Genomic DNA, 54,452 nt, shown 5'->3' on the forward strand with positions numbered 1-54,452 from the left:
CGCCACCGCGGCGGCCTTGCCCGGGGTCGCCGCGCTTTGCATCAGTGCCGCATGGCGGTGCGCTTGAAGCCGGGCAGCATTGCGCCGGAGCGCCATCGGCGAGCGCATCGCCAGCAGCATCGGCACCGCCAGCAAGGGCCCCAGCTCGATATGCGCGGCAAGCCGCAGCACCTCCTTCGCGCACGCCGCCGCGAGTTCGGCCGGCAAGTCCGGCGCACCGAGCTTTTGCCTCGCGAGCAGTTGCATCGTGGCCGCGAGCGGCTGATTGCGCGCGGCGGCCTTCGCCCGGCCCGCCTTGCCGATCGCGAACTTGCGCGGTTTGTCGCGGCCTTCGCCGGACTGACGGCCATCGCGCCGAGGCTGCCCGTCGCGCGGCGCACTCTGCTGCGGCTGCCCCGGCTCTTCGCCCTGCTGATTCGAGCCGCGATCGTGCCCATGGCCGTTGCGATGCTGTTGCTGCCCGTCGCCGTGTTGCTGATCGCGCTCGCGCTTTTGCTGCTGTCCGTGCTTTTGCTGCTGACCCTGCTCGTGCTTGCGTTCGCGCTCGTGCGGGTGTTCGTGCTCGTGCTTCGGCTCGAGCGCGTGCTGATCGTCCGGCCGTTCGTGAGCCGATGCCTCTTTGCCCTGCGCCTTCGCCGAGCCCGCCGGCCGCGGCCGTTGGCCGAGCTGGCGCATCAGCTTTTGCGCGGAAGGGGGCGGCGGCTTGTGCATGCCTTCGGCAAAACGCTTGCCGCGGTAGAAAGCGGCGGCGAGCATCTTGTTGTGCTGCATGCGCGCGCGCTGCATCTTCGTGTGCTGCACCTTCACGCCCGTGAAGCCGCGCGCATGGGTCATCTGGCCCATCTGCTCGGCGCCGGCCTGCGCCTGCTGCGCGAGATCGGCGGCGTGGTGGCCGTGGTCGTTGCGGATCGGCGAATTCACGACGGCACCGCCAGCGTGACGATCTGGTTGGCGAAGCGCAGGATCGCGGCGGCGCCCCAGGCGCCGATCATGAGCACGGTGGCCACGACGGCGACGAGCTTCACCGCGTACGAGATGCTTTGGTCCTGCATCGACGTGATGGCCTGCACGAACGAAATCGCGAGGCCGGAGAGGGCGGCGACGGCCACCACCGGCATCGAGACGGACAGGCAGAGCAGCAGGCCCTGCGAGGTGATGCGAACGAGCGTATCGGTTTCCATGGCGTGCGCCTCAGCGATAGGTCATGACAAGACCGTGAATCAATGTGGACCAGCCGCTCATGACGACGAACAGGAGCAGCTTGAACGGAATCGCGACGTTCGTCGGCTGGACCTGGTTCAGGCCCATCGCCATCAGCACGTTGGCGATGACGAGATCGACGACGATGAATGCGATGTACAGCAGAAAGCCGATCTTGAAGGCGTCGGCCATCTCGGTCAGCGTGAAGGCCGGAGCGAGGACGATGAGGTCGTCCTCACGGATCTTCGCCGCCATGTCTTTCGGCCAGACCACGGTCGCCGAGCGCACGAAGAACCGCTTTTCGCGCTCGTGCGCGTGCTTCTTCAGAAACGCGCGAAACGGCTCCTTTGCCGCATCGAACGCATCGAGCACGACGAGCGACGTGTCGCTGCCGGGGGTGCGGTGCATCGTCTGCATGGTTTGCATGGCCTGCATGCCGATCGGCGCCATCACGTAAGCGGAGACGAGGACCGCGATGCCGTTGAGCACCATGTTCGGCGGCACCTGCTGCACGCCGAGCGCGTTGCGCAACAGCCCGAGCACGACCACGATCTTCGCGTACGAGGTCGCGACCATGGCGACGAACGGGATCAGGCTGATCGCGACGACGGTGATCAGCAGCCCGGTGAGATCGCTAAACTGAACCATGGCCGCGCGACAGCTGAACGAGACGCACGCCGAGATGATCGCCGACGCTCACGAGTTCGCCGAAGCCGATCGTCTGCCCGTAGGTGACGAGCCGCACACGCGCATCGGGCAGCGCGGTGGGAAGCTCGAGCACGTAGCCCGCGCGCAGCGCCGAGAGCTGGGCGACCGGCATCGAAACCGTGTCGATCTCGAGCTTCAGCGGCAGGTCCAGCTGGCTGATGTCGACGGGCGTGTCGATCGAATCGGTAAGCGGCGCATTGAACTGCGTGTCATGGCTCATGGTGGGGTCCTCGCTCAAGGTCATCAGATGGTGGGTGACGTGTGCCACGGCGCGCAGTTGCCGCGTCCCGTAGCGGCCCCAGACGACTTGCATCGGGGCGGATGGGCGCTCGCTCGCGAAGAGCGCGCGGGTGGCTTCGGACACGGCACGCAAGATGACGTCCCCCGCGCGCAGCGAATCGAGGGTCGTCACGTTCATCGTTTTCTCGCCGATCTGCAGCCGGCCGGGTACGGCGATCTCGCTCACATGGGTGGCGAACGGCGTGCATTGCCGGGCCACGAGCGTTTCGAGCGCGTCGAGCCAGCCGCTGTCGATGTGCTCGATCACCGCGTCGAAGCGGGTATCGCGCAGGCGCAGCGAAAGCGCGCAGCAAGGCGCGCTCAGCGGCTGACGCGCGGCAGGTTCGAGCGAGACGACTTCCACGCCATCGAAGCCGAGCGCTTGCAGCGCGCGCCGCAGCGGATCGAGCAGGATGGCGCACACGGCATGGCGCAAGCGCTCGTTGACGGGCTCGTCCGACGCGACGACGCTCGCGAGCCCCGTGTGCTGTCCGACGTCGATGCGCACCGCGGCCGTCTCCATGCCCCAGCGCAGGCGCACGACAGCGGCGCGCGCCGGCTCCACGAAATCGTGCGCACCGACGCTGAAGGTCGAGACGCCGAGCGCGTGAGCGAGCAGTGCGCTCAGGCGGTCGTCGACGGCGAGCCGATGCTGGCGCGCGGTGGCGGCCGCGAGCGCGGGCAGCCGAGCGGGATCGAGAAAAACGGCCACCGCCGGCGCTTGGGCGCCCGCCGCAACGTGGTCTGTCAGTAGCGTTCGTGTGGTGTCCATATTGGTTTTACGTGACGATGATCTCGACGCTGCGCGCGCCGTCGAAGCGGCTTTGCATCACTTCTTCGAGGCTCGTGCGCAACGTCGCCGCATGCTGTGAGATTAGTTCGCGGGAGCGTGCGTCCGTGGTGTCGAAGCGAAGCGTCAACTGGAAATGCGAAAGCGCGAGGCTCAACGTGCAGCCTGGCAGCAGCGCCGGATCGATGGGGATCGTGATCTGCCAGTCGCCGCTTTCGAACACGATCGGATTCGCGCAGAAGTCCGACACCTCGGCGACGATCGAATCGACGAACCGGTTCATGTCCTGGCCCGTGCGCGCCGGTGCCCGCACGGCGACCACGGTGTGCGCGCCGCCTGCTTCGGGGCGCTGCGGCTCGCGCGCGGCTTGTACGCGCGGCGTGTGCGGCGCAGCCATCGGTGGCTGGGCGTTGGGCGGCCTCTGCGGTGAAAGCGGCGCCGCGCCCCGCGCCGGCATCGGCGCCGGTGCGGGTATCGTCGAACATGCCGGCACGTGCATGAGCGCAGGCATCGCCGAATGCATCGGCACGCGCATCGTCGAATGCATGGGCGGATGAATCGCCGCAGGTACCGGCGCCGGCGCCGCCGGCCGAGCGTGCGCGGCAGCGTCATCGCGTTCGTCGCCGAAGCCGGCCTGTGCGTCGTCGTCGCGCTCGCCGCTTTCGGCATCGTCGCGATGTTCGTCCGCGGCGAACCCGGCGGCCGGGAAGAGCAGATCGGCTTGCTCGGCGAAGCGGGGTTCGGCCGGTGCGGCACAGGGCTGCTCGTCGCCGGGCGTTTCCGATGCGCCGGCGCGGACGCCTTCGCGCAGGCGCTGAAAAAGGGCGGCCTGGCGGCTCAACTGCGCGGCCGGCATCTCGGGTGCGGGGTCGGTGTGCGTGGCCGGCGCTGCGATGACGCGGGCGCGATGAGGGGCGGAGGAGTGCATGGCGCGGTTCGCTCGATCACATCGCCAGGCGGCCGACGGGCTGGAGGTCGACATGCGCGCCGAGCTCCTGGTACGAATACACGGGCAGCCAGGGCAGCCGCGCCTCGATCATGCGCTTGATGTAGCGCCGGATATCCATCGACGCGACGAGCGCCAGCGGCTGCCGCGGCGTGTCGCCGACGATTTCGGCGATCCTGCCGACGAGCCGGGCGATTTCGTCGGGCGGCAGCGCGAGGAAGTTGCCCGTGGGGGTCTGTTTGATCGACTGCCGGATGTGCTGCTCGACCTGAACGTCGACGAGTACGACGGGCAAATCCCGCACGCCACCCGTCGCGCGATAGGCGATGAGCCGGCCGAGCTCCATGCGGATGTATTCGGTCAACATCAGCATGTCCTTCTCCTTCGGTCCCCAGACGATCAGGCTCTCGGTGATGCTGCGGATATTGCGCACGGGCACGTCTTCCTCCAGCAGCCGGCGCAGCACGTCCGCCATCTTCTGCAGCGGCAGTGCCTTTTGTACCTCCGCGACGAGGCCCGGGTAGTCCTCGTTGAGCTGATCGAGCATCCACTGCGCTTCCTGAATGCCGAGAAAGAGATGAGCATTGCGCCGCAGCAGGTCGATCGTGTGGCGTGCAATCAATGCTTCCGGTGTCGCCGCGGCGGCAGGCGCGTCCGCGGCGCCGCCGTCGGCCGCCGCGTGTACCGCGCGCGTTTCGGCGAGCGTGGTGCGCCCTTGCGGCACGTCGAAGATGAGCACTTCGTAACTGTCTTCGGGCAGCGTGCCGTCGGTCCACATCATGATGCCGGGGAACGGCAGACCGACTGCCGATTGCAGCGCATGGCGCTGTGCGTCGAACGCGCGGTCAAGGGCATCGGCCGCGAGGCGCGCGCTGACATCGGCTGCGAGGCGCACGCCGAGCGGGCAGGTGAACTGCGGCGGGCGTGGCAGGATCGACGGCGCGTCGCCCTTGGCACCCGCGCGCTGCAGTGCCCCTACGGGCTTGCCGGCGCCTTTGGCCGGACCATCCTGCTTTTTCTGCAGGCGGTAGCCGACGAAGCCGAGCAGCGCGGCGAGCAGCGCGAAGAGCGCCGCCGGAAAACCGGGCACGGCGGCGAAGCCGAGCAGCAGCAGCGCGGCGAAGTACAGCGCACGCGAGCTGCTGGTGAACTGGCGCCTGATGTCTTCGCCGAGGGAGGAATTTCCATGGTCGCCGCCTTCGTCCACGCGCGTGATCATGACTCCCGCGGCCACCGAGATCAGCAGCGACGGAATCTGCGAGACCATGGCGTCGCCGATCGAGAGGACCGAGAAGCGGTTGGCCGCGTCGCCGGCCGACATGCCGTGATAGGCGACGCCCACGGCGATGCCCGCGACGATGTTGATCATCGTGATCATGAGGCCGGCGATCGCATCGCCTTTCACGAACTTCATCGCGCCGTCCATGCCGCCGTGCAATTGGCTTTCGATGGCGAGCCTTGCGCGTTTCCTGCGGGCCTCGTCCGGTGTCAGGATGTTCGCGCGCAAGTCGGCGTCGATGCTCATCTGTTTGCCGGGCAGCGCATCGAGCGTGAAGCGGGCTCCCACTTCGGCGACGCGCTCCGAGCCTTTGGCGATGACGATGAACTGCACGACGGAGATGATGACGAACACCACAAGGCCGACGACGAGATTGCCGCCCACGACGAGCTGGCCGAAGCTTTCGATGATTTCGCCGGCATCGGCGTGCAGCAGGATCGACTTCGTCGACGCGATATTCAGCGAGAGCCGGAAAAGCGTCGTGAAGAGCAGCACGGACGGGAACGCCGACAGCGTGGCGATATGGCCCACGTACATCGTCACCATGAGCAGCGTGATGCTGATCGTGATGTTGATCGCGAGCAGCCCGTCGATGATGGCGGGGGGCAGCGGCAGGATCATCAGCGAGACGATCGCGATCAGCAGGACGGCGATGCCGGCCTCGCCGATGCCGGGCAGTTTCATGGTCTTGAACATGTCCACTACTCCGTGGTGGCGGTTTGAGGCGCGAGGCCGTCCACCCAGCGAAGAATCGCGGCGACGACTTCGAACAGTTCTTCGGGAATCGGCTGGTTGAGCGGCACCTTGTGCAGCATGCGCGCGACGGGCGGGTTCGCGACGATGGGCACGCGCGCGTGCATCGCCTGCTGGCGCAGCCGCAGCGCCTGCTCGTCGAGGCCCTTGGCGAGGACGACGGGCAGCGGAAATTCCGCCGGGTCGTAGCGCAGCGCGACCGCGTAGTGAACCGGGTTGACCACGACGACGTTCGCGCGCGCGACGCCGCCTTTCGGGCCTTCCTGCGACATCTCTCTCGCCATGCGCTTGCGCTCGCCCTTGAGTTCGGGGTTGCCTTCGCTCTCCTTGTGCTCGCGCTTCACCTCGTCTTTCGACATCCGGTTCTTGCGGATGAAGAGCCACTTCTGCAGCTTGTAGTCGAACGCGCCGATCACGACGAACACGCCGAGCGCAACCGCGACCACATGCATGAGCACGGACCACAGCACGCCGATCAACTGCGGTACCGACTGATCGAGCGCGCTCGCCACCACGGGCATCGCGCTTTTGATCGTCTGCCACATGACGGCGACGAGAATCGCGGCCTTGCCGACCATCTTCGCGAGGTCGATGGCCGAGTTCATCGAGAAGATGCGCTGAAAGCCGGACCCGGGGCTGACCGACGCAAGCTTCGGCATGACGGCTTTCAGCGAAATCTTGAGTCCCGTCTGCGGGGCGAGCGCGATGATGGCGGCGACGAGCGCAACGGCCGCGATCCCGCACAGCAGACCGAGCGCCTGCAGGCCGATATGAACGAGGACGGTCCAGAGGTCCTGCAGCTCGCGCTCGCCGTGGGTGAAATCGACCGCTTCCTTGACGATCGCGCGCAGCGTATCGGCCAGGTAGTGCTGGCCCGCCGTCAGCACGAGCACGATCGAGCCGAGCGACGCGACTTCGACGAGGTCGGAGCTCTTCGCGACCTGGCCTTCCTCGCGGACTTTGTCCAGCTTCTTGTCTGTGGGCTCTTCGGTTTTCTCGTCGCTCATGACCGCTGTCCTTCGCTTGTCGCAGGCGCGCAGCCGGGATTGGGCGCCGCGATGCAACGTTAGCGGCGCCGCTGTTTCCGGCGCGATGGCGATGCGAAGCAAGGACAAGCGCTGCGAAGCGATGCGGGGCGACGGCGCGTCGCTCGGGCGCAGGCCACGCGAGCAACGCAATCCGCGCGACGGCGCGCATGAGCGAGGACGTCCGCTAAAGCGGCACGGAGCGCCGCGCATTGCATGCGGCGCTTCGCAATTCGTTGTGCGACTTCGTGCCCGGCACGTGGCGCGCCCGTCGTGTTGCGTAACTTAGCGTCAACGGAAGGCCACGCCTCATCGGGTGCGGCCCGTCGGATCGAATCTGATTTCCTTGGGGGAAAGGATGGACGTTCTGAAGGATCGGCCGCAGTGCCCATCGGGAGTCGTCGGCGCGATCGTCGACCTGGTCAGGGTGGCATTGGCCCGCGCGGGCACGCCGGAGCAAGTCGATATCGACGATCTCGAGCACCTCGTCGACGTGCTGCATCTGCTGCGCCCGGATTCCGCCGAATTCGCGTTTTTCGACGGCTGGCTGCATATGGTGCGCGAGGAATGGAGCGACGCCGAACGACTCTTTCGCAATCTGGTCGAGCGCGCGGTCTGCCTGCCGGCCAGCAAGGGAATGTTGCTGCAGTGCCTGAAGGCCCGCCAGGAGTTCGGTTGGCAGGAGGAGGCGCGACACCTGCTGGAGGAAGGCGGCAACGAAGAGGTTGAACGGCTCGCGAAGGTTCTGCTTGCGAGCGAGGAGCTGAAGCAGGCGGTCGCGACCGCGAAGCGCACGGGCCGCTTCGTTGCGCCGGATTCCGCGCTCGCGTTCGAGAACGGAGCGCATGCCGAAGACGGCGAAGCGGTCGCGACGCCGTCGTCCTCATCCAGCGACATGCTGCTGACGATGCAGTACATGCGTGTCTGAGCCTGTTGCCTCTACCAGGAGAAACGAAATGAGCATCACGACTGCATCGCAACTCCAGTACGAACTGGCCCGCGTCACCGGTACGACGCCCGCGGCGCCGAATGCGGACGCGGTATCGCAGCCGCTCGTCGACAAATTCCAGGCGATGATGGCTTCGGGGCCCCAGCATGCGGCAGCCGTCCACCCGACCGAGCGCGCGGACCTCGTGACGAAAGCGGTCGAGGAGCAGGCGGACTACTACCGGCAAGTGCCGAACGACGTGCTCTATATGACTCAGCACATGAGCGCGCTGTCGATGGAGCGCCTTGCCGCCGCCGACATGACCATCCAGCTCGAGATCGCAAGCCTGAACGCCGATCTGCAGGTGAAGATGGCAACCGTGCAGTCGTCGAAGGACGCCGTGCAGACGCTCATGAAGAACCAGTGACTTGACGTCCTCCCCGTCCTGAAGAACGGGGTTTCGCGGAGCAACTGATGAAACCGAACCTCATGCCTTCGAGGCTGCCCGCCGCATGGCGGCTCGTCGCGGTGGCGGCGCTCGTGCTGTCGCTTGCGGCCTGCAAGCAGGAGCTCTACGGGCAATTGACCGAAAGCGACTGCAACGAAATGGTCGCCGCGCTGCTGATGTCCGGCGTCGACGCGCAAAAGAGCACGCCGGACGGCGGCAAGACCTGGTCGGTCGGCGTCGACGAAAAGCAGATCGTGCATGCCGTGGAAGTGCTGCGCGCACGCGGCCTGCCGCGCAAGAAATTCGACGACCTCGGCTCGCTGTTCAAGAAGGACGGGCTCGTTTCCACGCCGACCGAGGAGCGCGTGCGCTTCATTTACGGTTTGTCGCAGGAACTCGACGACACGTTGTCGAAGATCGACGGCGTGGTCGTGGCGCGCGTGCAGATCGTGCTGCCGAACAACGACCCGCTTGCACAGTCGGTCAAGCCGTCGTCCGCATCGGTCTTCATCAAGTACCGGCCCGACGCGAATCTCGAGCGGATGACGCCGGCGATCAAGAACCTGGTCGTGCACAGCATTGAGGGGCTGACCTACGACCAGGTCAGCGTGACGAGCGTGCCGGCCGATGCGCTCGATCCGCCTGCCCGCCCGCACCGCCAGGACGGCTGGGTCGTCTATGCGGGCGGCGCGCTCGGCATGCTGATGTTGATGCTCGCCGGCGGCTTCGCGCTCTTGCGCGGCAACGTGCTGAAGGGCGGCGGCCCACTTGCGGGCCTGCTCGCGCGCCGGCCGGGACGTGCGGCGAAAGCGCCGGCATGACCTTCGATCCGAACGATCGCATGGCCGGCATGGCAAGCGGGGTGAGCACATGATCAGCGCATACGATGCAGCCGATGCGTACGACGCAGCCGCCGACAGCGTTGCCGCGCCGAACAGCGGGACGCCGGCGGCCGTGGCGGCGAGACTGGCCGCGTACCATCGGCGCCGGCGTACGCTGTTCGACTGGATGCATCCGGCGTACCTTGCCCGCGTGCCCTGGGCGGATCGGCTCGGCGCATGCGGCCCCGCGCAGGCCGAGTCGCTTGCCGATGCGCTGCTCGACGAATGGGGCATGCCGGTGCCGCCGCTTGCCGCGTTCAACGCACCGGAAACGGCGCTTGCTTTGCTGCCGGCGCACGATTGTCTGACCGTGTTCCGCTTGCGCGCGCTCGTGGAGCAGGCGGAGCCATTGCGCGCCTGGATCGACCGGCCGCGTCGCGAGAAGTTGACGGGCTGGATCGGCGCGCGCGGCGTCAATCTGCTCTTCGCGCGCGGGCGCGAGCTTGCGGGCGATGCGCGCCCGCTTGCCACGCGCGCGTGCCACGCGGCATCGGTCATGCAAGTGCCGCTCGACGCGGCCGATGGCGATGCGCTCGCCTGGCTCGGCTTTCGGCTTTTTGGGCGCGACTGCCGATGGGCGCCGGACGGCCCGCTCGCGATCATGCGGTTGGCCATGCCGGTGCGTGACGATGAGCGGGCATTGCCGCCCCCTTCGCCGCCGCTGTCACTACCGCCTTCGGAGGGCTCGAGCCCGAGCCTTTCGATCGTCTCGCAACTGCCCGACTTGTTTCCGGAGTGGCCATGGTGATCTGGTTACGCAATTCGCACGCCGAAGGCACGACCCTCGGCGTGGGCGTCGAAGGCGACGTCCTGCGTCATGAGCGCCTCGCGGCGATCGTCGAGCTCGATGCGGCGTACGCCGAGATGCGCCGGCAATGCGACGAGGCGCTGGACGCGGCGCGCGCCCAGGCCCGCATGCTGCTCGACGAAGCCCGCGCCCGCGCGGACGAGCTCGTCGAGCGCGCCATGCGCGAGTTCGCGCAAGCGGCCGAGCGCGGCTACGACGACGGTTTGCGGCGAGGGCTGACCGATTGGCACGCACGCGCGGCGGTTGCGCACGCCGAAGCCTGCCGGCTCGCGCCCGGGCAGCAGGAACGGCTGGCCGAGCTGGTGACGCTGGCGGTCGAGCAGATCGTTGCGTCGGTGGATCCGAAGGCGCTTTTCGCGCGCGCGGCCGCGACGGTCGAGCGGATCGTCGCCGACGGCAGCCCCGTTCACCTGCGTGTTCATCCGTCGGATCTGGCCGCGGCGAGCGCTGCCTTCGACGAAGCGGCCGCGGCGTGGCGCGACGCGGGGCGCTCCGTGCGACTGCGCGTGGCGGCCGACGCGACGCTTGCGCCCGGCGCATGCGTCGCCGAAACCGACCTGGGCGCGATCGACGCGAGCTTGTCGTTGCACCTGGCGGCGATGCGCGGCGCCCTGGCGCGCGCGGTGCGAAGCGTGGCGGAGGAGCCATCGGGCGACGCGCCGAATGCGCGGCCCGGGGATCGCGCACAACCCGTCGACGCACAGGCCGGTTTCGGCGACAACGCCGAGGTACCGATCGGCGAGTACGCCGCCGGAGCCGGCGAGGACCTGGCAGACCCGGATGCGCGCGCGGACGACGGCGGCGATGGCAGCATCGGCGACGAAGCAGGTTGGCAAGACGATGCCGCGGCCCTGCAAGCGGCGGGCGCCCTGCGCGACGAGGGTTGGGCCGATGGCGCCCATGCCGACGCGGACGCGATGTCCATCTGAATCCGCCTTCGCGCGGTACGTGGAAGAAGACATGACAAGGAACGGAGCGCCATGATCGACAGCGCGGGCGGTTTCGGAACCGACGAAGCGAGCGGCGTGCGCATCGCGCAGCCAGCGGCCGTACGCGGCTTCTCCGCGCTGATGGATGCGATGGAGCGCGAACTGCGCGCCCGCGCACAACCCGCGGCATGCGGCAAGGTTCAGGAAGTGATCGGCACGCTCGTATGCGTATCGGGGCTCGACGCGACGCTCGGCGAGCTATGCGAGCTGCGCTCGCCCGAAGGCGCCTTGCTGCAGCGTGCCGAGGTGGTCGGCTTCTCGCGCGACGTCGCGCTGCTCTCGCCGTTCGGCCGGCTCGGCAGCGTGTCGCGGGCGACACGCGTGGTGGGACTCCGGCGTCCGCTTTCGCTGCGCATCGGCCCCCGCCTGCTCGGCCGCGTGATCGACAGCCTCGGCGAGCCGATCGACGGCAAGGGGCCGCTCGAATGCGACGAGTGGCAGCCCGTCATCGCAGATCCGCCCGATCCGATGTCGCGGCCCGTCGTCGATACCCCGATGCCGACGGGCGTGCGCGTCGTCGACGGCATGATGACGCTGGCCGAGGGCCAGCGCATGGGCATCTTCGCGCCGGCTGGCGTCGGCAAGAGTACGTTGATGGGCATGTTCGCGCGCGGGGCGCGCTGCGACGTCAACGTGATCGCGTTGATCGGGGAGCGCGGCCGCGAAGTGCGCGAATTCTGCGAGCACATTCTCGGGCCCGAGGGAATGGCCCGCTCGGTCGTCGTCTGCGCGACATCGGACCGCTCGTCGATCGAGCGCGCGAAGGCCGCGTATGCGGCAACGGCGGTGGCCGAATACTTCCGCGACCGCGGCATGCGTGTGCTGCTGATGATGGATTCGCTGACGCGCTTTGCGCGCGCGCAGCGCGAAATCGGCCTGGCGATGGGCGAGCCGCCGACGCGGCGCGGCTTTCCACCGTCGATCTTCGCGGAGCTGCCGCGGCTGCTGGAGCGCGCGGGCCGCTCGGAGCACGGCTCGATCACCGCCCTTTACACCGTGCTGGCCGAGGACGAATCGGGCGGCGACCCGATCGCCGAGGAAGTACGGGGCATTCTCGATGGCCACATGATTCTTTCGCGCGAGATTGCGGCACAGAACCGCTATCCGGCGATCGACGTGCTCGGCAGTCTTTCCCGCGTGATGACGCAGGTGGTGCCGCGCGAGCACGTGGCGGCGGCGGGACACGTGCGGCGGCTGATGGCCAAGCACAAGGAGGTCGAACTGCTGCTGCAGGTGGGCGAGTATCAGAGCGGCACCGATGCGCTTGCCGACGAAGCCATTGCGAAGATCGACGCGATCCGGGCTTTCCTCGGCCAACCGACCGATCTGCTCGTCGACCCGAACGACACGCTCGCGGCCCTCGGCGAGATCGTGCAGTCCTGATGCAGGAGACGAGCGATGAAAGACCGCCGCGTTGCCGCGTTCGAGCGCGTGCTCTCGCGTCGCCGCCAGCTCGATCGCCAGCTCAATGCGGCGCTCGGCGGTTTGCGCGGCGAGCTGCGGGCGCTCATGGACGCCCTGGAGGAAAGCCGCGCGGCGGTGCGCGCGCATGCGGCCGAGCTCGCCGCGCACGACGGCAAGATCGACGCGATGCTCGGCGGCGTTTCCTTCCGGGCGGACGAGTATCTGAAGCTGCGCGAATTCCGCTCGCATGCGGCCGGGGAGCACGCGATGCTCGAGGCCCAGGCGGCGCAGGCCGGGCAGGCGCTCGCGGCGAAGGAGGCGCAGATCGGTGCGCTGCGCACGGAGATCCTGCGCAACCGTGCCCGCATCGACATCTACGCCAAGCGGCGCGACACGCTCGTCAAGGCTATCGAGCTCGCGATCGAGGACGCGCAGGATGACGAAACATCGGAGAGCCGCCGGCCCGGTCCGGCGTTTTGAAGCGGCGAGCGCGCTCGCAAGCCGGCATCCATTGAACGACAGGCGACTGAAATGAGCGAGATTACATTCGCATCGATCGAATCGAGCCATCAACTGGTCAGGTTTCTGATCGTGCTCGGCCTTTGCAGCGAACGATTGATGGTCCTGATGATGATTTTTCCGCCGACCTCCGACAACGTCGTGCAAGGCCGCGTGCGCACCGCGCTCGCGCTGCTGTGGGGCAGCTTCATCGCCTACGGACAACGCGGCCTGCTCGAGCAGGGGGATGCGACGATGCTCGTGGGCGTCGGGTTGAAGGAGGCGCTGATCGGCGTCGGCCTTGGCTTCGCGGCATCGACGGTGTTCTGGGCCGCCGAAAGCGTCGGCACGTACGTCGACGATCTGACCGGCTTCAATCAACTGCAGATGCAGAACCCGAGCCAGGGGCAGCAGACGTCGCTGACTTCCACGCTCCTGAGCCAGTTCGCGATCGCGGCGTTCTGGTGTCTGGGCGGCATGACGTTTCTGCTCGGCGCGATCTACGAATCGTATGCCTGGTGGCCGCTTGCGAATCTCACGCCGGCCGGCGGATCGGTACTCGAATCGTTCGTGCTGCTGAAAACCGACTCGCTGGTGGAAACGGTGGCGAAGCTGGCCACGCCGATGATGCTGATGCTGCTGCTGATCGATATCGGCTTCGGCTTTACCGGGAAGGTGTCGCAAAAGCTCGATCTGCCGTCGCTGGCGCAGCCCGTGAAAGGCGCGCTCACGATTCTGATGCTCGCGTTGATGGCGGCGATTTTCATCGATCAGGTACGCGATCAGCTGTCGCTCGTGGGCATCGCGGCCGAGGCGAGGGCGCTCGCGGGCGGCAAGTGAAACGCGCTGAATGTGCGAGCGAGTGCAAGTATGCGTTCGCCGATGGCGATTGGCTGAAAAAGCCTGGAGAAGAACATGATCGAGACGTTGAGCGACGACGCGATCGTTACGGGGATGATGGACGTGCTGTGGGCCGGCGCGGCGCTGGATACGTTTTCGGACGTTCAGGACCTGCTCGATGCGATGGCGGTGCTGTGTCCCGGAAACGGCGAAATGCGCGAGGTGCTGGCCTGGTGGCATGTGCGTGCACGCGCCTGGGGCGAGGCGTTGAGCGAATTGCGCCGGGCGGAGCGCGACGGCGCGCTGTCGTCGCGCGGCATGGCGCTCGCGGCTGTATGTCTTTACGCGCTTGGCGATGCATCGTGGCGCACCTATGCCTACGCGGCGGCGTACAAATCCGACGACGCGATGGCGACGCGCACCGCTCAGGCGCTGCTTGCAGCGCCCGCGATCGGGCGCGGATAGCCGCCCGCGGCTGGGTCCGAGTCGCAGGGGTGACAAGGAAAGCGCTTATTTCTTCCTGCTCGCTTGCCGGCCCCGCCGGCGACGCGAAAGCCGCCAAGGCCAGGTAGAAGACGGCGTAACCGACGTCATCGAGATGATCAAACGGGAAACGGACCGGACGCTCGCCCTCATCGGCTGTCGCTCGGTGAGCGAGCTCGATCGCAGCTACGTTTCGACGCGGCCATCGCGAGCAATTGCGCGTTGACGCCGGGCCTGGACGAAGCACCGCCCGGATCGCCGTCCAGTACGAGTTTTCAGACTGCCGCGCCGATTGGCGGCACGGGCGAGTTCACGGCGTGCAAGATGGGCTGCCGTCATGTTCGAGCCGGGCAGGCGCGGCGAATCGCGGCCGTCGAGGCCGCGCGCGATCCGCGCGGGGCCGTCGGCCGTTGGTGCGGACAGCCTCGATCACCACGCGCGCGCAGTCAATCCGGATCCGCTTTCAGCCCGCCGTCGATCCAGCGCGCTTCCGACGCGCGAAGATGCGCGCGCATGGCCGTTTGCGCCGCAATCGGGTCGCCGGCCTGCAGCGCGACGAGTACGTCCTCGTGCTCGCGCACGGCGGCGGTCCAGGTCTGCGGATTTTCCGCGTGGCCGCGCATCGCGGTCGCGATCGGATCGTGGCGGCTGTCGAACAACTCGCCGACGAAGCGCGTAAGCACCGAATTGCCGGCAGCTTCCGCGATCAGCATGTGGAATTGCCGGTCGGCTTCTACCGGTGACTTGCCCGCTTCCGCGAGCCGCTTCATCCGCTGAACCGTGCGGCGCAGGCGGTCGAGCATCGCGGCCGTCATCCGCGCGGCGGCCAGCGCGGCGACGCTGCCTTCGATCGCCGCGCGGGCCTGCATCAATTCCGACGGGCTGTCGCCGAGCGTGGTCATCGTGCCGACGTCGTCGGCCGCCGTGTCGCGGACATAGACGCCGGAGCCCATCCGGATTTCGATCTGCCCGCCAATTTCCAGTGCGATCAGCGCCTCGCGCAGCGACGGCCGCGATACGCCGAGCGTCAGCGCCAGCTCGCGCTCCGGCGGCAGCCGCTCGCCGATCGCGAATTCGCCCTGACGAATCAACGCGACGATCTGGGCCGCGACGGATTGGTAAAGCCGCTTGGGTTCTGTCGATTTCATCCGATGGATTGGGTCAATGCGCTTTCGGCACAAGCGCGTGTCGCGGAGTCTATCACGCCCGTCGCTTCGCCCCGTGTGGTGGCGAATCGGCCCGATGTCCGGGTTTTCACGGTTGGTCAGATCTGATTGAAATAGTTAAATTGGCTTGACCAAAACGGGCTTGATTGATGTAATTCCTCAAAATTGGACTGACCAAGCCGCGGTCGATCCGCCCCAAGGAGACGCAATGGCAATGCCCCGCAATCTGCCGGCTCAGCGCGCACAGCACGAAGCGGACCGGGAGATCCTGCGCCTGGACGGGATCCGCAAGCGCTTCCCGGGCGTCGTGGCGCTCGACGGCATTCGCCTCGACCTGCGCCGCGGCGAGGTCCATGCGGTGTGCGGCGAAAACGGCGCGGGGAAATCCACGCTGATGAAGATCATCAGCGGACAGTACCTGCCCGACGACGGCGTCGTTCACTATCGCGGCGCGCCGGTGCGATTCAGTTCGGCATCTGAAGCGCAGGCGGCAGGCATCTCGATCATTCACCAGGAGCTCAATCTCGTTCCGCACCTGAGCGTGGCCGAAAACCTGTTCCTCGCGCGCGAGCCGCGGCGCGGGCCGTTCGTCGACACGAAACGCATGAACGCGGACGCGGCGCGCTGCATCGCGCGAATCGGCCTGAACGTTGCGCCGACCACGAAGGTCGGCGTGCTGTCCATCGCGCAGCAGCAAATGGTCGAGATCGCGAAGGCGCTGTCGCACGATGCGCGCGTGCTGATCATGGACGAGCCTACGTCGTCGCTGACGGAAGCGGAAACGGCGCAGCTCTTTCGCATCATCGAGGAGCTGCGTGCCGACGGCGTGGCGATTCTGTACATCTCGCACCGGCTCGACGAAATGGCGCAGATCGTCGATCGCGTGACGGTGCTGCGCGACGGGCGCCACATCTCGACGGACGATTTTGCCGACGTGAGCATCGACGACATCGTCGCGCGCATGGTCGGACGCACGCTCGACGACGCCTATCCGGCACGTCAATCGGTGCCGACGGACGACGTGCTGCTCGACGTGCGGGAACTGCGCCGGGACGGCGTGTTCGGGCCCGTGTCGTTCGCGCTGCGCCGCGGCGAGATCCTCGGCTTTGCGGGACTGATGGGCGCCGGGCGCACCGAGATCGCACGCGCGATCTTCGGCGCGGATCGTCCGGACGGCGGCACGATCGAGCTGCATGGCCGGCCGGTGACGATCCGCTCGCCGCGCGAGGCGATCCGGCACGGCATCGCGTATCTGTCGGAGGACCGCAAGAAGGAGGGGCTCGCGCTGCCGATGCCCGTCGCGGCGAACCTCACGCTGGCGAACGTGCGCGGCATCGCGTCGCGCTTCGGATTCCTGCGCTTCGACGACGAGCTCGATGTTGCACGCCGCTACGTGCAGGAGCTCGCGATTCGCACGCCGTCCGTGCACCAGCGTGTGCGCAATCTGTCCGGCGGCAACCAGCAGAAGGTCGTCATCGGCAAATGGCTGTACCGCGGCTCGAAGATCCTGTTCTTCGACGAACCGACGCGCGGGATCGACGTCGGCGCGAAATTCGCGATCTACGGGCTGATGGACCGGCTCGCCGCCGACGGCGTCGGCGTGGTGCTGATCAGTTCGGAATTGCCGGAGCTGCTCGGCATGACCGACAGGATCGCCGTTTTCCACGAAGGTCGAATGACCGCATTGCTCGACACGAAACACACCAGTCAGGAGGAGATCATGCACTACGCGTCGGGGCGTTCCCATGCTTGAAATGACATCCGATCGAAGCCAGGCCGACGAGCGGGCGGCGCGACAGCGGCGGCGCGATCTGATCCAGAAGTTCGCGGCGCTGGGCAGCCTGGTCGTGCTCGTGTTCGCGTTCTCGATCTCGAGCGCGGCGTTCTTCTCGGTCGACAATCTGATGACCGTCGGCCTGCAGGTGACCGCCATCGCCTATCTGGGCGTGGCCGCGACCTGCGTGATCATCACGGGCGGCATCGACCTGTCGGTCGGCTCCGTGCTCGCGCTGGCCGGCGTCTGCGCCGCGCTGCTGGTCAAGGCGGGCGTGCCGGTGCCCGCCGCGATGGCGGCCGGCATCCTGGTCGGCGCGCTGTGCGGGTTCGTCAACGGCATCTGCGTGACGCAGATGGGCCTGCCGCCGTTCATTGCGACGCTCGGCATGATGCTGGTCGCGCGCGGCGTCGCGCTTCAGATCACCGGCGCGCGGCCGGTATCGGATCTCGGCGACGCGTTCGGCGCGCTCGGCAACGGCGCGCTGCTGCGGATCTCGCACATCGGTGCGGACGGATTCCCCGACACGACGTTTCCCGGCATTCCGTATCCGGTCGTGATCATGGTCGTGCTGTTCGTCGTGGTGTCCGTGCTGCTGTCGAGAACGGCGCTCGGCCGCCATATCTACGCGGTCGGGTCGAACGCGGAAGCCGCGCGGTTGTCGGGCGTGAACGTACAGGGCGTGAAGCTGTTCACGTACGTGCTGTCCGGCGCGCTCGCGGGCGTGACCGGCTGCGTGCTGATGTCGCGGCTCGTCACCGGGCAGCCGAACGAAGGCGTGATGTACGAGCTCGACGCGATCGCCAGCTCGGTCATCGGCGGCACGTCGCTGATGGGCGGCGTCGGCACGATTTCGGGCACGGCGATCGGCGCGTTCGTGATCGGCGTGCTGCGCAACGGCCTGAACATGAACGGCGTGTCGAGCTTCATCCAGCAGATCATCATCGGCGTCGTGATCCTGGGCACGGTCTGGATCGACCAGTTGCGCAATCGCCGGCCCTGACCGGCAGCAAGCAGTCCTACCAACGAGAAGCGGAGCGAGACATGAACAAATCCATCCTGCTGGCGGCATCGGCGTGTGTGTTCGCGGTGTGCAACAGCGGTGCGTATGCCGCGGGCGGCGAGATCGCCGTGATCGTCAAGACGGTCAATTCGAACTACTGGCAGAACGTGCAGAAAGGCGCGAAGGCGGCACTCGACGGCGCCAAGGGCTACACGATGACGTTCCAGGGGCCGGCGGCCGAGTCCGACATCAGCGGGCAGGTCAACATGGTCGACAACGCGGTCACGCGTCATGTGGCGGGCATCGTGCTCGCGCCGTCCGATCCCGATGCGCTCGTCCCGGCGATCAAGAAGGCGTGGGAAGCGCACATTCCCGTCGTGTTGATCGACTCCGCCATCTCGGATGCCGGCAAGCCGTACTACCAGGCGTTTCTGTCGACCGACAACGAGAAGGCGGGCGCGTTGTGCGCGAAGGCGCTGATCGACCGCGTCGGACAGTCCGGCAAGATCGCGATCATGTCGTACGTGCCGGGCGCGGGGTCCGAGATCAGCCGCGTCGGTGGGTTCCGCAAGTACATCGAGAGCCATTCGAAGCTGCAGATCGTCGGCCCGTACTACTCGCAATCGCAAATGGCGACCGCGCTGAACCAGACGACCGACGTGCTGTCGTCCAACCCCGATCTGAAGGGCATCTTCGGTGCGAACGAGCCGACCGCGGTCGGGATGGGCCGTGCGCTGAAACAGTCGGGCAAGGCGGGCAAGGTGGTGGCGATCGGCTTCGACGGCAACGAGGACCTGCAGGGCTTCGTGCGCGACGGCACCGTGCAGGCGATCGCCGTGCAGGGCTCGTGGCAGATGGGGAACCAGGGCGTGCGCACGGCGATCGACGTCATCGAGCGCAAGCCTGCGCCGAAGCTGATCGATACCGGCGTCGTGATGGTCGACAAGCAGAACCTCGATTCGCAGGCGGCGAAGAACGTCCTGTACTGATCGCCCGTGCGTCCTTACCGCATCCAGTCACGCCTCATGAACGCAAGCGATACACGCACATTGCCGCGCGGCGGGCTGAAGGTGTCCGCGCTCGGGCTCGGCTGCTCGCAGCTCGGCGGCCTTTATCGGCCGATGTCTGCCGCCGACGCGGCCGCGCTCGTCGATGCCGCGTGGGCGGCCGGCCTGCGCTACTTCGACACCGCGCCGTATTACGGCTACACGCTGTCCGAGCGCCGCGCGGGTGCGGCGCTCGCCGCGCGCGAGCGCGGCACGTTCACGCTCAGCACGAAGGTCGGGCGGCTGATGCGCGCCGATGCGAGCGTGCGGCCGGGCGACGACGGCTGGGCCGAGCCGCTGCCGTTCAGGCCGGTCTACGACTACAGCTACGACGGCATCATGCGCTCGCACGAGGACAGCCTGCAACGGCTCGGGCTTGCGCGGGTCGACATGCTGTACGTGCACGACATCGGCGCGATGACGCACGGTGATCGTCACGCGCACTACTGGGAACAGTTGACGCGCGGCGGCGGGTTTCGCGCGCTGGACGCGCTGCGTGCGGGCGGCGAGATCGGCGCGTTCGGTCTCGGCGTGAACGAATGGGAAGTCGCCGCCGACGCGCTGAACGAAGCGGCACTCGATGCGGTGCTGCTGGCCGGCCGCTACACGCTGCTCGAACAGACGGCGCTCGAACCGCTGCTCGACGCATGTGCCCGTGTCGGGACTGCCGTCGTGATCGGCGGCGTGTTCAATTCCGGCCTGCTCGCCGGCAACGGCAAGTTCAACTATGCGGACGCGAGCGCCGACGTGCTCGACAAGGCGGCGCGCCTCGGCGCGCTGTGCAACCGCTTCGACGTGCCGCTTCCGGCTGCGGCGCTGCAGTTTCCGTTCGGGCATTCGGCCGTCGTGTCGTGCGTGATCGGCGCGCGCAGCGTGGCGCAACTGGAGCAGAACATCGAATGGTTCGAGCGCCCGTTGCCGGCCGAACTGTGGAATGCGCTGCGCGACGAAGACCTGATCGACGCGCACGCGCCGGTTCCGGGAGCGCGCGCATGACCGCGCGCATCGACGCCCATCAGCATTACTGGCGCATCGGCGCGCGGGCCGGCTGCTGGCCGCCGGCCGAGCTCGACGCGATTCACCGGGATTTCGGCCCCGCCGATCTGGCGCCGTTGCTCGACGCCGCGCGCATCGATGCCACCGTGCTCGTGCAATCGCTGCCGAGCGAAGCCGACACGCGCTTTCTGCTCGATCTCGCGGCCGCCACCGCGACAGTCGGCGCCGTGGTCGGCTGGGTCGACATGAAGGCCGACGACGCAGCGGCCCGGATCGCGGCGTTCGCGGCCGCGCCGAAGGCGCGAGGCTTGCGACCGATGCTGCAGGATCTGCCCGACGACGCGTGGATCGACGATCCACGGCTGGACCGCGCGGTCGCCGCGATGCGCGAGCATGCGCTGAGTTTCGATGCACTGGTGATGCCGCGCCATCTCGATTCGCTGGACGCGTTCGCGCGACGCCATCCGGATCTGCCGATCGTGATCGATCACGGCGCGAAGCCGTTCATCGAGCGCGGCGAACTGGAGCCGTGGCTGTCGTCGATGCGCCGGCTGGCGAGCCTGCCGAACGTTCGTTGCAAGCTGTCAGGCCTGTGGACGGAGGCCGGGCCATCGGCCGGCCCGGACGTCGTGCGAGCGCGCACGCGGCCGTACGTTCGCGCGCTTGCGGAGCTGTTCGGGCCGACGCGCTTGATGTGGGGCAGCGACTGGCCCGTGCTGCGGCTGGCGTCGGCGTGCGGCGGCTACGGCGACTGGCTGGCCGCTTGCGAACAAGAGTGCGCGCAGTGGCTCGGCGCCGCGGCGCTGGCCGGCGTCTTCGGCGGCAATGCGCGCCGCTTCTACCGGCTCGACACCGCATGCGACGACGAATGAACCAGAACGAAAGGAACCCGACATGCTCAGCGTGATTTGCGAATCCCCCGGCGTGCTGCGCGTGCAGCAGCGCGAGCTGCCCGTGCGCGGCAGCGGCGAAGTGCTGTTGCGCGTGCAGCGCGTGGGCATCTGCGGCACCGATCTGCACATCTTTACCGGTAACCAGCCGTACCTCGAATATCCGCGCGTGATGGGCCATGAGCTTTCCGCGGTCGTCGTCGACGCGGAAGCCGAATCGGGGCTCGGCGCGGGCGACGCGGTGTACGTGATGCCGTATCTGTCGTGCGGACACTGCGTCGCGTGCCGTCACGGCAACACGAACTGCTGCGTGAACATCAAGGTGCTCGGCGTGCATCGCGACGGCGCGCTCGCCGAATATCTGAGCGTGCCCGCGCAGTTCGTGCACAAGGCCGACGGCATTTCGCTCGACCAGGCGGCGATGCTGGAATTCCTCGCGATCGGCGCGCATGCGGTGCGGCGCGCGGACGTCCGCGCCGGACAGCGGGCGCTGGTCGTCGGCGCCGGGCCGATCGGCATGGCCGCGATGATCTTCGCGAAGCTGCGCGGCGCCGACGTCACGTGCCTCGACTCGCGGGCCGATCGCCTGGCGTTCTGCCGGCAGCATCTGACGGTCGATGCGACGGTGGAGGTGGGCGCGGACGACGCGGCGCGTCTCGCGGCGTTGACGAACGGCGAGTATTTCGATGCGGTGTTCGACGCGACGGGCAATCTCGATGCGATGAATCGCGGCTTCGAGTTCGTCGCGCACGGCGGCAAATACACGTTGATCTCGATCGTGCGCGGGCACGTCGCGTTCTCGGATCCGGAGTTCCACAAGCGGGAAACCACGTTGCTCGCGAGCCGGAATGCCACGGCCGAGGATTTCACGACGGTGCTCGACGCGATGCGAGCGGGCCGCATTCCGGACCGCGCGCTGAACACGCACCGGATGCGGCTCGAGGATGTGCCGGATGCGCTGCCGCGCCTGCTGGAAGCAGGGCAGACCGTCGTGAAGGCGCTCGTCGAATGCTGAGCCGTCGAATCCGGCGCGTGGAGCGCACGCGATGATGCCGCCGATCCTGCAGTTCGGCACGAGCCGCTTCCTGTTGGCACACGTCGACCTGTTCGTGTCGCAGGCACTGGACGACGGCCACGCGATCGGCGGCATCGGCATCGTGCAGACGACCGGCAATCCGGCCAGCCGCGCACGCATCGACGCGCTGCGCGCGACCGGTCGCTATCCGGTGCGGATTCGCGGGCGCGACCGCGGCGGCGTCGTCGATGAAGTCGTCGAGTGCCACGCCGTGCATCGCGCGTGGGACGCCGAGCGCGACTGGCCGGAAATTCGCCGTGCGGCGATCGAGACCGTGCGCGTGATCGTGTCGAACACCGGCGACGCAGGCTATCGTGCCGATCCGCGCGACGCAGCGGACCTGCTGGGCCAGCCGGCGCAGGCGCCGCGCAGCTTTCCGGCGAAGCTGCTCGTGCTGCTGCATGCGCGCTGGCAGGTGCGGCCCGGCGACGGTGCGTCCATCCTGCCTTGCGAACTGGTGACGAACAACGGCGACACGCTGCGCGACATCCTGCTGGATCTCGCGCGAGCGTGGCGGCTGCCGGACGCGTTCGCCGACTATCTGCGCCACCGGTGCGTGTGGGTCAACTCGCTCGTCGACCGCATCGTGTCCGAGCCGCTTCATCCGGTCGGCGCGGTCGCGGAGCCCTACGCGCTATGGGCGATCGAACGGCATGCCGGCATGACGCTGCCGTGCCGGCACGCGCAGATCGCCGTCACCGACGATCTGCGCAGCCACGAGCGCCTGAAGCTGTTCTTCCTGAATCTCGGGCACAGCTGGCTCGCGGAGCAGTGGATGGCGGCGGGGCGCGACGCATCCGAAACGGTGCTGGACGCGATGAACGATGCGCGGCTGCGCGACGGTCTCGAGGCGGTGTGGCGCGATGAAGTGGCGCCGGTATTCGTTGCGCTCGGCATGCGCGAAACGGCGGAGCGCTATGTCGACAGCGTGCGCGAGCGCTTTCTCAATCCGTTTCTCGCGCATCGCATCGCCGATATCGCGATCAACCATCGCGAGAAGGTGGCGCGGCGGATCGAGCCGTTGCTGGCGCTCGCGGATTCGCTGGGGGTGCCGGTCGAACAACCGCGGTTGCGGCAACTCGTCGCCCGCTACGAATCGGCCGGCGTCGTAACGACAGGGAGAAGTCAATCGTGAAGCAACCGGCAATCGTGATCCTTCACGGCAACGACAACGTCGCCGTCGCACTCGACGCGCTGGCGCCGGACGCGCCGATCGACGTGCACGGCGCGCCGCTGCGGCCGGCGGCCGCGATACCGGCCGGCCACAAGATCGCCACCGCGCCGATCGCGCGCGGCGACGCGATCGTCAAATGCGGGCAGCCGATCGGCATCGCGCTGCGCGACATCGCCGCGGGCGAGCACGTGCACGTGCACAACGTCGGGATGCCCGACCGGCATGCGCAACACGATGGCGCCAGCGGCGGCGCGTGCGACGTTCCGGCGGATCGCGGCGACACCTTCGACGGGTTCGTGAGGCCGGACGGCAGCGTGGGAACCCGCAACTACGTCGGTGTGATCGCGAGCGTCAACTGCTCCGCGAGCGTCTGTCATGCGATCGCCGATGCCTACCGGCACGGCGCGCTCGATGCGTTCGATCACGTCGACGGCGTCGTCGCGATCACCCATCAAAGCGGGTGCGGGATGTCGGCAACCGGGGACGGCATCGAACTGCTGCGGCGCACGCTCGTCGGCTATGCGCGCAACCCGAATTTCGCCGGCGTGCTGCTCGTCGGACTCGGGTGCGAGGTCAACCAGGTCGGCGCATTGGCGGAACGGCTCGACGCGGCGGCGCCGGGCACAGTGCGCACGCTGGTCATCCAGGACGAGGGCGGCGTGCGCGACACCGTCGCACGAGGCGTGTCGATCGTGCGCGAGTTGCTCGACGCGGCCGAACGCGCGCGCCGCAGCACGGTGCCGGCATCGCGGCTGACGGTCGGCCTGCAATGCGGCGGATCCGACGGCTACTCGGGGATCACGGCGAATCCGGCGCTTGGCGCGGCCGTCGATCTGCTGGTCCGCAACGGCGGCACGGCGATCTTGTCGGAGACGCCCGAGATCTACGGCGCCGAGCATCTGCTGATCGCGCGGGCGGCGTCGCGCGACGTGGCGGAGCGCCTGCTCGGCCGGTTGCAGTGGTGGGAGCGCTACGTCGCCGACAACGGCGGCGAAATGAACAACAACCCGTCGCCCGGCAACCTCGCCGGCGGCATCACGACGATTCTCGAGAAGTCGCTCGGCGCGGTGTCGAAGGGCGGCCGCTCGCCGCTGCGCGCCGTCTACGATTATGCGGAGCCGGTGCGGCAAGCCGGGCTCGTGTTCATGGATACGCCCGGCTACGACCCGGTGTCGGCCACCGGGCAGATCGCCGGCGGCGCGAATCTCGTGTGCTTCACGACGGGCCGCGGCTCGGTATTCGGCTCGAAGCCGGTGCCGACGATCAAGATCGCGACGACGACCGGCCTGTTCGAACGGATGCGAGCGGACATGGATTTCGACAGCGGCGCGATCGTCGCCGGTTCGCTCACGGTCGGCGAAGCCGGCGAGCGGCTGTTTCGGCTGATGCTCGATGTCGCATCCGGACGGCGGTCCCGCAGCGAGGACAACGGTATCGGCGAACGCGAATTCGTGCCGTGGCTGCGCGGCGCGGTCATGTGACGCGCGGGGCCGACTGCCCGGACGCAGGCGCCGAATGCAGCCCGTTTGCCTGGTGTGCAGGCGGTCGCGCCGCATCGAATCCCGCGTCGTGCGCGTCATCAAACAAAACGGGCGATCCATCAAACATCCATTTGATCCTCCCCCATTACAATGAGTGCCGGGTGGTCGACCGTCGGGATTGCGCGTCGAATGCCGCGACGGCTTGATTGAACGTGACCCATGCCGCCATTCCATGGCGTTTGGCGCGATGCGTTCGAGTCCGTCCGTCGAGCGTCTGTTGTGCAATTGAACACGGCGAAATTCGCAAGCAAATCGAATAGAAAATGAATTGGCGTCGATATATTGACGCCGGTAGCGTGATGAAAAACTGGCGCCGCCCACGGTGGCTCCGCATATCCACGACAAGAAATCCGTCTGGCGGGTGGGGTGTATGACGCACGGTGCGAAGACCAATACAAGACGACTGATCCCGCGGAAGCGATGGGCTTGTCCCAGGCGGGGTCATACACATTCCGCACAGACGCGTGCGCCTCTGCTTTCGTCGGCGCGCTTCGATTGGCAGAGCGGGGGCCGCCGGCCGGCTTTGAGCGAGCGGCTCGGCGGCTGTTGAGCTCGACAACCCGTGGCGAGTCCCGGTCCCCGAACAACATGCAGTTTCGCGGCGCTCGGCGAATGTCGCAGCCAGCGGTCGATCGCGTTCGAAAACATGCGATGACGCGTGCTTCTCGCTGCAGCTGACTTATCGGTAACGCAACGGGTCTTTCAGCGAAACGGCCGGTTGCGGCGCGTGCTGCCTGTTGCCGCTTGGGCGAGATCCGCAGCGCAACGACACGTCATGTGATCGTCGTTGCACGACACCACGGAATCCGAAGAGCAGCATTCCGAATCGCTTTTGAAATACCGGAAAAGCACGCGTCCGATGTGCGTCGCGTAGCCCGGAACATCGCCGCGACACGTCGACGGACGCTGTGCATGTCGGGTCTCGGCCGCGCAACGAGCCGTCACGTCCAAAGGCCCTTGAACCGATCACTTACCGACAGGAAAAACAACGATGAACCGCATGTTCCGCATTATCTGGTCCAGGGCGCTGCGCACTTGGGTGGTCGCGTCGGAATTGACCACGCGGGGCGGCAGGAGCGGCGGCGACAGCGGCCGATGTCAGGTATGGGCGGCTGGCGCGGGTGTGAGCGTGCTTGCGCTTTGCTGCTGGGCCGCGCCGGCCGGCGCCCAGGTATGGAAAGGCACCACCAGCGGCGACTGGACCGTTGGAAGCAACTGGTCCACGGGCACCGCGCCGACCGGCGCCGGGACGGTGACGATCAACACGAACTCGCCCAATCCGACGGTGCTGGGCGTCTCCGGTGCAGCGACCGCCACCATAGGCACGCTCTACATGAGCGGCGTTGCCGCCGGGACCGCGAACACGTTCACGAGCGCGCTGACGATTCAGAACGGCAGCAAGTTGACGTCGGGCGCCGCGAACATCGGCTATTGGGATGCGGGTGCGTCCGTCACCGGATCCGCCACGGCCACGGTGACGGGCCCGGGTTCGTCATGGTCGGCCACCAGCATGGCGCTCGGCACGGGCGCAACCAACGGCGTCACGGGCACGTCCGCACCGGGCACGCTGAACATTGCCGACGGTGCCGCGGTGAAGGTGACCGGGACCATGGCATTCGGGGCGAGCAGCGGCAGCGGGACGCTGAACATAACGGGAGGCGGTACGCTCACCACCGGCAATGCAACGATGTGGGACCTCGGAGCAAGCACCGTCAATACCGCGAATATTTCCGGCGCCGGATCGAAGTGGTCGGTAGGCGGAACGTTGGTGGTCGGTTTCCGGGCCAGCGGCACGGCCGGCACCAGCACGATCAACGTGGCAAACGGCGGCGCCGTGGCCGCCACCGGTGATATCAACTTCGGCGGCACGACCCTCAGCACAGGGGGAGCCGGCACCGTAACCGTGACCGGCGCGGGGTCGCAGCTGAGCGCCGGCGGGGCACTCAACATCGGCTTATGGAGCAAAGGCAGCACGTTGACGGTTTCCGACGGTGCGCTGGCAACCGCAAGCACGGTGACGATAACCAGTTCTGCGTTCTCGACGGCCACGCTGAACCTGTCGAGCGGCGGCACGCTCGCGACCCAGTCGCTGACGGCCGGAGGAGGGGCCGCACAGGCGAACTTCGATGGCGGCACGTTGCGCGCGACGGCGAACAATACCGCGTTCGTCAGCGGCTTTACCGGCACCGGACTCAACCTCGCCGCGGGCGGGCTCACCGTCGACACCGGCGGCTTCAATGTCACCGCGGCGTCGCCATTCAGCGGAACGGGCGCGCTCACCAAGGTCGGAACGGGCACTGCAACGCTGACCGGCGACAACACGTACACGGGCGGCACGACCGTTGCGGCGGGCACGCTGCAAATCGGGAATGGCGGTACGACCGGCAGCATCGTCGGCGACGTGACGAACAACGGCACGCTGGCCTTCGACCGATCGGATACCGCGACTTACGGCGGCACGATTTCCGGCAGCGGCGCGGTCAGCCAGCTCGGCACGGGCACGACGGTGCTGACGGGGAACAACGGCTACACGGGCGGCACGACGATCTCGGCGGGCACGCTGCAGCTGGGCAACGGCGGCACGTCGGGCTCGATCACGGGCAACGTGACGAACAACGGCACGCTGGCCTTCGATCGCTCCGATACCAGCACGTACGGCGGCCAGATTTCCGGCAGCGGCGCGGTCAACCAGATCGGCGCCGGCACGACGGTGCTGACCGGCAACAACACCTACACCGGCGGCACGGCCATCAACGGCGGCACGCTGCAGGTCGCCAGCGATGCCAACCTGGGCGACGCAAGCGGCGCGCTGTCGTTCAACGGCGGCACGCTTCACAACACGGCGGCCTTGACGTCCGCGCGGGCGATCACGCTCGGCGCGGCGGGCGGGACGTTCCAGACGACCGGCAATCTGACGCTGACGGGCACAATCGGCGGTGCGGGTGCGCTGACGAAGACGGATAGCGGTACGTTGGCGCTCGGCGCCGACAACACGTACACGGGCGGCACGACGATCTCGGCGGGCACGCTGCAGCTGGGCAATGGCGGCACGTCGGGCAGTATCGTCGGCGACGTGACGAACAACGGCACGCTGGCCTTCGATCGTTCCGATACGAGCGCGTACGGCGGCACGATTTCCGGCAGCGGCGCGGTCGCGCAGATCGGTGCCGGCACGACCGTGCTGACCGGCAACAACGGCTACACGGGCGGCACGACGATTTCCGCGGGCACGCTGCAATTGGGCAACGGCGGCACGTCGGGCAGTATCGTGGGCGACGTGACGAACAACGGCACGCTGGCCTTCGACCGTTCCGATACCGCGATCTACGGCGGGCGGATTTCCGGAAACGGTTCGCTCAGCCAGATCGGCGCCGGCACGACCGTGCTGACCGGCAACAACAGCTATGCAGGCGGTACGACGATTGCGGCCGGCACGCTGCAACTGGGCAACGGCGGAACCTCGGGCGGCATCGTCGGCAACGTGGTGAACAACGGCACACTGGCGTTCAACCGTTCCGATACGGTCACTTATGGCGGCACGATTTCGGGCAGCGGCGCGGTGAGTCAAAGCGGCACCGGCACGACGATTCTCGCTGGCAACAACAGCTACACCGGCGGCACGACGATCGCCGCCGGCGCGCTGGCGGTCGGCGACGCGTCGCATCCGCTGGCGACGACCGGCTCGGGAGACGTCTCCGTCGCGTCGGGCGCCGCGCTGGGCGGGTACGGGCAGATCGCAGGCTCCGTGCAGAACGGCGGCACGCTGGCGCCTGCCAATGCGTTGCCGGTCTTCGCCGCAGGCCCGGCCGGCACGTTGCGGATCGGTGGCTCGCTGGCCAACACCGGCACGCTGCAACTCGCCGCGGCGAGCGGCCGCGCGGGCAACGTGCTGGAAGTCGGCGGCAATTACGCCGGTGGCGGCCGGCTGATCGTGAACACGTTGCTCAACGAGGGCGGGGCGGCATCCCAAACCGACCGCCTCGTCGTGCACGGCCAGACGAGCGGTCAAACCGCGATCGCGGTGCGCGGGAGCGGGGCCGGGGCGAAAACGGTGGGAGACGGGATCCTCGTCGTCGAGGTCGGCCCGCAGTCGGGCGCGAGCAGCGTTCAGCAGGCGACCGCCGCGGCAGGCCCAGGGCTTCAGCGCGAGATCCATCAAGGCGTGCAGTCCGCGCCAGGCAGCTTCCAGCTCGCGGGCCCGGTCCAGGCCGGCGCATACCAATACCTGCTTTATCAAGGCGGGGCCCAGTCGGCGCAAGACTGGTATCTGCGCTCGGCGATCGTCGACGCCGGTGCCCCCGCGTCGGGTACGCCGGGTTCAGGCGCACCCGTTCAGGGTGCGCAGCAGGCGCCGCTTTATCGACCGGCTGTCGCGGGCTACGCGCTGATGCCGGCGCTGAACGTCGACTACGGCTTCTCGGTGCTCGGACGTCTGCACGAGCGTGTCGGCGACGTCGCGGCGCTGGAAGCGGCGCAAGGTACGCATGGCGATGCCGTATGGGCACGCGTGGGCGGCAACGGGCTCGACGCGAGTGCCGGCCGCTTCTCCGCGGATTCGCGAACGTACCTGGCGCAGTTCGGCAAGGACTGGACGCTGCGTTCGAACCCGGCGAGCGGCAGCACGCACGCGGGCGTGACGGCCACGATCGGCTCGATGTCGGCCAGCTTCGACGATCGTCTTCGCCCGATCGCCGGATTGGCGACGCAGACGGGTACCGCCGAAATGCAGGCGCAATCGCTGGGCGCGTACCTGACGCATTATTTTGCCGGCAGCGGCTACGTCGACGCGGTCGCGCAGATCACGCACTACCGGAACAAGTATGGCGACGTGTATCGCGGGCAGGGCGTGCAGAACGGATATGGCGCCGGCATGTCGCTCGAGGCGGGCCAACCGTTCGCCGTTGCGGGTCTGTTCGCTGTCGAGCCGCAGATGCAACTGATGTACCAGTACACGCACCTCAATCACTTCGACGATGCCGTTTCGTCGATATCGGGCAATACGACCCACGCGCTGCGCGGCCGGGCCGGTATCCGCCTGTTCAAGGCCAACATGGCCGATGCATCGGGATCGACCGCGGCGACGCCGTATCTGACGGCCGACGTACTGCATGACTTCACGCCGATGGGGACGACCGTCATCGCCGGGAATGCCGTGCCCGCCGAATTCGGGCGGACCTGGTACGAACTGGGAGCCGGTATTTCGGCGCAATTGGGCAGGGCGATGCAGCTCACCGCGCAGGTGAAATACGCGAGCCGCATCGGCGGCGACGAGCGGCGCAACCTGGCGGTTCAGGGGGGGCTGCGCTATGGCTGGTAGCACGCGGCCCGCGGTCGTGTGCTACGCATCGCGGTGTCGCGCGCCGGCGTCCCGCACGTGCCGCACGCGATCCGCGACGAACGTGCGCACGTTTCCATCGGGAAACAGGATCGCGACCTGTTCGTCGGTCGACATGACCACTTCTCCGACACCGAAACGCGCGACACGCGCCTTTTCGCCGCGCGCCCATCCGCGCTTTCGCTCGGCAAGCTGCCCGGTACGGCGACGCGCGATCGCCGCGGGCGAATGCACGTCGGGCAGCGGCTCGACGTGCGGCGGATGGATGCAGTTGTCGCAAGTGCCGCAGCGCTCCATCGCCGTGTCTTCGTCGTAATACTCGAGCATCAGCCGCCAGCGGCAGCGCGCGCTTTGCGCGTAATCGATCATCTGTTGCAATGCGTTGCGATCGCGCTCGCGCATCTGCACGAACTGTTGCGCGGCAGGCGCAACCGCTTCGCGCAGTCGCGCCGGCTCGGCGCCGGTGCGCAGCCGGTAGCGATGCCGGCGATCGCGCTGCACGATGCGGGCGTCGATCAGCATCGCGAGCGCCACGTCGAGCTTGCCGGATGGAACGTCCGTCAGCCTCTCAGCCAGCGCCTTCCCGGACACGCCGGTGCCGCCGGATGCGGCGGGCGGCTGCGCGGCTTCGCGCTGCCCGTCGCCCGCCGCCCCCGCGATGGCGTCGAACACGTGCGACACCAGCTCGGCGTCGGGGTATTTTCCCGCGAGGAAGAACTGCTGAATGCGGCGATCGTTGAGATCGAACAGCAGCACGCAATCGGCTGGTTCGCCGTCGCGCCCGGCGCGCCCCGTTTCCTGGTAATACGCGTCCAGATTCCCCGGGATCTGGTAGTGAATGACGAAGCGCACGTCCGGCTTGTCGATGCCCATGCCGAACGCGTTCGTGGCGACGATGACGCGCGCGTCTCCGTTCATGAAGCGGTCCTGCTCGTCGCGGCGCGCTCTGGCCGGAAGTCGCCCGTGATAGCGCGCCACGCGTTCTCCGCTCGCCGCCAGCCACGCCCACACGCGTTGAACGTCGCGCACGGTGGCGACATAGACGATGCCCGCGCCTTGCAGTTCGCCGGTCAGGTCGAGCAAGCGCCGTTGCTTCAGTTCGAGCGCGCGCGCGGCTTCGCGGCGTCCGTGCCCGGCGCCCGTATGAATCACGCGGTAGCGCAGGTTGGGCCGGTAGGTGCCTGTGCGCACGATGGCCGGATCGCGCAGCCGCAATGCGTGCACGATGTCCTCGACGACGTCCGGCGTCGCGGTGGCGGTGAGCGCGAGGACCGGCGGGCCGCCGAGCGTCCGAACCGCGTGCGCGATGTCGAGGAACGCCGGCCTGAAATCATGTCCCCACTTGGACACGCAGTGCGCTTCGTCCACGACGACGAGTTCCACCGGCACCTGCGTGCCCCCGGCGAGCACATCGACGAACGCGGGCTGCGCGAGGCGCTCCGGCGTCACGAACACGATGCGCGGCCGTCCGTCGCGCAATGCCTGCAATGCCGATCGCTCGTCGTCGCGCCCGAGCGTGCTGTTCAGGAGCACGCAATCGATGCCGAGTGCGTGCAGCTTGTCCGCTTGATCCTTCATCAGCGAGATCAGCGGCGACACGACGAGCGTCATGCCGTCCAGATGCAATGCCGGCAACTGGTAGCACAACGACTTGCCCGCGCCGGACGGCATCGTGGCCAGCGTGTCGCGGCGTGCCAGCACGCTGCGGATGATGGCCTCTTGTCCGCCGCGCAGGCGCGCGATGCCGAAGCGCTCGCGCATCGTCCTGCGCAGTTCGCGCAGCCGCGTGTTTACCGTCATCTGCGTCCCTCGGTCGTGATCGCGGGGATGTTCGAGCAAGGCGTGTGCCGGACGATGCCGCGCCGGGGGCAACCATCGGCGCACCTGCGGATCGACGCGTTGGCAGGGGGAGCCGGGCCGCGCGGCGTGTGTGTGCGGCGCCGTCGGCCGTGTGCTGCGCGGACCATTTAACGAAAAGGGTGTCGTTGCGATATTTTGGCCACACCGGGACGGTATATGACGGTTTGTCCGGTCGCGAAACGGCTTCTTGCACCGAGCGTCATGTCGCGACTGAAAACGTAAGGCCCGCTTCACGCGGGCCTTCGTTCGGTCAGCAATTGCCTTTCTTCGCCTGTCCGGGCGGACAGAATCCGTTCCCCGGCCCGCCTTGCGGCGCGACGACGACCGGCGGGCCCGGAACGTACGCGACGCACCCGCTGAGCGCGCCGACCACGCTCGCCGCGGCGAGCAATGCGACAACCCCTTTCTTCACTTCGTTCTCCCGTTATGGAGGAAAGGGCCGGCGGCCCTTTCCGGTGATGCTGCCGACGCGTCAGAAGCTGAAATTGACGTTCGACTGGCTGGTCGTTGCGTTGACGTTCGTCGATTGCGTTGCGCCCGACGCGGCGTCCGCCTCGATCGTGTATTGCGCGGCGGCGGCCGGCGATGCGGCGAGCGCGACCGGCAGCGAACCCGAGTACGTGCCGACGATCGGCGCGGCGGTGGGCACGTTGAGCGCATAGGCGCCGGTGTCCATGTTCGCGTTGATCGACGTGATCTCGTACGCTTTCGCATCGATGGTCTGCAGCGCACGCACGAACGCGTTGGCGTTTGCCGTGACGGTGCCGCTGACCGTGCTCATCGTCGACGCCGGCAGCGCGATCGGCGCGCTCGACGCCGAAACCGCGGTGGTCGCGTTCACGACGACCGGAACCGAGCGCACGATGCCCGACGCGAAGTTGTTCTGCACGATCACGACGTCGTAGTTGCCTTGCGTCGAGCTCTGGATCAGCGGCGACAGCACGAACTTGCCGGTGCCGTCGGCCACCGTGCCGCGTACGACCTTGCCGCCTTGTTCGGCATACACGGTCGCGCCGGCTTCGGCAGGTGCGACATAGCCGGAGATCGCGCCGCTCACGACGGTCGGGATCGCGGTGACGACCGGCTTCAGCGCATACGTGCCGTTGCCGCGCTGGACGATCGACTTGCACGCGTTGAAGTCGAGCACGAGATCGACGAGCGTGTTCGGTTGCACCGTGAACGGCTGGATGATCTTGTAGCCGCTTTGCGTCGCGCTCGGCGTCGCCAGCGCCTGCTCGGTGCCGCCCGTCGGGACGACCGAGTTCGCGAGATTGTTGCCCTGGTTCTGCGCGAGAACGAGACGGACCTGCTGATACTGGCCGGCCGGCAGCGCGGTCTGGCCGATATCGGCGAGCACGCCGTTGGTGAGCGACAGCAGGTCGATCTTCTGCGGCGTCGTCAGCGTGATCGTCGACCAGCCGGCATCGTTATCGGAAGCATTCGCATTCGCATTGACGCGGACCTGCGACACGGTCACGTACACGTGATCGAAGCCGCAGGACGGCGCATCGGTCATCGCGACGTGCAGCGTGCCGGTTTGCCCGGCGCCGCCGTCGTCGCCGCCGCCGCAGCCCGCGAGCGCGAACGGCACCGCTGCCGCACACAGCGCGGCCTTCCAGAACGTATTGTTCATTTTTTTATCCCCCTCCGACATGATTGCGGGTGCAACGAAGGATAGCTTCGTCCGGTGTCCGCGGTGTGGTCAGGTTTGAAACGAACGGTAAGTTCTGCGTCGTCGCGTAAGCGGGCGGTCGGTTGCGCGGCATTCGCGTTGCCACGGCGGCAATTGCCGCGCATGGCGAGCGAATGCGCATGTCGGCGGAGCAGCCGACGAAGCGCCACGGCCGGATCCGGCCGGTACTTCCCAAAACTTGATCGGTAAAAGCACCGAATTCGCGGCGATTGTTTCCCGGCTATAGTCGATGCGTGAACGATAGCGACGGTGAAATGCGCCGCCGCCGTTCAGGCAATGACTGCAGACGGGTGCTGTATGAAAAACACAATCGAAAAGACCACCGGACCGGTATGGGGCGTGGCGGCAGGCGTACTGCTGGCTGCCGCGGGGCTGAGTCTGGGCATGTTCCCGAAGGCGCTGCACAGCGCGGGAACCGCCAACGAGTTCATGGCATCCGGCATCGCGATGCTCGGCATCTTCGTCGTCGTTTATTCCATGCACGAGCTGCGACGAAAGCGCGTGCACTGAGCGCGCGCATACCGCCGATCCGCAACGCGTCTTCGTCCGCCGGACAGCTCATGAATGCGCGCGTCCGTCGGGCGGCCCCGCATCGATCAACAGATCGTCGACGATGAATTCGCCGGCCGCCCGGCCGGCGCGCAACGCATGGAGCGTGTCGTCGAACAGCCGGCCGCCGTCGTCGGCGAGGCGGACCGGCGCGAGCACGCGCGGCATGCTGCCGGCCCTGCGTACGTGCACGACCGCGACGAATCCGAAGCGCAGCGCGTCGGGCGGCGGTGCGGGCTCGCGCGGCGGGTCGAGCCGGAATTCGCAGCGGACGTCGATGGTGTATCCGCGGTAGGTGTACGCACTGTTCATCTGCAGCTCGCTCGAAAGGGAACGCGACGACGGACCGTGGGCGCATGATATCGCTCATGCGGGCCGGCGGGGGTGGGGCGTCTACCTACTTGAGGATTTCATGCTCGTACACGAGCTCGACGATGCGCTTCGTCGGGATGCTCGCGCGCAGCTTGTCCACGCCGTCGATGCGAAACCACCTGCATTTCTCGATCTCGTTGCTTGCCTGCGGCGTCTGGTCGGGGCCGACTTCGGCGAAGAACACGTGATGAACCTTCGCGAGCCCCGTGAATTGCATCGAGTAGACGAGTGTCTGGCCGGTGATGCCTGTTTCTTCCCGCAGTTCCCGATGCGCAGCGTCGAGCGGCGTTTCGGCGCGCTTGATCGTGCCGCCGGGCAGCGCCCAGCGCGACGATGCGCGCGCGACGAGCAACACCTGTTCGTCGCGATAGCAGACGATGGTCGCCCGTTCCTTGATCGGAACGGCGCCGGTTTCCGGCGTCTTGGGGGAGAGGGCTTGAGGCATGAGCCGATACTAGCGAGTTTCGGCCGCCCGGCCAAGCCGATCGCTCGACGCATCGGCCGGGCATCGCGCGGCCCGCCGATCGGGCCGCATCGGCGTGGAGTGCGTGCGGTTACTTCTGTTCCGGCAGGAACCAGTTCATCACGAGCGCGCAGATGCCGCCCGTCGCGACACCCGATTCCAGCACGTTCTTCAGCGCATGCGGCAGGCTGTTCAGGATGTCCGGCACCTGCGACACGCCGAGGCCGAGCGCGAGCGACACCGCGATGATCAGCAGCGCGCGGCGGTCGAGGCGGATGCCGGACAGGATGTTGATGCCCGACGCCGCCAGCGCGCCGAACATCACCATCGCCGCGCCGCCGAGCACGGGCTCGGGCACGGCCTGCAACGCACCCGCGACGACCGGGAACAGGCCCAGTACGACCAGCATGCCGGCGATCCAGATGCCGACGTGGCGGCTCGCGACGCCGGTGATCTGGATCACGCCGTTGTTCTGCGCGAACACGGAGCTCGGGAACGTGTTGAACACGCCGGCCAGCAGCGAATTCGCACCGTTGACGAGCACGCCGCCCTTGATCCGCCGCATCCACACCGGCCCTTCGACAGGCTCCTTCGAGATCTTGCTGGTGGCGGTGACGTCGCCGATCGCCTCGAGCGACGTGACGAGGTAGATGATCAGCATCGGCACGAACAGCGGCCACGAGAAGCCGATGCCGAAGTGCAGCGGCGTCGGAATCTGGAACAGCGCGGCCTGGTGCATGCCGGTGAAGTCGAGGCGGCCGAGCATCGCGGCCGCCGCATAGCCGATGGCCAGCGCGATCACGAGCGCGGTGCTGCGCACCCACACGATCGGCACGCGGTTCAGCAGGATGATGATGCCCAGCACGACGCACGACAGCGTCAGGTTCTGCGCGCTCGCGAACGTGCCGTTCGCCATCGCGCCGAAGCCGCCGCCCATGCTGATGAGGCCGACCTTGATCAGCGTGAGGCCGATCAGCAGCACGACGATGCCGGTGACGAGCGGCGTGATCAGGCGTTTCACGAACGGCAGGATGCGCGACACGCCCATCTCGACGAACGAGCCGGCGATCACGACGCCGAAGATCGCGGCCATCACGGTTTCGACCGGCGTGCCTTGCTTGACCATCACGCTGCCGCCGGCGATCAGCGGGCCGACGAAGTTGAAGCTGGTGCCCTGCACGATCAACAGGCCGGCGCCGAGCGGGCCGAAGCGCTTGCATTGCACGAAGGTCGCGATGCCGGAAATCACCAGCGACATCGACACGATCAGGGTCGTATCGCGGCTCGACACGCCGAGTGCCTGGCAGATCAGCAGGCCGGGCGTGACGATCGGCACGATGATCGCCAGCAGGTGCTGAAGCGCGGCGACGAACGCGACCATCGGCGCGGGCCGGTCGTTCGGGCCGTAGACGAGGTCGTGCGACGGATCGGTATCGGCGCCGTGGGACACGGATCGGGCAGGGGAAGCGGGTTGCATGGCGAGCGGGCCGGACGAGGTGGAAAGTGCGGCATTTTAGCCGAAGGACCCGCCGGCGCCCGCGCCCGATGCAATTGCCGGGATTCGGGAAAACGGTGCCTGATCCATCCGGCCGGATCGGGCCGCGTCGCGCCCGTTCGTCAGCGCGCGCGGCGCGGTGCGCCGGTGTCCGGATACGCCCGCTTGCATACATCGATCACGGCATCGCGCAGCCGGCGATGCGCCGGGTCGCCGTGCATGCGCGGATGCCATAGCGCAGAGACGAGGATTTCCGACAACTGGACTGGTATCTCGAAGCTGCGCAGGCCCAGTGCGTCCGCGAGCCCCGGCGTGAACGCGTTGCCGAGGCTCGAGTGCGGCACGAGCGCGATCAGATCGGTGCCGGCCGCGACGCGCATCGCATCGGGATAGCCCGGCACGACGACGTGCACCGCATGGGCGGGCGCGAGCGTGTCCGCCGGGCCGCTGAAATCGCCGAGCTGCGCCGCGATCACGTGACGGCAGCGTGCATAGCGCGCGGCCGTGACCTTGCCCGCACCGTTGCCCGACGCGAACAGCGGATGCCCGGCGCGCGCCACCGCGACGTGCCGGTCGTAAAACAGCTCGCGTGTGTGCAACTCCGGCGCGTCGTCGCCGCGCTTGCCGATTTCCAGGTCGACCGTGCCGTCGCGCAGCGGCCCCGGATCACGATGGGGCTTCGCGACGAAACGCACGCGCACGCCGGGCGCGATGTCGCCGATCGCGGCGACCACCGGGCCGGCGAGCATGTCCATGAACGATGCACCGGCGCGGATCGTGAATGTCGACGACAGCGCCGCCATGTCGATGTCGGCGGTGGCGGGCCGCAGCACGGCGCGCGCGTCCGCTGCGACCGCGTGCACGCGATCGCGCAACGCCGCCGCGTGCGGCGTCGGCACGAGCGTGCGTCCGGCCCGCACGAGCAATTGATCGCCGGTGGCCGCGCGCAGCCGCGCGAGCGTGCGGCTCATCGCGGACGTGCTCAGCCCGAGGCGGCGCGCGGCGGCGGTCACGCTGCCCTCGGTCAGCAGCACGTCGAGCGCGGTGACGAGGTTCAGGTCGATGTCGTCCATCCGGACAGCATACGGCATCGCGTGGTTTGACAGCGCGTGGGATGCAACTATCGGTTGAATCCGGTGCGTCTGGTGCATCTCGTCTCACGCACCTATAGTCGCTGCATGACTGACTTCGGCAAAGGCGAACATCATGCAATCGACCGTATCCGGCACCGGCGCGCCATCGATCCTGCTCGTCGCGGCGTCGCGCGGGCTCGGGCTCGCGATGGCCGAGCAATTCCTGGACAAGGGCTGGCACGTCACCGGCACGGTTCGCGCCGGATCGGGCCGGACGAAGCTGCACGAGCTGGCCGAACGCTTCGACGGACGGCTCGACATCGACACGCTGGACATCTGCGAACCGGAACAGCTGTCCGCGTTGCGCGCGCGCCTCGCGGGCCGGCGCTTCGACATGCTGTTCGTGAATGCGGGCACGACCAACGATCCGAACGAAACGATCGGCGAAGTCACGACCGACGAATTCGTGCGCGTGATGATCACGAACGCGTTGGCGCCGATGCGCACGATCGAGGTGCTGCACGATCTGGTGCGCGACGACGGGCTGATCGGCGCGATGTCGTCGGGGCAAGGGAGCGTCGCGAACAACGTGACCGGGATGCGCGAGGTCTACCGCGGCAGCAAGGCCGCGCTGAACCAGTTCATGCGCAGCTTCGCCGCGCGTCAGGCCGCGACCCGGCGCGCGATGGTGCTGATGGCGCCGGGCTGGGTCCGCACGGAACTCGGCGGGCCCGACGCGCGCCTGACGATCGAAGAAAGCGTGCCGAGCCTCGTGAACGTGCTGATCGACAAGCAGCGGCGCGCGGGGCTCGAATACCTCGATTACCTGGGGCGCACGGTGCCGTGGTAAGCACCGCGGCCGGGCGGGCGCGAGACGCCGCCGGAGCCGGCGACGGCGGCGCACCGGCATGCGAGCAGCGCGCGTCCGGACGTTCGCACGGCGCATCGCTATCACGTGGATGACCGCGCTGCGTGCGCTGCGCCGATTCAATACAATGCGACGTCGAGGCGTCGGCGTCGTATCGTGCAGCCGGCCGCCAGGTTCGATGAGCGGGATCGACGAGCTTCCCGCGCGTCGCAGAACGACGGGCCGCCGGCGAATACGGAGCGCAGCATGAACGAACCCTATCTGCAGGTCATCGCGCATTTCTTCGCGAAACCCGGCAACGGCGATCGCGTGGTCGAACTGCTCGCGGAACTCGCGACGGCCACGCGCACGGAGCCGAAAAACCTCGATTACGCGTACTTCCGGTCGCCGGTCGACCCGGACCACATCGTGATCCTCGAGCGCTACCGCGACGCCGACGGCCTCGACGTGCATCGGGAAACGCCGCATTTCCAGCGGATCGGCGTCGGCGCGATCATTCCGTTGCTCGATCGCCGCGACGTGACGCGCTACATGGTGCAGCCGGACACCGGCACGGCGACGCCACCCGGAGGCACCCGATGAACCCGTTTCAATTCCGCACCGTTCCGGCGCAGATCGTCGAATTCGGCGCCGCGCGCCGGCTCGGCGCGCTGCTGCGCGAACGCTTTCCGGCGCTCGCGCGGCTGTGCGTCGTCACCGATGCGTTCCTGCATCGCAGCGGCGTGCTCGCGCCCGCGCTCGCGAGCCTCGCCGAGCACGGCTGGCAGGTGACGGTGATCGACGACGTGATCGCCGATCCGCCCGAGCACGTCGTGCTCGAAGCGACCGCGCGCGCGGTGGCGGCCGATGCGCAGATCGTGCTCGGCCTCGGCGGCGGTTCGTCGATGGACGTCGCGAAGCTGATCGCGGCGCTCGCGCCCGGCCGGCAGCCGCTCGCGGACATGTACGGCGTCGACAAGGTGACGACGTCGCGGCTGCCGCTCGTGCAGATGCCGACGACGGCCGGCACGGGCTCCGAAGTGACGGCCGTGTCGATCGTCACGGTCGGCGAGGCGCGCAAGATGGGTGTCGTATCGCCGCACCTGTTCGCCGATGTCGCGATTCTCGACGCCGAGCTGACGCTCGGGCTGCCGCGCGCGGCCACGGCCGCGACGGGCATCGACGCGATGGTGCACGCGATCGAGGCCTACACGTCGTCGCGGCTGAAGAATCCGGTATCCGACATGCTGGCCGTGCAGGCGTTGACGCTGCTGTCGCGCAATCTGCTGAAGGCCTGCGACGACGGCAACGATCGCCATGCACGCGAGGCGATGCTGGTCGGCGCGATGTTCGCCGGCCAGGCATTCGCGAACGCGCCGGTCGCGGCCGTGCATGCGCTGGCCTATCCGGTCGGCGGCATTTTCCACGTGCCGCACGGGTTGTCGAACGCGCTCGTGCTGCCGCACGTGCTGCGCTTCAACGCGCCGGCCGCCGCATCGCTGTATGCGGAGCTCGCGGCGATCGTCGCGCCGGCGGCGACGGGCAGCGACGAAGCGCGCACGCACACGCTGATCGACGAGATCGACCGGCTGATCGTCGCGACCGGCATTCCGCGCACGCTGCGTGAAGTCGGGATCGGCGAGCGCGACCTGCCGAGGATGGCGGCGGATGCGATGCTGCAGACGCGTCTGCTCGTGAACAATCCGCGCGAAGTGACGGAAGCCGACGCATTGGCGATCTATCGTCAGGCGTGGTGACGCAGGCGACATGACCCGACCCCGACCGAACGAGGCCGCGCGCACGCGGTGCGTCGCGTGGCACATCGTGCAGACGTGGCAGTCCGCCGAATGGTGCCGGCTCGTCGAGACCCGCGCGGGCGCCGGCCTGTCGGGCTCGGTCGCGGGCGCGATCGACGGCGCGCCGTTTCGCGTCGACTATGCGATCGCGTGCGACAGCGACTGGCTGACGCGCTCGGTGCGCGTCACGCACTGGCTCGGCGCGCAACCACCGCGGCAGCTCGAACTCGCATGCGACGCGGGGCGCTGGACGATCGGCGGCGCCGACGCACCGGCACTCGCGGGCGCGACGGACATCGATCTCGGCTTCAGCCCGTCGACCAACACGCTGCCGATCCGGCGTCTCGGGCTGGCGGTCGGTGCATCGGCCGTCATCCATACCGCATGGCTGCGTTTTCCGGCGTTCGACCTCGTGCGCGGCGAGCAACGCTATGCGCGCACGGCGGAACGCGTGTATCGCTACGAGAGCGGCACGTACGCGGCCGATATCGCGGTCGACGACGCGGGGCTCGTCACCGATTACGACGAGTGGCGGCGGATCGGCGCGGCGCGCGCGCCGTAACCCGCGGCACCTCGCGGCGGCGGCGCGTCAGCGCGCGTTGGCGACCGTCACCTTGCCGGGAATCAGCTTCAGCGTGCTGAACGCGTCGGCGATGCTCTGCTGATACGCGAGCGTCGCGTCGGTGATCGGCTGCACGCCGTAGCCGGCACGCTTGAGCGCGATTTCGAGCGTCGGCGCGTCGAGGCCCACGAGCGGCGACAGCTGCGCGGCGACTTCCGGAACATGGTCGCGGCCCCAGCGGTCGACCGCGTCGACTTCGTCGAGCAGCGCGCGCAGCACCTGCGGCTGCGCGGCCGCATATTTCCGTGCCGCGAGGTAATACTGCGTATTGCGCACGAGCCCTTCGCCGTCCGCGATCACGCGCGCGCCGAGCTGCCGTTCGGCGGCCGCCAGATACGGATCCCAGATTACCCATGCGTCGACGCTGCGCTGCACGAACGCGGCGCGCGCGTCGGCGGGCGTCAGGTAGATCGGCTGGATGTCGGCATACGTGAGGCCTCCACGTTCGAGCGCCTTCACGAGCAGGTAATGGACGTTCGACCCCTTGTTGAACGCGACCTTCTTGCCGCGCAGCTGCGCGACGGTGCGGATCGGCGAATCGGGCAGCACGACGATCGCCTCGCCGTGCGGCGCGGGCGGTTCGTTGCCGAGATAGACGAAGTCGACGCCGGCGGCCTGCGCGAAGATCGGCGGCGTCTCGCCGACCGTGCCGACGTCGATCGCGCCGGCATTCAGCCCCTCGAGCAGTTGCGGGCCGGCCGGGAATTCGAGCCATTGAACGGTCACGCCCTGGCTCGCGAGCCGCTTCTCGAGCGTGCCGCGCGCCTTGAGCACGACGAAGTTGCCGTACTTCTGGAAGCCGATGCGCAGCCGCTTGTCGCTGCCTTGGGCCCATGCGGGCGCGCCCGCGAGCGGGCCGAGCGCGAGCCCGGCCAGGCCGGCGGCCGCGCCGTGCAGCCAGCGGCGGCGGCGCGGGTCCGCCGGAGTCGTTTCAACGTGTGCGTGCGGTGTGTCGTTCATCGAGGCGTCCTGCTGGCGGGTTCACGGGGCGCGCGCGCATGGCGCGACCGGCGCGGGACGCGGCCCGTTGCGGTCGATGCGCGCGGCCGGCCCGCGCCGGATTCGAGACGATACGGCCGCGCGGGACGACGGCCAACCAATGAATCCGCATATGCAAATCAGCGGCCGGACGCTACGTGAACGGTCGCGCGGCGGGGCGCCGCGCTCACTCGCTGACGAGCAGGCTTTCCTCGATCGAGTCGACGCGGTCCGGATAGAACGCGAGGTGGCCGCGAATCGTTTCGACGGCCGGATACGGATGCTCGTACGTCCACACCGCGTTGGTCGCGCGTTCGCCGCCGGCCGGAATCGAGTAGTACGCGCAGTCGCCCTTGTACGGGCAGTACGTCACATGGTCGGTACGCTGGAGCTGCGACATGTCGGCGTCCTCGCGCGGCACGTAGAGCACGGCCGGATAGCTGGCCTCGCGCAGCACGAGCGCGTGGCGCGTATCGGCGACGACCTTGCCGGCCACCTTCACGACCACACGCGACGAGTGCGGTTCGATCAGGATCGGATGATCGGGGCCCGGCGACTTCACGGGGCGAGACGGCGTATCGGGGTTGATCGACATCGTGGATCCTCCAGGATCGGGCGGCGCACCCGCGGGTGCGCGATGCCGGCACGCGTGCGCCGGGCGGATTCCCGCGCACCGGTGCCGGCGTTGGCCAACCGATACGATGCGCCAATTTCGAGGAAGCTGCAGAGGGACGGAAGGATGCCCGCGGCGGCGAGCGGATGACGCCGCTGCGTGACGCCGTGCGGCGCGTGATGCGACGGTTCGCGCGCGTGCCCCCGCCGCTCGGATGGACATTTTCATGCGGCAGCAGCGGGATGCATCGGGCGCGATAAGCAACGCGGAATTAATTGGTAAGCGATCGGCGGGCGGCGCGCGAAGATCGGCAGTCGTCATTCGCGTGACAACCTTTCGTTCCTCTCCACCATGAAGATTCCATTCAAATCGCCCGCCGCGCGCCGTGCGCGGCGCACTTCCGTTGCCGCCGCGGCGCTGCACGGCGTGGCCGCGTCGCTGCTGTTCGCCGGCGCGCTCGCGCATGCGTATGCGGCGCCGGCGGACAAGACGCTCGTGTACTGCAGCGAAGGCAGTCCGGCCGGCTTCGATCCCGGACAGCACACGACCAGCACCGATTTCGATGCGAGCACGTACACGGTCTACAACGGGCTCGTGCAGTTCAGGCGCGGCACGCTCGATCTCGTGCCGTCGCTCGCGACGAGCTGGGACGTGTCGTCCGACCAGCGCGTGTACACGTTCCACCTGCGGCGCGGCGTGAAGTTCCAGACGACCGCGTGGTTCAAGCCGACGCGGCCGTTCCAGGCCGACGACGTGGTGTTCACGTTCCGCCGGATGCTCGACCCCGACGATCCGTTCCGCAAGACGTATCCGGTGAGTTTCCCGTACTTCAGCGATCTCGGCTTCGACCGCAACATCGAGCGCATCGAGAAGGTGGACGACGACACGGTGCGCTTCGTGCTGAAGTCGCCCGACGTCGTGTTCGTGCGCAATCTCGCGATGGCGTTCGCGTCGATCCTGTCGGCCGAATACGCGTCGCAACTGGCGGCGCGCCATCGCGAGGCCGACATCAACCAGTTCCCGGTCGGCACCGGCCCGTTCCAGCTGCGCGCGTACCAGAAGGACGCGCTGATCCGCTACGACGCGAACCCCGACTACTGGAAGCCCGACGACGTGAAGCTCGCGCACCTCGTGTTCGCGATCACGCCCGATCCGGCCGCGCGCCTGCAGAAGCTCGTGGCCGGCGAGTGCCAGGTGTCGGTGTTCCCGCGGCCGGCCGATCTCGAGACGGTGCGGCGCGACCCGAAGCTGACGCTGTTTTCGGGCACGGGCTTCAACGTCGGCTTCGTCGCGTACAACACGCAGCATCCGCCGCTCGATCGCGTCGACGTGCGGCGCGCGCTCGACATCGCGATCGACAAGGCGGCGATCATCAAGACCGTGTTCAACGGCGACGCGACGATCGCGACGAACCCGATGCCGCCCGCGCAATGGTCGTACAACCCGCGCCTGAAGGACGCACCGCGCGATCCGGCCGCCGCGAAGGCGCTGCTCGCGCAGGCCGGCTTCCCGAACGGCTTCGACCTGACGCTGTGGGCGATGCCGGTGCAGCGCCCGTACAACCCGAACGCGCAGCTGATGGCGCAACTGATCCAGCAGGACTGGGCGAAGATCGGCGTGCGCGCGAAGATCGTCAGCTACGAGTGGGGCGAATACAACCGGCGCGCGAAACGCGACGGGCAGCACGACGCGATCCTGTACGGCTGGTCGGGCGACAACGGCGACCCCGACAACTGGCTCGGCACGCTGCTCGGCTGCGAGGCCGTGCACGGCAGCAACCTCGCGAAGTGGTGCAACGCGGACTTCGAGCGGCTCGTCACGGCCGCGCGCACGAACGCGGACGTCGCGAAACGCACGTCGCTCTACGAGCAGGCGCAGGTCGTGTTCAAGGATCAGGTGCCGTTCACGCCGATCGCGACGTCGATCGTGTCGCTGCCGATCTCGAAGCGCGTGCACGGGCTGACGTTCTCGCCGCTCGGCGGGCACCGGTTCGACGGCGTGTGGCTCGATTGAAGCAGTAGAAAGGAAAAGCCGGCGCGCGGGCGCCGGCTGTCGGAACGTCGGTGAAGCGGCGGCGGTGAAGCGGCGGCGCGGCGCCGGTCAGTTCAGCGCGACCGCAGCCGCGGCTTCGACCGGCGAGCCTTCGAGCGCGACCGATGCGCGGCCGTCGGGGCCGACCGGCACGTCGCCGACGAGCGTCGTGCGGTACAGCTGGCGGTCGAAATCGAGATCGAAGATGTCGACGGGCGCGAGATGCGCGGTCGCGCGATTGTCCCAGAACGCGATGCTGCGCGGCTCCCACTTGAAACGGATCGTGAATTCCGGCCGCGTCACGTGTTCCCACAGCAGTTCCAGCAGCGCCTGACTCTCGCGCGGCGTCAGCCCGACGATCGACTTCAGGAAACTCGGGCTCACGTACAGCGCGCGTTCGCCGGTCTCCGGATGCACGCGCACCAGCGGATGCTCGGTCACGAGCGGGCGGCGCTCGACGGCTTCGTCGAACGCGCCGGTCGCGCGCGCACCCGCTGGCGGCGTGAAGCGATGGATGCCGCGCAGGCCGTCGACGAAGCCGCGCAGCGGCGCCGACAGCGTCTCGTATGCTCGCACGAGGTTGGTCCAGTGCGTGTCGCCGCCGTATGGCGGGATCGTCACGCCGCGCAGGATCGACGCCCACGGCGGATTGACGGCGGCCGTCACGTCGGTGTGCCAGCCGGTCCACGGCCGGCGTACCGGCTCGCCTTCGAAACGCGTCGCCTTGCGATGCTTCGCGATCGAATAGACGGCCGGATGGCCGTCGACGTGGCCGAACACCGGGTGGCCGACGGTCGGCTCGCCGAATTGCGCGGAAAACGCGACATGCTGTTCGTGCGTGAGGAACTGCTCGCGAAAGAAGATCACGCGCCATTTCAGCAGCGCGGCGCGAATCGCGGCGATCTGCGGCGTGGTCAACGGTTGCGTGAGGTCGACGCCGCGGATCTCGGCACCGATGTGGGCGGACAGCGGGATCACGTCGACCGGCTGCGCAGCGGGTTCGGGAAGGGCGCTCATGCGACGCTCCTGGTGGAAGTGGACGGGTCGGCCGGGCGGCGACATCGTTGTGCGTGCATGCATCGGGCCGGTGTCGGGAAGGTCATCGTCGGTTCCTCATGGCGCGCATGCCGGAATGCGCGGATGCGCGGATGCGGGAAGGGCAGCGGGGCGGCGGCGGTCGGCGCCGCCGCCGCGCACGGATTACTGCAGGGTCGCGCCCGGCCCCTTCAGCAGCACGCTGCGGCGGCCGTCGATGCCGACCGGCACGTCGCCGTGCACGGTCGCGCGGCGCACGACGCGGCGCGCATCGCCATAGTCGTTGATCGCGTAGTGCTGCGTCGCGCGGTTGTCCCAGATCGCGACGTCGCCCTGCTGCCAGCTCCAGCGCACGGTGTTCTCGAGACGCGTCACGTGTTCGTGCAGCACTTGCAGCAGGCGCGCGGAATCCTGCGACGACAGCCCCTTGATCTTCTGCACGAAGTGGCCGAGCACGAGTGTGCGTTCGCCGGTCTCCGGATGCACGCGCACGACCGGATGCTCGGTTTCGTAGACGGTCGACGTGAACACTTCGCGATAGCGCTTCAGCTGCGTGTCGTCGGCGTGCACGTGCGTCGACGCGTAGTCGTACGCGTTCGTGTGCACCGCCCACAGCGTGTCGGCGAGCGCGCGCAGCGATTCGGGCAGATACGTGTACGCGGCCGCCGTGTTCGCCCACACCGTGTCGCCGCCGAACGGCGGAATCACGACCGCACGCAGGATCGACACCTTCGGGTATGCGTCGACGAACGTCACGTCGGTGTGCCACGAGTTCGCGCGCGCGCCGTGCGCGGAATCCAGTTCGAGCAGCGCCGCGCTGCCGTCGGCCGACGGCACGGTCGGATGCGCGACGGTGTCGCCGAAGCGGCGTGCGAACGCTTCCTGCGCGGTATCGTCGAGATGGCCCTGGTTGCGGAAGAACAGCACCTTGTGGCGCAGCAGTGCGGCGTGGATCGCGTCGAACGTCGCATCGTCGAGCGTGCCCGACAGCCGCACGCCGGCGATCTCGGCGCCGATTCGCCCGGCGACCTGGCGAAGCTGAAGCGGGGCGGCGGCCGTGCGCGGCGCGGCGGCGTGCGAAGTATGCGATGACGGGTGAGCGGCGTGCTGGACTTCGGACATCGGGAGTCTCCTGGGTCGGGAAGGTCGAGTCTCCATTCAAGCAGGGACCGCGCGAAACCGGAACCGATGAATCGTCACAACCTTAGCGTGCGCGGTGATGATCGATATCTGTCGTTGTGCTGAGCGATGCGCGCGGCACCGGCGCCGCAACGCCTTCGCGTCACCACGCGAGCCGCCATTCGCCGATCCGGTGCGCATGCGGCGCATCGACGCGAATGCGGCCGCCGTCGCCGTCGTCGCCCGGCGGTTCGCGATCGTCGAAATCGGCGAGCACCGTATCGCGCAGTCGCAGGAATTCCGGCGAATCGCGCCGGCGCGGCCGCGGCAGCGTGACGTCGACGATCCGCTCGATGCGCCCCGGCCGCGGCGCCATTGTCACCACGCGATCGCCGAGATACACGGCTTCGTCGACGTCGTGCGTGACGAGCACCATCGTGATGCGTTCCTGCGCCCAGATGTGCAGCAGTTCGTTCTGCATCCGCGCGCGCGTTTGCGCATCGAGCGCACCGAACGGCTCGTCGAGCAGCAGCACGCGCGGCCGGTTCACGAGGCCGCGCGCGATCGCGACGCGCTGCGCCATCCCGCCCGACAACTGGTTCGGATACGCATGCTCGAAGCCGTTCAGCCCGACGAGCGCGATGTGCTCGGCTACCGCACGGCGCTTCGCCGCCGCGTCGAGCGGCGCGTTGCGCAACGCGGCTTCGACGTTCTGCTCGACCGTCAGCCACGGAAACAGCCGATGATCCTGGAACACGATCCCGCGCTGCAGCGACGTGTCGCGCACGCGCGTGTCGCCGGCTCGGATCTCGCCCGCGTAATCGGTGTCGAGCCCCGCGATCAGCCGCAGCAACGTCGACTTGCCGCAGCCGCTCGCGCCGACGATCGTCACGAACTCGCCGGCACGCACGTGCAGCGACACGTCGTCGAGCACGGCGAGCGACGCGCCGCGTTGCGCATAGCGCTTGCTCACATGAAGGATATCGAGCGAATCGGAAGCGGGAGTCGTCATGACGGAGCAGAAAGAAACACGAAAGAAGAGGGCGATCAGCCGCCGGCGCCGCCGCGGCGAGCCAGTACCTTGCGCTCGAGCGCACGCGCGATTGCGTTCAGCGCCCAGCCGGTCACGCCGACGACGATGATCCCGAACAGCACGAGGTCCATCCGGAACTGTTCGCTGCCGTCGATCAGCGTGTTGCCGATTCCGCTGCCGGCGACGAGCAGGTATTCGGCGCCGAGGGTCGCGAGCCACGAGTAGATGAGGCCGAGATACAGCCCGGTGAAGATCGACGGCAGCGCGGCAGGCAGGATCACGTGGCGCACGAGCTGAAGCCGCGAATAGCGCAGCGCGCGGGCGACGTCGACATACGCGCGCGGCACCGCATGAATGCCGTCGCATGTGTGCGCGGCGACCGGCAGCAGCGCGGCGAGCGACAGGAACACGACCTTGGCGACGTCGCCGAGGCCGAACCATACGGAAATCAGCGGAATCCACGCGAACAGCGAAATCTGCTTGAACGTGTCGAAGCTCGGACCGGCCACGCGTGCGGCGATGCGCGACAGCCCGAGCGCGGCGCCGAGCAGCAGGCCGCTGGTCGCGCCGATCGCGAAGCCGCACGCTTCGCGCGCGAGCGAGGCCGACAGCGCGCGAGCGAGCGCGCCGCTGGCCGCCTGCTTCCATGCGGTGTGCAGCACGTCGGCCGGGCCGACGAGCAGCCCGCTCTTGACGAGATGCGCGGACGACACGGCCCACCACAGCGCGAGCGCGGCGACCGGCAGCACGAAGCCGCGCCAGTCGGGCACGGGAACGCGCCGGGCGGGCGGAACGGCCGCGTGCGCCGCAGGCTCGGCGGTCGGCGGAATGGAAGAGGGCACGAGCGCGCTCCTTGAGTCGGGTTCAGCCGCGGAACGCGGACGGCACGCCGCGGCGCAGCCGTGCTTCGAGCGCGTCGAGCAGCCGGTTGATCACGAGGCCGACCGCGCCGACCACGATCACCGCGGCCATCACGAGATCGAGCTGGAACAGCTGGCGCCCGTACACGATCAGGTAGCCGAGCCCTTCCGACGACGCGACGAGCTCGACGACGACGAGCGCGAGCCACGATTTCGTGAACGCGAGCCGCACGCCGGTCGCGAGCGTCGGGATCGCGGCCGGCAGCACGACGCGAACGATGCGCTGGCCGCGCGTATAGCCGAACACGCGCGCGACTTCGTCGAGCGCGGGCGGCGTCTGGCGGAAGCCTTGCAGCGTGCTCATCGTCACGGGCACGAGCGCCGCGTGCGCGATCAGCAGATACTTCAGCGGCTCGCCGACGCCGACCAGCAACAGCAGGAACGGCAGCCAGCCGAGCACCGGAATCTGCACGAGCGCGTTGAAGCTCGGCAGCACGTACGCTTCCAGCGTGCGCGACAGGCCGAGCGCGGCGCCGGTCGCGAAACCGAGCAGCGTGCCGGCCGCGAAGCCGACGAGCACACGTTGCAGGCTGATCAGCGTGTGGCGCACGAGATCGCCGCTTGCCGCGAGTTCCGCGAGCGAATCGGCGACCCGTTCGGGCGGCGGCAGGATCTGCGGCGCGATCCAGCCGCGCGCGCTGCCGGCGGCCCACAGCGCGAACAGCAGCGCAGGCAGCGCCCACGGCGCGAGCCGCCACGCGACGCGGCGCACGGCCGCCGCGCGGGACGGCCGCGCGGCGAGCGCGTGCACGGGCGCGTCGGGCGACGGAATCGGGATCGCGGTGTCGGTCATCGGGCGGCTCCCGGTCAGGAAAGCGGCTTGCCGGCCGCGTCGTAGCGCGGCCAGTAGTGTTCGAGGTGCTGCGCGCGCAGCGCGTTGTCGAGATACTTCGGCTCGAACCAGCCGTCGACGTCCACCGGCTGACGGATCAGTTTCAGCTTCAACGCATCCTGTGCGACGGCCTTGTAGCGCGCGATCACGAACGGGTCGATCAGCGGCGACAGGCGGTCCTTCAGGCGCTGGTTCGCGTAGTCGGCCTGCCACGACGCATACGGGACGCCGCTTTTCGCCCACAGCTTGAACAGCGCGTCGCGGTTCGCTTCGTCGGACGACCATTGCGCGCCCTTCACGAATGCGTTGACGATGCGCTGCACGATGTCCGGATGCGCACGCTCGAAGTCGTCGAGCACGAGCAGGTGCGTTTGCCGCGTGAGTTGCGGACCGTCGTTCTGCGATTCGTAGATGATCTTCGCGAGGCCCGCGTCGCGCAGCTTGTACAGCTGATAGTCACCGACCGATGCGTCGATGCCCTTCGACGCGAGCGCGGCGAGCGCGCTCGCGGAGTCGAGGTTGATCACGCGCAAATCGCGTTCGCTCAGGTTGTTCTTCGCGAGCGCGTTGTCGGCGACGAGCTGCAGGTTGGTGCCGCGAAAGATCGACACGCGGCGGCCTTTCAGATCCGCGAGCGAGCGGACGTCGGAGTCCGGCGGCACCGCGATCTTCACGCCGGAGCGCACGCTCGCCGCGAGCAGCAGGCGCGTCTTGATCCCGTTCGCGCGCGCGAGCACCGCCGGCAGGTCGCCCTGGTACGCGAAGTCGAGCGCCTTGTCGGCGATCGCTTCGTTGACGGCCGGGCCCGCGCCCTTGAAGAACAGCCACTGCACGTTGATGCCGTCGGCCGCGAATTCCTTTTCGACGAGCTGCTGGAGCTGCACGGTGGCCGCGCTCGATCCGCCGAAGGTCGGCGGGTCGCCGGCACCCTGCTGGGCGACGCCGATGCGGATGGTGGCGGGCTTGTCGGCGTGCGCGGCGGCAGCAGGCAATGCAACGAGGGACGCGATCAGCAGCGATCGCAGCAGGCGCAGCGGAGACGGGAATCGTTCGATCATGGTGCGTCGGTTGGCGGGGAATGGAAATCGGGCCGAAGAGCGTCGAATCATTCTGGAGGACGTCGCCGCCGCGGGACAAGCAACGATTTGAACTATGCATATCACCGCATTTCGGATGGGCAAATCACCAGCCGCAGCGTTTCGAAATGGCGACGCGCGTGCGAAACGGGGTTCCCGCATGCCGATCGGAATGCGCAATATCTTCCGCGTGCATCCGGATGTACGCGACCAGACTGCTGGAACGCGGGTGGCCGCCGCTTTTTCGAATAAACGTCGTTGCGCTGAACCGTGGCGCGAACGGCTGCAATCGGCTTTTACTTTTCTACGCCACAGCGCGCGCTCGTCGCGATGAAAAAACGCGGCGACGACGGTGTCGCCGACCGGCGGTGCGCTGAACCGGGCGCAGGCCGCGCCCGCGGCGAACGGCGAGATCGCTCAGAACGCGGCGGCGGGCGCGCCGCTGGCGACCGGCTACTGGAACGTGACGCGCACGCCGGCGTCGATGCAGCCCACCGCGATCACGCCCGGCCAATACGAAGTTGCCGGCGGTGGAGGTCACGGTGTCGCGCGCGCCGGGCGGCAACGGCTGCTCGGTTCCGCCGCGGCTCGGCACGCTGCTGGGCGTTTCGGGCGCATCCGGCAGTGCGACCGCGATCGTGGTGTTTGCCGCGTCGCGCGGCATCGCGACGGGCGTCGGGCCGTACTACGGCGTGTACGTGCCGCGGCGGCGCGCGTTGTGAGCGTCGTGCCGCGCGCGGCGCAGCAGCACGAGCAGCGCGAAAAGGGTCACGGCCGGGCCGATCTGCGGCGCCTGTAGCCACGGGTTCAGATATTCGACGGCCGGCAGCGCCCACATCAGTGCGATCGCGCTCTGCTCGCCGCGCAGCCAGCCGTCGCGCCAGCCGATCGACAGCATGCACGCGATCGCGATCGCAAGCCACGGGAGTTCGTAGTGCCACACGTACGGGTTCGCGACGAGCGTCGCGACGGCCAGCACGGCTGCGCGCACGCGGATGTCGCGCGATTGCGTCCACGCGACGCACGCGGCTGCGATCGCGATCGCAGCAATGCAGCCCTGCGCGACGTACGCGGCGCCGACCGGCATGCCCGCGAGGCGAAACGCCGCGAACGGCGTCGGCGACACGAGCCAGAACACGATGCCATGCTCGAGAATGATCGAGCGGGCGAGGCCGGCGCTCGCGGCGAACAGGCGCAGCGACGCGACGCCGCACACGAGGACGCTCACCGCGGCGAACCCGCCGGCCGCGAGCGCGGCCCACGCGATCGTGCGCCATGCGCGCACCGCGATCAGCACGAACGGGAACAGCAGCGCCATCTGCGGCTTGACCGACAGCAGCGCGATGCAGAGGCCGGCCCACACCGGCCGCCGGTCGGCCCAGAGAACGGCCAGCGCCGCACACGATGCGGTCAGGAACGCGTTTTGTCCCAGGGTCGCCGTGACGAACACGCACGGCGCCGCAACCAGCGCGAGCAGCCCCGCGCGTGCCGCGCCGGGGATCGCGCGCAGGCCTGACACATGCCACGCGGTCATGCCGAGCACCGCGACGCCGCCCGCGACGAACAGCGGATACGCGAGCGCGAACGGCAGCAGCGCGAGCGGCGTCACGAGCAGCAGATACGTGGGCGGGTAGAGCCACGGTGCGAAGACGCCGTGACGCAGGTTCGGAAACAGCTCGGCCGACAGCCGCGAGAATGCGGAGAAGTCGTACGCCTGTGCCGGCGAGCCGTGCAGCATCACGTACGACGCGGACCAGAACACCGAGAAATCGGCGCCGGGGCGCAACGGAATGGTCCCGTGTGAGTCGCGTATGACGGCCACCCAGATCACGATGAACAGCAACGCGAGCACGAGCACGAGCGAGCTGTACAGCACCACGCGTCGCGGCGTGAGCCACGCGGCGGCCGCGCGGTCCGATGCGCGCGTCGGCTGGCGGGGAAGGTCCAATTGGGCGCCCAGGTCTACTTGAACGACGTCTTGCGGGCGGCGATCGACAGCAGCCGCTCCAGCGTGCGGTCGCGGCTGCCGTCGTTGATGCAGACGGTCTCGAAGCGCACGTCGGCGACCGAATCGGCAACAGGCAGCGTTTCGGCGAAGAATGCGTCGATCGCTTCTTCGTCGTCGTGAAACGGTACGACGAGCGAGATCAGCGGCTTCCTGGCGTGCGTGGACATGCTGCGGTCTCCCCGAGAGATCCGGCCGGCGCTGCACCGTATGGTTTCCGTTGTCGTCTGCGAACGGGGGCGGCCCATTCGGCGCGAAGGCGGTTCCGGCCTGCTCGTCCAGCCCAGGCCCGGCGATGGGTGTTGCGTTCATTGTAGGCAAGAATCGCCGATTCGTTCCAGGTATCGACACGTTCGCGCGGCGGCTGCATTGCCGGGAAGACGGCGGGCGCCGCGTGTCGACGCGCGGTGCACGCGGGCGCTACGATGGCGTTTTCAATCGCGAAGGAGCGTGCGATGCGAGTTCAGGACCTGGTCGGCGCACCGCTCGATTTCTGGGTGGCGATGGCGCAGGAGCTCGGCGCGCCGCGCGTGGGCGTCGGCGCGTCGGGATGTACGGTCGTTCGCGAAGCGGGCGGTGCGCCGGTGCCGTACGCGCCGTCGTCGTCATGGGCGGACGGCGGGCCGCTCGTCGAGCAGTTGCCGTTCGGCGCGTTCGAGCGTGACGGCCGGCACGGCGCGTGGCGCGCGGTGCTGCATCGAGCGGTGCCGGCGGCCGGCGAGCGCTGCACGTTCAATCAGTCGGGGCCGACGCTGCTGATCGCCGCGATGCGCACGCTGGTCGCGTCGACGTTCGGCGACGACGTGCCGGATCTCGACATGTCGAAGCCGCGCTGAAACCTCGGCGGAAGCGGTCAGGCGGCCGACAGATTGCGTACCGCGATCGATGCGACATCGACGCGTTTCGGCAGGATCGCGTCCGCGGCCGCGCGATCGGCGACGCGCTGCAGCACGGCGATGTCCGCGCTGCTGACGCTGCGCTGCGCGAGCGCCGCGCGGCCGGCGATATCGGCGGCCGCGTCGCGCGGCAGCCGCGTGAGCGACGCATAGACCGTCGCGTATTCGGCCGGGTTCGCGAGCGCCCATTGACCGGCGCGGGTGAGCCGCGCGAGCACGTCCGCGAGCGCCGCGCGCTTCGCTCGATCGTCGAGCGTCTCGACCGGCGACGTCAGAAACGCAAGCCCCGAGTTGATTCCGCTGCCGTCGCGCACGACGCGCGCGCCGCGCCGCACCACGTTGCCGTAATACGGATCGAAGGTCGCCCAGATGCCGATCTGCTTCGCCTCGAACGCGGCGAATGCGTCGACCGGCAGCACGAAGCGCACGTCGACGTCGCCCGGCGCGAGGCCGTGTTCGCGCAACGCGCCGTACAGCTGGTATTGCGAGATGCTGCCGCGCGCCGACGACACGACGACGGTGCGCCCCTTGAGGTCGGCGACCGTGCGCACCGGCGAATCGGGCTGCACGACGATCCCGAGCGAGCTGGGCGAGCCGACACGCGTCGCGACGATCCGCAGCGACGGGTCGCCGAGCGCGGCCGTCAGCACGGGCAGGTCGCCGGCCGGCGCGAGATCGATTGCGCCCGCGCGCTGCGCTTCGAACAGCGGCGCGGCGCCCTGGAAGTTGGCCCAACGAAACCGGTACGGCACGCCGTCGAGCACGCGCGCCGCGTCAGCGAGCGCGCGCAGGCCGCCGGCCTGATCGCCGAGCACCAGCGTGACGGTCGACAGGTTCGCGCTCGCGGCGCGGGCGGTGGCGGGAAGGGCGGCTGCGCCGGCGAGC

Annotated in this window: 52 protein-coding genes and 1 pseudogene (1 of these 53 running past the window's edge); 28 read left to right on the top strand and 25 right to left on the bottom strand. The window is 68.3% G+C overall.

The genetic code is table 11. The features are described 5' to 3' along the window. The 7 genes from BSE24067_RS03625 to sctU all read right to left on the bottom strand — a co-directional run. Window positions 1-807 carry the 5' portion of a helicase gene (locus tag BSE24067_RS03625; RefSeq protein ID WP_254600351.1) on the bottom strand. 282 nt of this gene lie to the left of the window's left edge, so only the first 807 of its 1,089 coding nucleotides appear in the window; its start codon is at window positions 805-807; its stop codon lies off the left edge, out of view. A 110-nt stretch (window positions 808-917) separates the two neighbouring features. Beyond that, complete coding sequence (gene sctS / locus BSE24067_RS03630; protein ID WP_006765601.1) at window positions 918-1,181, bottom strand: type III secretion system export apparatus subunit SctS; 264 nt, start codon at window positions 1,179-1,181, stop codon at window positions 918-920. 10 nt (window positions 1,182-1,191) lie between these two features. Continuing rightward, complete coding sequence (sctR, locus tag BSE24067_RS03635; RefSeq protein WP_006750699.1) at window positions 1,192-1,848, bottom strand: type III secretion system export apparatus subunit SctR; 657 nt, start codon at window positions 1,846-1,848, stop codon at window positions 1,192-1,194. Continuing rightward, entirely contained in the window at window positions 1,835-2,959 is a 1,125-nt protein-coding gene (gene sctQ / locus BSE24067_RS03640; RefSeq protein ID WP_151064962.1) for a type III secretion system cytoplasmic ring protein SctQ, read from the bottom strand. Before sctQ ends, sctR begins: the two co-directional genes overlap by 14 nt. A 7-nt stretch (window positions 2,960-2,966) precedes the next feature. Continuing rightward, window positions 2,967-3,959 (bottom strand): type III secretion system protein SctP, encoded by a 993-nt coding sequence (sctP, locus tag BSE24067_RS32910; protein WP_346265373.1) that lies wholly within the window; start codon window positions 3,957-3,959, stop codon window positions 2,967-2,969. Continuing rightward, a complete protein-coding gene (locus BSE24067_RS03650; RefSeq protein WP_151064964.1) occupies window positions 3,922-5,898 on the bottom strand; it encodes an FHIPEP family type III secretion protein in 1,977 nt (658 codons plus the stop codon). The genes sctP and BSE24067_RS03650 overlap by 38 nt, the downstream gene beginning before the upstream one ends. Window positions 5,899-5,903: 5 nt before the next feature. Beyond that, the gene (gene sctU, locus BSE24067_RS03655) at window positions 5,904-6,962 is read right to left on the bottom strand and encodes a type III secretion system export apparatus subunit SctU (RefSeq protein ID WP_151064996.1); all 1,059 of its coding nucleotides are present in this window, start codon (window positions 6,960-6,962) and stop codon (window positions 5,904-5,906) included. Between the two features lie 376 nt (window positions 6,963-7,338). On the opposite strand from sctU, the gene BSE24067_RS03660 reads away from it, so the two are divergent. The 10 genes from BSE24067_RS03660 to BSE24067_RS32745 all read left to right on the top strand — a co-directional run bounded on the left by BSE24067_RS03660 (window position 7,339) and on the right by BSE24067_RS32745 (window position 14,485). Further along, entirely contained in the window at window positions 7,339-7,908 is a 570-nt protein-coding gene (locus tag BSE24067_RS03660; protein ID WP_151064965.1) for an HrpB1 family type III secretion system apparatus protein, read from the top strand. 28 nt (window positions 7,909-7,936) lie between these two features. Then, a complete protein-coding gene (locus tag BSE24067_RS03665) occupies window positions 7,937-8,335 on the top strand; it encodes a serine kinase (RefSeq protein WP_151064966.1) in 399 nt (132 codons plus the stop codon). 47 nt (window positions 8,336-8,382) lie between these two features. Continuing rightward, complete coding sequence (gene sctJ, locus BSE24067_RS03670) at window positions 8,383-9,177, top strand: type III secretion system inner membrane ring lipoprotein SctJ (RefSeq protein ID WP_151064967.1); 795 nt, start codon at window positions 8,383-8,385, stop codon at window positions 9,175-9,177. Next, a complete protein-coding gene (locus tag BSE24067_RS03675; protein ID WP_244130444.1) occupies window positions 9,125-9,985 on the top strand; it encodes a type III secretion protein HrpB4 in 861 nt (286 codons plus the stop codon). Before sctJ ends, BSE24067_RS03675 begins: the two co-directional genes overlap by 53 nt. Next, window positions 9,979-10,974, top strand: coding sequence for a type III secretion system stator protein SctL (gene sctL / locus BSE24067_RS03680; RefSeq protein ID WP_151064968.1), 996 nt, complete (start codon window positions 9,979-9,981; stop codon window positions 10,972-10,974). The genes BSE24067_RS03675 and sctL overlap by 7 nt, the downstream gene beginning before the upstream one ends. 51 nt (window positions 10,975-11,025) lie before the next feature. Then, a complete protein-coding gene (gene sctN, locus BSE24067_RS03685) occupies window positions 11,026-12,417 on the top strand; it encodes a type III secretion system ATPase SctN (RefSeq protein WP_151064969.1) in 1,392 nt (463 codons plus the stop codon). 15 nt (window positions 12,418-12,432) lie between these two features. Then, the gene (locus BSE24067_RS03690) at window positions 12,433-12,918 is read left to right on the top strand and encodes a type III secretion system protein (protein WP_151064970.1); all 486 of its coding nucleotides are present in this window, start codon (window positions 12,433-12,435) and stop codon (window positions 12,916-12,918) included. A 51-nt stretch (window positions 12,919-12,969) separates the two neighbouring features. After that, a complete protein-coding gene (sctT, locus tag BSE24067_RS03695) occupies window positions 12,970-13,776 on the top strand; it encodes a type III secretion system export apparatus subunit SctT (protein ID WP_151064971.1) in 807 nt (268 codons plus the stop codon). Between the two features lie 75 nt (window positions 13,777-13,851). Beyond that, entirely contained in the window at window positions 13,852-14,241 is a 390-nt protein-coding gene (locus BSE24067_RS03700) for an HrpB1 family type III secretion system apparatus protein (protein ID WP_151064972.1), read from the top strand. Then, window positions 14,150-14,485 carry an alpha-hydroxy-acid oxidizing protein gene (locus BSE24067_RS32745; protein WP_279612894.1) on the top strand — a complete coding sequence of 112 codons (336 nt, stop codon included), beginning with the start codon at window positions 14,150-14,152 and terminating at the stop codon, window positions 14,483-14,485. The genes BSE24067_RS03700 and BSE24067_RS32745 overlap by 92 nt, the downstream gene beginning before the upstream one ends. 220 nt (window positions 14,486-14,705) lie before the next feature. Here the strand turns inward: BSE24067_RS32745 and BSE24067_RS03710 are convergent, their stop codons facing one another. Beyond that, window positions 14,706-15,407 (bottom strand): FadR/GntR family transcriptional regulator, encoded by a 702-nt coding sequence (locus BSE24067_RS03710; protein ID WP_151064973.1) that lies wholly within the window; start codon window positions 15,405-15,407, stop codon window positions 14,706-14,708. A 226-nt stretch (window positions 15,408-15,633) separates the two neighbouring features. Here BSE24067_RS03710 and BSE24067_RS03715 point away from each other — a divergent pair, with 226 nt between their 5' ends. The 9 genes from BSE24067_RS03715 (at window position 15,634) to BSE24067_RS03755 (ending at window position 30,241) form a co-directional block, all read left to right on the top strand. Beyond that, on the top strand, window positions 15,634-17,178 hold the full coding sequence (locus BSE24067_RS03715; RefSeq protein WP_151064974.1) for a sugar ABC transporter ATP-binding protein: 1,545 nt from the start codon (window positions 15,634-15,636) through the stop codon (window positions 17,176-17,178). Further along, entirely contained in the window at window positions 17,171-18,202 is a 1,032-nt protein-coding gene (locus BSE24067_RS03720) for an ABC transporter permease (protein ID WP_151064975.1), read from the top strand. The genes BSE24067_RS03715 and BSE24067_RS03720 overlap by 8 nt, the downstream gene beginning before the upstream one ends. 41 nt (window positions 18,203-18,243) lie before the next feature. Then, on the top strand, window positions 18,244-19,191 hold the full coding sequence (locus BSE24067_RS03725) for an ABC transporter substrate-binding protein (protein ID WP_151064976.1): 948 nt from the start codon (window positions 18,244-18,246) through the stop codon (window positions 19,189-19,191). Window positions 19,192-19,227: 36 nt separating this feature from the next. Further along, complete coding sequence (locus tag BSE24067_RS03730) at window positions 19,228-20,244, top strand: aldo/keto reductase (RefSeq protein WP_151064977.1); 1,017 nt, start codon at window positions 19,228-19,230, stop codon at window positions 20,242-20,244. Beyond that, window positions 20,241-21,116 carry an amidohydrolase family protein gene (locus tag BSE24067_RS03735; protein WP_151064978.1) on the top strand — a complete coding sequence of 292 codons (876 nt, stop codon included), beginning with the start codon at window positions 20,241-20,243 and terminating at the stop codon, window positions 21,114-21,116. Before BSE24067_RS03730 ends, BSE24067_RS03735 begins: the two co-directional genes overlap by 4 nt. A 22-nt stretch (window positions 21,117-21,138) precedes the next feature. Continuing rightward, window positions 21,139-22,149 carry a zinc-binding alcohol dehydrogenase family protein gene (locus tag BSE24067_RS03740; RefSeq protein ID WP_151064979.1) on the top strand — a complete coding sequence of 337 codons (1,011 nt, stop codon included), beginning with the start codon at window positions 21,139-21,141 and terminating at the stop codon, window positions 22,147-22,149. A 31-nt stretch (window positions 22,150-22,180) separates the two neighbouring features. Continuing rightward, window positions 22,181-23,344, top strand: coding sequence for a mannitol dehydrogenase family protein (locus tag BSE24067_RS03745; RefSeq protein WP_151064980.1), 1,164 nt, complete (start codon window positions 22,181-22,183; stop codon window positions 23,342-23,344). Continuing rightward, window positions 23,341-24,864, top strand: a complete 1,524-nt coding sequence (locus tag BSE24067_RS03750) for a UxaA family hydrolase (protein ID WP_151064981.1) — start codon at window positions 23,341-23,343, stop codon at window positions 24,862-24,864. The genes BSE24067_RS03745 and BSE24067_RS03750 overlap by 4 nt, the downstream gene beginning before the upstream one ends. Before the next feature lie 1,051 nt (window positions 24,865-25,915). Next, window positions 25,916-30,241 carry an autotransporter outer membrane beta-barrel domain-containing protein gene (locus BSE24067_RS03755; RefSeq protein WP_151064982.1) on the top strand — a complete coding sequence of 1,442 codons (4,326 nt, stop codon included), beginning with the start codon at window positions 25,916-25,918 and terminating at the stop codon, window positions 30,239-30,241. A 21-nt stretch (window positions 30,242-30,262) separates the two neighbouring features. On the opposite strand, the gene BSE24067_RS03760 is transcribed toward BSE24067_RS03755, so the two are convergent. Both BSE24067_RS03760 and BSE24067_RS03765 read right to left on the bottom strand, forming a co-directional pair. Beyond that, window positions 30,263-32,059, bottom strand: coding sequence for a RecQ family ATP-dependent DNA helicase (locus BSE24067_RS03760; RefSeq protein ID WP_151064983.1), 1,797 nt, complete (start codon window positions 32,057-32,059; stop codon window positions 30,263-30,265). Window positions 32,060-32,591: 532 nt separating this feature from the next. Then, window positions 32,592-33,752, bottom strand: coding sequence for a DUF4382 domain-containing protein (locus BSE24067_RS03765; RefSeq protein ID WP_151064985.1), 1,161 nt, complete (start codon window positions 33,750-33,752; stop codon window positions 32,592-32,594). 357 nt (window positions 33,753-34,109) lie between these two features. On the opposite strand from BSE24067_RS03765, the gene BSE24067_RS03770 reads away from it, so the two are divergent. Beyond that, a complete protein-coding gene (locus BSE24067_RS03770; protein ID WP_151064986.1) occupies window positions 34,110-34,322 on the top strand; it encodes a hypothetical protein in 213 nt (70 codons plus the stop codon). 48 nt (window positions 34,323-34,370) lie between these two features. On the opposite strand, the gene BSE24067_RS03775 is transcribed toward BSE24067_RS03770, so the two are convergent. The 4 genes from BSE24067_RS03775 to BSE24067_RS03790 all read right to left on the bottom strand — a co-directional run bounded on the left by BSE24067_RS03775 (window position 34,371) and on the right by BSE24067_RS03790 (window position 37,764). Continuing rightward, window positions 34,371-34,673 carry a hydrogenase maturation factor gene (locus BSE24067_RS03775; RefSeq protein WP_151064987.1) on the bottom strand — a complete coding sequence of 101 codons (303 nt, stop codon included), beginning with the start codon at window positions 34,671-34,673 and terminating at the stop codon, window positions 34,371-34,373. A gap of 85 nt (window positions 34,674-34,758) precedes the next feature. Beyond that, complete coding sequence (locus BSE24067_RS03780; protein ID WP_151064988.1) at window positions 34,759-35,178, bottom strand: NUDIX hydrolase; 420 nt, start codon at window positions 35,176-35,178, stop codon at window positions 34,759-34,761. Window positions 35,179-35,287: 109 nt separating this feature from the next. Then, window positions 35,288-36,673, bottom strand: a complete 1,386-nt coding sequence (locus BSE24067_RS03785; RefSeq protein WP_151064989.1) for a nucleobase:cation symporter-2 family protein — start codon at window positions 36,671-36,673, stop codon at window positions 35,288-35,290. 140 nt (window positions 36,674-36,813) lie between these two features. Further along, window positions 36,814-37,764, bottom strand: a complete 951-nt coding sequence (locus tag BSE24067_RS03790) for a LysR family transcriptional regulator (protein WP_151064998.1) — start codon at window positions 37,762-37,764, stop codon at window positions 36,814-36,816. A 133-nt stretch (window positions 37,765-37,897) separates the two neighbouring features. On the opposite strand from BSE24067_RS03790, the gene BSE24067_RS03795 reads away from it, so the two are divergent. From BSE24067_RS03795 to BSE24067_RS03810, 4 genes are all read left to right on the top strand, one after another. Further along, entirely contained in the window at window positions 37,898-38,614 is a 717-nt protein-coding gene (locus BSE24067_RS03795; protein ID WP_151064990.1) for an SDR family oxidoreductase, read from the top strand. A gap of 264 nt (window positions 38,615-38,878) precedes the next feature. Continuing rightward, window positions 38,879-39,214, top strand: a complete 336-nt coding sequence (locus BSE24067_RS03800; RefSeq protein WP_151064991.1) for a putative quinol monooxygenase — start codon at window positions 38,879-38,881, stop codon at window positions 39,212-39,214. Continuing rightward, entirely contained in the window at window positions 39,211-40,368 is a 1,158-nt protein-coding gene (locus tag BSE24067_RS03805; RefSeq protein WP_151064992.1) for an iron-containing alcohol dehydrogenase, read from the top strand. Before BSE24067_RS03800 ends, BSE24067_RS03805 begins: the two co-directional genes overlap by 4 nt. A gap of 10 nt (window positions 40,369-40,378) precedes the next feature. Further along, window positions 40,379-40,969 (top strand): putative glycolipid-binding domain-containing protein, encoded by a 591-nt coding sequence (locus BSE24067_RS03810; RefSeq protein WP_151064993.1) that lies wholly within the window; start codon window positions 40,379-40,381, stop codon window positions 40,967-40,969. A 27-nt stretch (window positions 40,970-40,996) separates the two neighbouring features. Here the strand turns inward: BSE24067_RS03810 and BSE24067_RS03815 are convergent, their stop codons facing one another. After that, window positions 40,997-41,989, bottom strand: coding sequence for a sulfonate ABC transporter substrate-binding protein (locus tag BSE24067_RS03815; protein ID WP_174904692.1), 993 nt, complete (start codon window positions 41,987-41,989; stop codon window positions 40,997-40,999). A 205-nt stretch (window positions 41,990-42,194) separates the two neighbouring features. Beyond that, on the bottom strand, window positions 42,195-42,602 hold the full coding sequence (locus BSE24067_RS03820) for a DUF427 domain-containing protein (protein ID WP_151068614.1): 408 nt from the start codon (window positions 42,600-42,602) through the stop codon (window positions 42,195-42,197). 369 nt (window positions 42,603-42,971) lie between these two features. Between BSE24067_RS03820 and BSE24067_RS03825 the strand changes: the two genes are divergently transcribed. Then, window positions 42,972-44,633 carry an ABC transporter substrate-binding protein gene (locus tag BSE24067_RS03825; RefSeq protein WP_151068615.1) on the top strand — a complete coding sequence of 554 codons (1,662 nt, stop codon included), beginning with the start codon at window positions 42,972-42,974 and terminating at the stop codon, window positions 44,631-44,633. An 87-nt stretch (window positions 44,634-44,720) separates the two neighbouring features. Here the strand turns inward: BSE24067_RS03825 and BSE24067_RS03830 are convergent, their stop codons facing one another. The 6 genes from BSE24067_RS03830 to BSE24067_RS03855 all read right to left on the bottom strand — a co-directional run bounded on the left by BSE24067_RS03830 (window position 44,721) and on the right by BSE24067_RS03855 (window position 50,648). Next, window positions 44,721-45,668, bottom strand: coding sequence for a TauD/TfdA dioxygenase family protein (locus BSE24067_RS03830; protein ID WP_151068616.1), 948 nt, complete (start codon window positions 45,666-45,668; stop codon window positions 44,721-44,723). A gap of 183 nt (window positions 45,669-45,851) precedes the next feature. Further along, window positions 45,852-46,808, bottom strand: coding sequence for a TauD/TfdA dioxygenase family protein (locus tag BSE24067_RS03835; protein WP_151068617.1), 957 nt, complete (start codon window positions 46,806-46,808; stop codon window positions 45,852-45,854). Window positions 46,809-46,968: 160 nt separating this feature from the next. Next, entirely contained in the window at window positions 46,969-47,817 is an 849-nt protein-coding gene (locus BSE24067_RS03840) for an ABC transporter ATP-binding protein (RefSeq protein WP_151068618.1), read from the bottom strand. A 35-nt stretch (window positions 47,818-47,852) separates the two neighbouring features. Beyond that, the gene (locus BSE24067_RS03845; RefSeq protein ID WP_174904693.1) at window positions 47,853-48,680 is read right to left on the bottom strand and encodes an ABC transporter permease; all 828 of its coding nucleotides are present in this window, start codon (window positions 48,678-48,680) and stop codon (window positions 47,853-47,855) included. 22 nt (window positions 48,681-48,702) lie between these two features. Then, window positions 48,703-49,551 (bottom strand): ABC transporter permease, encoded by an 849-nt coding sequence (locus BSE24067_RS03850; RefSeq protein ID WP_174904694.1) that lies wholly within the window; start codon window positions 49,549-49,551, stop codon window positions 48,703-48,705. A gap of 14 nt (window positions 49,552-49,565) precedes the next feature. Continuing rightward, on the bottom strand, window positions 49,566-50,648 hold the full coding sequence (locus BSE24067_RS03855; RefSeq protein ID WP_151068703.1) for an ABC transporter substrate-binding protein: 1,083 nt from the start codon (window positions 50,646-50,648) through the stop codon (window positions 49,566-49,568). Window positions 50,649-50,742: 94 nt separating this feature from the next. Between BSE24067_RS03855 and BSE24067_RS03860 the strand changes: the two genes are divergently transcribed. Together BSE24067_RS03860 and BSE24067_RS03865 are read left to right on the top strand one after the other, a co-directional pair. After that, window positions 50,743-51,000, top strand: a complete 258-nt coding sequence (locus tag BSE24067_RS03860; protein ID WP_151068702.1) for a hypothetical protein — start codon at window positions 50,743-50,745, stop codon at window positions 50,998-51,000. A 208-nt stretch (window positions 51,001-51,208) separates the two neighbouring features. Next, complete coding sequence (locus BSE24067_RS03865) at window positions 51,209-51,388, top strand: hypothetical protein (protein ID WP_174904695.1); 180 nt, start codon at window positions 51,209-51,211, stop codon at window positions 51,386-51,388. On the opposite strand, the gene BSE24067_RS03870 is transcribed toward BSE24067_RS03865, so the two are convergent. Further along, entirely contained in the window at window positions 51,352-52,614 is a 1,263-nt protein-coding gene (locus BSE24067_RS03870; protein WP_174904696.1) for a glycosyltransferase family 87 protein, read from the bottom strand. The genes BSE24067_RS03865 and BSE24067_RS03870 overlap by 37 nt on opposite strands. 35 nt (window positions 52,615-52,649) lie before the next feature. After that, window positions 52,650-52,841, bottom strand: a pseudogene (locus BSE24067_RS03875) (glycosyltransferase); the annotation flags it as partial. Window positions 52,842-53,126: 285 nt separating this feature from the next. On the opposite strand from BSE24067_RS03875, the gene BSE24067_RS03880 reads away from it, so the two are divergent. Continuing rightward, complete coding sequence (locus BSE24067_RS03880) at window positions 53,127-53,507, top strand: phage protein NinX family protein (RefSeq protein ID WP_151068701.1); 381 nt, start codon at window positions 53,127-53,129, stop codon at window positions 53,505-53,507. Window positions 53,508-53,524: 17 nt separating this feature from the next. On the opposite strand, the gene BSE24067_RS03885 is transcribed toward BSE24067_RS03880, so the two are convergent. Beyond that, window positions 53,525-54,452: ABC transporter substrate-binding protein (locus tag BSE24067_RS03885; RefSeq protein WP_254600352.1), on the bottom strand; the 928-nt coding region annotated here is incomplete at its 5' end.

The organism is Burkholderia latens (assembly GCF_902499045.1).
GTDB lineage: Bacteria > Pseudomonadota > Gammaproteobacteria > Burkholderiales > Burkholderiaceae > Burkholderia > Burkholderia latens.

What these genes read in the sequence shown, in the direction of transcription:
- sctS (WP_006765601.1), bottom strand. Translation starts at nt 1,181, where the DNA reads ATGGAAACCGATACGCTCGTTCGCATCACCTCGCAGGGCCTGCTGCTC.
- sctR (WP_006750699.1), bottom strand. Translation starts at nt 1,848, where the DNA reads ATGGTTCAGTTTAGCGATCTCACCGGGCTGCTGATCACCGTCGTCGCG.
- sctQ (WP_151064962.1), bottom strand. Translation starts at nt 2,959, where the DNA reads ATGGACACCACACGAACGCTACTGACAGACCACGTTGCGGCGGGCGCC.
- sctP (WP_346265373.1), bottom strand. Translation starts at nt 3,959, where the DNA reads ATGTCGACCTCCAGCCCGTCGGCCGCCTGGCGATGTGATCGAGCGAAC.
- BSE24067_RS03650 (WP_151064964.1), bottom strand. Translation starts at nt 5,898, where the DNA reads ATGTTCAAGACCATGAAACTGCCCGGCATCGGCGAGGCCGGCATCGCC.
- sctU (WP_151064996.1), bottom strand. Translation starts at nt 6,962, where the DNA reads ATGAGCGACGAGAAAACCGAAGAGCCCACAGACAAGAAGCTGGACAAA.
- BSE24067_RS03660 (WP_151064965.1), top strand. Translation starts at nt 7,339, where the DNA reads ATGGACGTTCTGAAGGATCGGCCGCAGTGCCCATCGGGAGTCGTCGGC.
- BSE24067_RS03665 (WP_151064966.1), top strand. Translation starts at nt 7,937, where the DNA reads ATGAGCATCACGACTGCATCGCAACTCCAGTACGAACTGGCCCGCGTC.
- sctJ (WP_151064967.1), top strand. Translation starts at nt 8,383, where the DNA reads ATGAAACCGAACCTCATGCCTTCGAGGCTGCCCGCCGCATGGCGGCTC.
- sctL (WP_151064968.1), top strand. Translation starts at nt 9,979, where the DNA reads ATGGTGATCTGGTTACGCAATTCGCACGCCGAAGGCACGACCCTCGGC.
- sctN (WP_151064969.1), top strand. Translation starts at nt 11,026, where the DNA reads ATGATCGACAGCGCGGGCGGTTTCGGAACCGACGAAGCGAGCGGCGTG.
- BSE24067_RS03690 (WP_151064970.1), top strand. Translation starts at nt 12,433, where the DNA reads ATGAAAGACCGCCGCGTTGCCGCGTTCGAGCGCGTGCTCTCGCGTCGC.
- sctT (WP_151064971.1), top strand. Translation starts at nt 12,970, where the DNA reads ATGAGCGAGATTACATTCGCATCGATCGAATCGAGCCATCAACTGGTC.
- BSE24067_RS03700 (WP_151064972.1), top strand. Translation starts at nt 13,852, where the DNA reads ATGATCGAGACGTTGAGCGACGACGCGATCGTTACGGGGATGATGGAC.
- BSE24067_RS32745 (WP_279612894.1), top strand. Translation starts at nt 14,150, where the DNA reads ATGCCTACGCGGCGGCGTACAAATCCGACGACGCGATGGCGACGCGCA.
- BSE24067_RS03710 (WP_151064973.1), bottom strand. Translation starts at nt 15,407, where the DNA reads ATGAAATCGACAGAACCCAAGCGGCTTTACCAATCCGTCGCGGCCCAG.
- BSE24067_RS03715 (WP_151064974.1), top strand. Translation starts at nt 15,634, where the DNA reads ATGGCAATGCCCCGCAATCTGCCGGCTCAGCGCGCACAGCACGAAGCG.
- BSE24067_RS03720 (WP_151064975.1), top strand. Translation starts at nt 17,171, where the DNA reads ATGCTTGAAATGACATCCGATCGAAGCCAGGCCGACGAGCGGGCGGCG.
- BSE24067_RS03725 (WP_151064976.1), top strand. Translation starts at nt 18,244, where the DNA reads ATGAACAAATCCATCCTGCTGGCGGCATCGGCGTGTGTGTTCGCGGTG.
- BSE24067_RS03730 (WP_151064977.1), top strand. Translation starts at nt 19,228, where the DNA reads ATGAACGCAAGCGATACACGCACATTGCCGCGCGGCGGGCTGAAGGTG.
- BSE24067_RS03735 (WP_151064978.1), top strand. Translation starts at nt 20,241, where the DNA reads ATGACCGCGCGCATCGACGCCCATCAGCATTACTGGCGCATCGGCGCG.
- BSE24067_RS03740 (WP_151064979.1), top strand. Translation starts at nt 21,139, where the DNA reads ATGCTCAGCGTGATTTGCGAATCCCCCGGCGTGCTGCGCGTGCAGCAG.
- BSE24067_RS03745 (WP_151064980.1), top strand. Translation starts at nt 22,181, where the DNA reads ATGATGCCGCCGATCCTGCAGTTCGGCACGAGCCGCTTCCTGTTGGCA.
- BSE24067_RS03755 (WP_151064982.1), top strand. Translation starts at nt 25,916, where the DNA reads ATGAACCGCATGTTCCGCATTATCTGGTCCAGGGCGCTGCGCACTTGG.
- BSE24067_RS03760 (WP_151064983.1), bottom strand. Translation starts at nt 32,059, where the DNA reads ATGACGGTAAACACGCGGCTGCGCGAACTGCGCAGGACGATGCGCGAG.
- BSE24067_RS03765 (WP_151064985.1), bottom strand. Translation starts at nt 33,752, where the DNA reads ATGAACAATACGTTCTGGAAGGCCGCGCTGTGTGCGGCAGCGGTGCCG.
- BSE24067_RS03770 (WP_151064986.1), top strand. Translation starts at nt 34,110, where the DNA reads ATGAAAAACACAATCGAAAAGACCACCGGACCGGTATGGGGCGTGGCG.
- BSE24067_RS03775 (WP_151064987.1), bottom strand. Translation starts at nt 34,673, where the DNA reads ATGAACAGTGCGTACACCTACCGCGGATACACCATCGACGTCCGCTGC.
- BSE24067_RS03780 (WP_151064988.1), bottom strand. Translation starts at nt 35,178, where the DNA reads ATGCCTCAAGCCCTCTCCCCCAAGACGCCGGAAACCGGCGCCGTTCCG.
- BSE24067_RS03785 (WP_151064989.1), bottom strand. Translation starts at nt 36,673, where the DNA reads ATGCAACCCGCTTCCCCTGCCCGATCCGTGTCCCACGGCGCCGATACC.
- BSE24067_RS03790 (WP_151064998.1), bottom strand. Translation starts at nt 37,764, where the DNA reads ATGGACGACATCGACCTGAACCTCGTCACCGCGCTCGACGTGCTGCTG.
- BSE24067_RS03795 (WP_151064990.1), top strand. Translation starts at nt 37,898, where the DNA reads ATGCAATCGACCGTATCCGGCACCGGCGCGCCATCGATCCTGCTCGTC.
- BSE24067_RS03800 (WP_151064991.1), top strand. Translation starts at nt 38,879, where the DNA reads ATGAACGAACCCTATCTGCAGGTCATCGCGCATTTCTTCGCGAAACCC.
- BSE24067_RS03805 (WP_151064992.1), top strand. Translation starts at nt 39,211, where the DNA reads ATGAACCCGTTTCAATTCCGCACCGTTCCGGCGCAGATCGTCGAATTC.
- BSE24067_RS03810 (WP_151064993.1), top strand. Translation starts at nt 40,379, where the DNA reads ATGACCCGACCCCGACCGAACGAGGCCGCGCGCACGCGGTGCGTCGCG.
- BSE24067_RS03815 (WP_174904692.1), bottom strand. Translation starts at nt 41,989, where the DNA reads ATGAACGACACACCGCACGCACACGTTGAAACGACTCCGGCGGACCCG.
- BSE24067_RS03820 (WP_151068614.1), bottom strand. Translation starts at nt 42,602, where the DNA reads ATGTCGATCAACCCCGATACGCCGTCTCGCCCCGTGAAGTCGCCGGGC.
- BSE24067_RS03825 (WP_151068615.1), top strand. Translation starts at nt 42,972, where the DNA reads ATGAAGATTCCATTCAAATCGCCCGCCGCGCGCCGTGCGCGGCGCACT.
- BSE24067_RS03830 (WP_151068616.1), bottom strand. Translation starts at nt 45,668, where the DNA reads ATGAGCGCCCTTCCCGAACCCGCTGCGCAGCCGGTCGACGTGATCCCG.
- BSE24067_RS03835 (WP_151068617.1), bottom strand. Translation starts at nt 46,808, where the DNA reads ATGTCCGAAGTCCAGCACGCCGCTCACCCGTCATCGCATACTTCGCAC.
- BSE24067_RS03840 (WP_151068618.1), bottom strand. Translation starts at nt 47,817, where the DNA reads ATGACGACTCCCGCTTCCGATTCGCTCGATATCCTTCATGTGAGCAAG.
- BSE24067_RS03850 (WP_174904694.1), bottom strand. Translation starts at nt 49,551, where the DNA reads ATGACCGACACCGCGATCCCGATTCCGTCGCCCGACGCGCCCGTGCAC.
- BSE24067_RS03855 (WP_151068703.1), bottom strand. Translation starts at nt 50,648, where the DNA reads ATGATCGAACGATTCCCGTCTCCGCTGCGCCTGCTGCGATCGCTGCTG.
- BSE24067_RS03860 (WP_151068702.1), top strand. Translation starts at nt 50,743, where the DNA reads ATGCATATCACCGCATTTCGGATGGGCAAATCACCAGCCGCAGCGTTT.
- BSE24067_RS03880 (WP_151068701.1), top strand. Translation starts at nt 53,127, where the DNA reads ATGCGAGTTCAGGACCTGGTCGGCGCACCGCTCGATTTCTGGGTGGCG.